We start from the raw sequence: 53,956 nt of genomic DNA on the forward strand, positions 1-53,956 counted from the left end.
CCAGTCCAGCGCCTGCGTCTGGCGCGCCCGGCCGAGGCCGAACGCGCCGGCCAGCACGTTGTCGGTGACGGACATGGTGGGGAAAACCCGCCGCCCTTCCGGTGAATAGCCAATCCCCATGCGGGCTCGGCGTTCGCAGGGGACCCGCCCCAGGTCGTTGCCATCGAAAACGATGCGACCCTGGGCGGCGGGGACCAGTCCGATGATGGCGTTGATGGTGCTGGACTTGCCGGCGCCGTTGGCGCCGACAAGCAGCACCGTCTCCCCCTCCGGCACATCGATCGAAACGCCCGACAGGGCGATGATCCCGCCATACCGGACCCACAGATTCTCGATGCGCAGCAGCATCAGGCCGCCTCCTCCCCCAGATAGGCGGCGATGACATCCGGGCGCGCCAGAACCTCGGCGGGCGGCCCGTCAGCCAGCAGGGTGCCCGCGTCCAGCACGAGGATGCGCGGGCACAGCCGGCGGATCAGGTCCATGTCGTGCTCGACGATCAGCACGCTGGTACCGGATTCGCGCACGCGATGCACGAAGGCGTCGACGATTTTGCGTTCGTTCCGTTCCAGCCCCGCGGCCGGCTCATCCAGCAGAAGAATCCGCGGCGATATCGCGAAGGCCATGACCAGACCGAGGATCTTTTGCAGGCCGTAGGGCAGCTTGTCGGCGATTTCCTGCTGGCGCGGCGCCAGGCCGAAATCGACCAGCATCGCGGACAGGCCGGCGGGCGCGCTGCGGCGGCCAAACCGGACGGCACGTGCAACGTTTTCCGCCACCGTGACGCTTTTGAACGTATTGGTCTGCTGGAAACTGCGGGCAAGGCCCAATCGGCTGATCGCATAGGCCGGTTGGTTGGTGATGTCCCGATCCCCCAGGACGACGCGGCCCCCCGACGCCATCTGGCGGCCGGAGATCACGTTGATCAGCGTGGTCTTGCCGGCACCGTTCGGGCCGATCACTCCCAGCAATCCGCCGGATGGCAGGTCGAAGCTGATGTCCTGGAAAACGCGCAGTCCGCCGAACCGCTTGGACAGGGAGTCAACGCGCAGATCTGTCATGGCCTGCCCTTCCACCGTCCAGCCAGGGATGCGATGGTCCCGACCACGCCGCCGCGGGCCACCAGCACGACAACCAGGATCAGCACACCATACAGGCCCTGGGCGTACTGGCCATGCGTGCCGAACAGGTTGGTGGCGTAGACCAGCCCCCCTGCCCCCACCAGCGGCCCCAGGATGGATGCCCTGCCGCCCACGATCGTATAGGCAATGAAATCGACCGCCGTGGCGGACGCGAAGGAGCTGGGATGCGCCGTCAGCAGCATGCTGACCAGGGCGAACCCGGCAAGCCCGGCCACGCCGGCGGACACGACGAAGCCCAGCGCCTTGAAGCGCCAGACAACGAGGCCGAGGCTTTCAGCCAGGATCTCGTTCTCCTCGATCGCCGCGAAGTGCTGGCGGAAGAAGCGCGTCAGCGCGCCGGTGATGACCGTCGCCAGGATCGCCAGGCCGCAGCAGAACTGCAGCACCTGGCGGTTGCTGGCCATGTCGACGCCCAGCAGCGTCACCGGCGGCACGCCGGAGATGCCGTTCGATCCGCCGGTCAGAGCCGGCGTTTCAAACAACAGCAACTGCATGATTTCAGACAGCACGAAGGTCACCAGGACGAAGTAGGTTCCGCGCAGCCGCAGCACCAGCGCGCCCAGTGGAATCGCGACCAGGGCGGGCAGCAGAAAAGCCCCGATGGTCACGACGAAGGCGTTGGTGATGTCATACTGGCCGGCGATGGCGACGGTATAGCCGCCGATCGCCATGAAAGCCGGCGTGGCGAAAGACAACAGGTTCATCCGCAGCATGATCCAGACGCTCTGCGCCGCGATGAAGCCGATGAAGGCCTGGTTCAGAACCGAGTAGACCAGCACACTTCGTGTGTACATCGGAACGAGAAAGCCGCAGGCCAGGACCACGACCGCCAGCAGCTCGGCCCACCCGAACAGGGAAATCCGGCCGCGCATCGATCAGGCGCCGCGGACCGTACGACCCATCAGGCCGGTGGGACGGAAGACCAGCAGCAGCAGCACCAGCACGAACAGGATCAGCGCACCGATCGAGCCGCCGAAATAGACGCTGCAGAAGGCCTCCACCAGACCGACCGTGAAGGCGGCGACGGCGGCCCCTTCCAATGAGCCCAGCCCGCCGAGGATGACGGTCAGAAAAGATGTCGCCAGCACCGGATCGCCAACACCGGGCGACAATGCCAGGATCGGCGTCACCAGCGCGCCGGTCAGCCCGGCCAGCCCGGTGGCCAGGGCGAAGGCCATCGGGAACAGAAGCTTCGGGCGCAATCCCTGCGCCATCGCAACCGCCCGGTCATCGGCCAATGCACGCAGGCCACGGCCCAGATCGGTGCGGTACAGCACTGTCCACAACGCGGCGAGCGCGGCGAGGCAGATGGCCATGACGATCAGGTTCTCCTGCGGCACATAGATCGGCCCCAGGTGCAGGGCGCCGCTGACCGGAAAGCGGAACTCCATCGCCAGCGGGCCGAAGATCGTCAGCATCCCGGTCGACAGGACGAGATAGAGGCCCAGCGTCAGCATCAACGTGGCCAGGTGGTCGTCGACCAGCGGTTCCAGCAGAAACAGCTCAAACACCCAGCCCAGCGCGCCGGCTGCCAGCACGGCGGCAAGAACGGCCAGGGGATACGGCAGCCCGGCATAGGCCACGCAGCTATACGCGACATAGCCGCCCAGCATGTAGAACCCGCCATGGGCGAAGTTGACCACGCCCAGAATGCCGAAGATCAGCGTGAACCCCAGCGCCAGCAGGGCGTACTGGGCACCCAGGCTCAATCCGATGATGACGGCTTGAAGAAACTCGGCCACGGTCTATTCGGGCTTCACGTCCTGGCGTTCCACCCCGAGGTTCTTCCCATCCTTGATGATGCCGACCCCGAACGGAAACTGCAGTTCCTGCGCGATGCCGAACTGCTTCTTGCCGCCCCAGTACCCCTTGCCGATATTCGGGTCCTCGACCGGCAGCGTGCGCAGCGCCGCGGCCACCTTCTGTGCGTCGTCGGTGCCGGCGATGCCGATCGCCTTCAACGTCATCCTGGCTGCCGGCAGGTCCGCCCAGAAGGATGTGCCGCCGACCGGGTCCTTGCCCATCAGCTTGCGGTACTCGTCGTCGATGGCCTTGACCTTGGGATCGTCGGTCGGCACGGTCTCGAACCAGTAGAAGTTCTGCAGAACGTCGATGCCGCCGGACACGCGCAGGATCTCGTCCGTCCCCGGCCCGCCCAGGCGGCCGATCGGCCCCTTGAACCCGGCCAGCCGCAGCTGCTTCACGATGACCCCGGCATCGCCCGGCGGCGAGGAGGCCGTGTCGACGACATCGGGATTGGCCGCCAGAATCCGTGTCACGATGGGGGCGAAATTCGTCGTTCCGCGCTGATAGTATTCCTCGGTCGTCTTGAGTCCGTTGGCGCGGTACGCTTCCGCGTCAACGGTGGCGATATCGGTGCCGCCCTGGTCGTTCGGCGCGATCAGCGCCACGCTCTTCATCGGAAAATCCTTCATCACGCGCTTGATCATGGCATCCGCCCAGGCGGCAGGCCCGGGTGCGATGTGGAACATCAGCGGATATTTCGGCTCCAGCGCATTCTTGGCGTATGCCGCATTCCAGGCAATCTGTCCGTTGCGGGCGGCGACGGGCTTGATACCTGTTGCCTCGGGTGAACCGACCGGACCGATGATGACATGAATGTCCTGCGCGGCCAGCGCGTTGGAGCCTGCGGCGGCGCCATCGGCGGTGTATTTGCTATCGTACGGCACAACCGTGACCTTGCACGGCTTGCCATCGATCTTGACGCCACCCGCCTGGTTCACCTCGGCGGCGGCGAACTGCGCCGCGGTCAGCATCGCCAGCCCCCACTGCGCCGCGCCGCCCGACATCGGGCCCATGGCACCGATCTTCAGCTCGCAGGGCTGGGCATGCGCCGCCACCGGCAGCGCGAGCGCCGTGGCAATCAGAAGGCCGAGCTTCATGGTCCGTATCCTCTTGGCTGGCGGCAAATTTTACCGTTGTCACCGCCGATGTGGTTCACGACAGCGTGAAACGGGGGCGTGCGAGCGTCAAGGGCGGTGGCGATGACGTTGCGATATCGGTATCAAATCCAGCACCGGGGCCGAATGCGCTGGCAAGGCGGCGCGGCGATCCGCGGCCTCCGCTGCCGCGGGACCTGGCCGAATTCCGAGCCTGCCCGTCCTCGCTATCCCGATGCGCCTATCGCCGCGGCACAGGCCTCCAGCTGCTCCTGATGGTTCGCGATCGGATTCAGCAACAGGTGGTTGGCACCCATCGCAACGAATTCCTCCAGCCGCGCGGCGATCGTTTCGGCGGTGCCGTACAGTCCGGATGTCTCGGTCCCGGCTGGATTGTGATAGACCTCGGCATACCAGCGGTGCAGCATCGCGCGCGCCTTGGCCGGATCGTCATCGATCGCCATGAAGATGCGCTTGGAGATCGGGAACTGGTCCGGATCCCTGCCTGATTTCTCCAGCTCCGCCTTCAGGATCGGGACCGACCGCCGGAAATCCTCGGTCGTCGAGCCTCCGGCGCCCATCCACCCGTCGGCAAGCGCCGCCGCGCGGCGGATCGCGTCCGGATGCCCGACTCCCGCCCAGATCGGCAGGGGCTGCTGCACCGGCCGGATACCCAGCCGGATAGTCTCGACATCGTAGAACCGGCCCTTGAACGTCACCCGCTCCTGCGACCACAGCGCTCGGATCAGTGATAGTTGCTCACGGAACCGGCCGACGCGTCCCTCCGGCGGGACCTCGAATTCCCGATAATGCGCCGGACGTCCGATGCCCACGCCCATCACCGCCCTGCCCCCGCTCAGCGCGTCCAGGGACGCCCATTGATGCGCGGTCATGCGCGGGTCGTGCACCGGCAGCACCAGGACCGAGGCACCCAGCCGAATCCGGCTGGTGACCGCCGCCGCGTAGGTCAGCACCGCGACCGGATCGAACGAGGTCACATGGTCCAACGTGTTCTCGGTGACCCAGAGATCGCGGAAACCCAGCGCCTCGGCGCGCTGAGCCACGCCCCGAACGGTCGCGGGCGCGATCGGATCAGGCGACCGGTGCGGCAACGACATGCCGAACGGGATTCTGTCGATCAGCGCCATGACCGTCATGCCTTCTCGATGATTTCCATCTGCGCGCCGTCGGGCGCCGCGACGAAGGCGACGCGGTTGCCGCTGCCGCCTTTCAACTCCTCCAGCACCTGGACGCCATTGCCGCGCAGGGCCGCCAGGGTGGCGGGATAGTCGTCCGTCACCACCGCCATATGCTCGATGCCGTAATGCTGTTCATGGTTCTGGTCGGCGATGATCCCGGTCAGGTTGAGCTGCAGCCCGTGCAGGTCGAGCTGCCAGCCGCGGCCTGGAATCTCGGCTTTCACCGTGGCACCGAAATTTTCGATATAATACTGCATCGTCTTCTTCACGTCGGGCGATTTCAGATGGACGTGCTGCACGGTCAAGGCCATGGTCGTTCCCCTATTCTCGGTGGTTCCGCGATCGTGGCCGGTTCCCCGGCCCGCCGCAAGCCAGGGGCGCCACGCCAGGGGCGCCACGCTTGACCGGTGGACGGTCCCGCGCCACGGATTTCCCGGTCGCGCCAGTAGGGGCGCGCCAGCAGGGTCGCGCCAGCAGGGCAGACGCCAGCAACGGCAGAGGAAGGAAACGCCATGACCACCGACACCCGCAAGACCGCGTTCGGCCGCATCTTTCCGCCGCGTCCGGACTGGCTGGCCAAGGCGCCGGCCGAGCCGATCATCGATCCGGACCTGCCGATCATCGACACCCATCACCATCTGTGGCAGCGCGTCGGCGCCGGCAGGGGTGAGTCGTGGGAAGTGCCGTCGTTCCGCTATCTGCTGCACGAATACCTGGCCGACTGCGCCACCGGCCACAACATCGTCGGCAGCGTGTTCCTGCAGTGCCACGCTATGTACCGATCCGGCGGCCCGGCCCCGATGCGGCCGGTGGGCGAAACGGAATTCGTTGCCGGCATCGCCGCCATGAGCGATTCTGGCGGCTACGGCAAGACCAGGGTGGCGGCCGGGATTGTCGGCTACGCCGACCTGACCGCCGGCGACTGGGTCACGCCGGTGCTGGAAGCCCATATCAGGGCCGGCGGTGGCCGGTTCCGCGGCGTGCGGCACTCGGCGGGTTACGATGCCGATCCGGTCATCGGAAACAGCGCACCCGACCTGCGACCGGGCCTGTATCTGCGCGACGATTTCCGGCAGGGCCTGAAACGGTTGTCGGCGCTGGGGCTGTCGCTGGATGCCTGGGGATTCCATCCGCAGATCCCCGATATCACCGACCTGGCGCGCGCCTTCCCCGGCACCAACATCATCGTCGGCCATTGCGGCGGGCCGCTGGGCTATGGCCGTTACACCGGCAAGCAGGATGACGTCTTCGCCGATTGGAAACGATCTGTCACCGAGCTCGCCAGGTGCCAGAACGTGACGATGAAGCTGGGCGGCATGATGATGCGGCTGGCGGCCTATGACTATATGGGGCTGGATGCCCCGCCATCGTCGGAACAACTCGCCGCGCATTGGCGGCCCTATGTGGAGACCTGCATCGAACTGTTCGGCGCGAACCGCTGCATCGCGGAGAGCAACTTCCCGGTCGAGAAGATGGGCATCGGCTTCGCCGCCCTGTTCAACGCCCTGAAACGGATCGCGTCCGGCTGCTCGGCCGACGAAAAGGCGGCGATCTTTGCCGGGACCGCCCGACATGTGTATAGACTCGATTGTTGACGCCGGCTTGACGGATCGGCGGGGAGACGGCAGTCTTTTGCAAGGACTGCCGCCGATGCGTGCTGGCGTCCAGGCCATGGTGTGGCCTGTCCCGCACGTCTGATCAAATCGAGAGGATACCCACCCCAGCCGTCAGGAGCCGAAGATCATGCCGCGACCCGTCCAGTTTCCACCCGAGATCGAACCGCTCGTCCAGTTCATCGAGGAGACGCCCCGCGGTGAGATCGTCGATGCGACGCTTCGGAAACTCCGGGACGGCGTGCCGGCACGGACGATGCTGATGGCCTCGGCGCTGGCCGTCACCCGCTCCTCCGACCTGCCGCCAGGCCATCATGGCGGGCCGCTGCACCCGCTGGCCGGGCTCTACGCGGTGACGAAACTCGCCGAACGCATGGAAGGCGAGGACCGGCTGCTTCCCGTGGTGCAGCACGTCGCGCTGGCCAACAAGCACATTCACGACCCCGTCACCGGGCCGTTCCAGCTGCTGGAATACGCGCCGCTGGATGCCGCCTCCGCGCAGTTCAGCCGCACCGCCGACCTGGCCGCCGACGGGTCCGGCGAGGTGGTGACGGAGGCCGGGATCGATGCCACGAAAGCCGCGTTCCTGAATGCCTGCTCCCGCGGGGAGAGTCACCGGGCGGACCACCTGTTCCTGTGGCTATGGCAGAACATCCCGGCGATCGAGGCGTTCGACCTGCTGCTGAGCGTGGCGAACCCGAAGAACGCGCTGGACGACCACTACTTCATCTTCCCGGCCCAGTTGTGGCGGGCGCTGGAGATCTACGGGCATGAGCACCTGGCGGTGCTGATGCGTCCGGCGGTCCGTTACGTGGCCCGCATGCCGACACTGCGCGCGGTGCCGGAGATCGACGCGCTGATCGAGCAGTACGGGCTGCTGCAGCGCGTGCTGCGCCAGCGCAGCGGCGCCGATGAAACGGCGGCGATCGGCGCGGCGGGTGAGGCGATCGGCGCGGTCGACCGCTATGACCAGATCCCGCGCATCCTGGCGCAGGCGCTGGCCGACGGGCTGTCGCTGGAAGGCGCCGGGGAGGCGTTGTCGATCGGCGCCGCGGGGCTGTTCCTGCGCTCGCAGACCGGCAATCCGATGGATGTGCACCTGCACACGTCGGCCAATCTGCGGCGCTACCTGCTGCGGCTGGACGGGCTGTCCCTCCGCAACAAGCTGCTGTGCCTGCTGCTGTGGCACACCGGGCCCGAGGTGAAGTCGACCCAGTACCGCATGATGCCGGCCCCGCAGCCGGACATGGCGGCGGTGGCGGCGCTGCCGCATCGGTCGCAGGACGAACTGCTAAAGGCGATCACCTGGTCGATCCACCACCAGCCGGCCACCGACTGGTCGCAGGTGACCAACCTCGGAAAGATGATGGCGGTGCCCGAGGTGCGGGAGGCGGTCAACCTGGCCCAGCAATACGTGACCCTCGGCTATAGCCCCGACGTGCTGATACGGCGCCTGGGTGAGATCGTCTGCCACGACAATTTCACCGAGATGCACGCGTTCAAGCACCATCAGGCGATCGTCGAGGAATTTCATGCCACGCGCGAACCGTGGCGGTGGATGCACCTGGTGTGCGGCGTGCAGGCCGCGGCGATTTCCTTCGGCAAGAACATGGAAGTCTACGAGGCCGCGCTGGATCTGATGCACGCGGCGTAAGGCTGGCGTGCAAGCCATGCGATGAGGGAATGGGCCGTGGCATCCGCGAAGGAGGCCGCGGCCTTCCATCATGGCGCGGCTCTTCACGACCTGATGATATCGCTTAACAAACGGGCAGCGATCAAAATAATCGCATTGACGGCGCTGGACCCGTAATCATAGGGTGCGCTCAATTGGCGGTGGCCTGTGCCGAGAAGTCCGCCATTTATCCGGACGCAAAAATGCGCCGGGCTTTACAGGGAAGGTACACGGCCATGACCACCATGAGCCGTCGCGGGCTGATTCGTGGCTCCGTCAGTCTGGCGGCGACAAGCACCCTGGCGCGCCCCTATATCGCGAACGCGCAGGCGAAGACCGCAACGCTGTGGGTCGGACAAGGCTTCGTCCGGCAGGAAGATGCCGCGCTGAAGAAGACGGTCGCGGATTACGAGGCCGCCAGCGGCAACAAGATCGACTACAGCATCATCCCGTTCGGGCCGCTGGGCCAGAAGATCGTTTCGGCACTGACCAGCGGCGACGTGCCAGACCTGTTCTTCCAGGACGCGCCGACGACGATCCTGCCGCAGGCGGCCTGGAACAATAAGCTGGTGGACGTCACCGACGTGGTGGAAACCCAGGCCGACAAGCTGAGCGAGACCGCGAAGCTCAGCGCGACATTCAACAACGGTACCACCAAGCAACGCAGCTACTACCTGTGTCCGATCAAGCAGGCGGCGACGCCGTTCCACATCTGGGGCGACCTTGTCGTCAAGGCCGGATACGACCTGAAGGACGCGCCGGACACTTGGGATGCGTTCTGGGACTTCTTCAAGCCGATGCAGAAGAAGCTGCGCGCCCAGGGCATGCGGCGCATGTTCGCGCACGGATCCTCATTGACCACGGTCGGGCCGAACGACGGCAACAACCTGTTCTACCACTTCGTGATCGCCAATGGCGGCCAGGACGTCGTCACCCCGGACGGCAAGCTGCACACCGATGATCCCAAGGTGCGCGAGGCCTTCATCAAGTCGGTCGATTACCTGACCCGCTGCTACAAGGACGGCTATGTGCCGGAAGACGTGCTGAGCTGGAACGATTCCGACAACAACAACGGGTTCCACCAGAAACTGTTCATCATGGATTTCGACGGCACCATTTCCACTGAGCTGGCGATGATCGACAACAAGAAGGCGTATTTCGAGGAATCGGTGACGATGGGCCTGCCGAAAGGCAATGACGGCAAGCCGATGGCCGGACAGACCGGCGCGGGCGGCGGCTACATCCCCAAGGGCGGAAAGAATGTCGACGTCGCCAAGGACTTCATGAAATTCTTCATGCAGCCCGCCGTGATGAACGAAAACCTCAAGGCCGGCCTCGGCCGATGGTTCCCATCGATACCATCCCTGATCAAATCCGATCCGTTCTGGCTCGACCCCGCAGATCCGCACCGGGCGCCCTATATCAAGATCGCGCTGGGACCGATGATTCCCGTGTTCAACGCCTATAACCCCGCCTGGGGCCAGGTGAACGCGGAACAATTGTGGGGCCGGGCGGAAGCGGATGTGATCAAGAACGGTATGACACCGGAACAGGCGGTGGACAAGGCGTTCAAGCGCGCCGAGGAGATATTCACCAAGTTCACCTTCGGCTAGGGGCACGCGCATGAGCACCACGCAACTGGCCATCGGGCGGGCGGTTGCACCATCCCGCGTCTCCCGTCACGCCTGGCGCGCCGGGCTGCAAGGCTCGGAGTTCATCTGGGCGCTGGCCTTCATTCTGCCCTATGTCGCAATATTCCTGGCTTTCGTGATCTACCCGATCATCTATGGCCTGTGGCTCGGCAGCCAGCCTCGTCTGTATCGCGACCTGTTCAACGATCCCATCTACCTCAGCACCGTCACCAATACGCTGCTTTATGTTGGCATCGGCGTGAATCTGAAGATGCTGCTGGCCTTCCTGCTGTCCGGCTTCTTCATGCGCAAGCGCTGGTGGGTGAAGGCGCTGATGATGATCTACATCCTGCCCTGGGCCATCCCGTCGCTGCCGGCCTTCACGTCGATCCACTGGATGCTGAACGGCAACTGGGGCTTTCTCAACAGCCTGCTGTACGACGTATTCGGGATCGACGGTCCGATCTGGCTGAACGATCGGACGCTGGGCATGACATCCAATATCGGCGCCTATATCTGGAAGAACATGCCGTTCTGGACGGTGATCTTCCTCGCCGGCCGGATGGCGATCCCACAAGAACTCTATGAGGCGGCTTCGGTGGACGGCGCCACCGGCCTGCGCCGTTTCCAGCATGTGACGATCCCGCTGATCGCGAACCTGTATCTGGTGTCCACCCTGCTGTCGACGATCTGGTCGCTGGGCGAGTTCAACGCGGTGTTCTTCGTCACCGGCGGCGGTCCGGCCATGTCGACCGAGGTGCTGGCGACACTGGGCATCCGCCATGCCTTCACCATGGGCGAGCCCAGGCTGGGCGTGGCGGCAGTGATGTCGGCGCTGCCGGTACTGCTGCCGATCGTTTTCATCCTGATGCGCCGGCTCCGCCGAGCGGAGGTGCAGCTATGAGCGCGAGCCTTGCCGCCGTGACACGCCGCAAGCATTACCGGCTGCGCGGAGTGATCTCGGAAATCGCCTGCATCCTGCTGGGCATCGTACTGGCGGTCTGGTCGCTGATGCCGGTCTACAACATGGTGCTGATCGCGCTCAGTGAGCACAGCGCGGTGTTCAGCGGCGACATCTACCCGCGAGACCCGTCCTTCCACAGCTTCTATGTCGTCTGGACACAGGGCTTCTGGTATCTGGAACATTTCTGGCAGCAATTCGGCAACAGCTTCTTCATCGGGCTGATGACGATGTTCCTGGTCCTGCTCATCGGGACGCTGGCCAGCTTTACCGTCGGCCGCATGCGGCTCCGCTATGGCTGGCTGCTGACGAACGCGGCGCTGCTGACCTATGTCATTCCGGCCTCGTTCCTGGCGATCCCGTTCTACCGCATCATGCAGATGTACGGACTGGCGAATAATCCATGGTCCGTCATCGCCGCAATGGTCACATTCGCCACGCCGTATGCCATCTTCATCTTCCAGCAATACGGCAAGTCCATCCCGCTGGAGCTGGACGAGTCCGCACGCATCGACGGCGCCTCACCGTTGCAGGTCTATTTCCGCATCTACCTGCCGCTGATGGCACCCGCCCTCGTGGCTGTCGGCACCTACGCGCTGTTGCTGGCATGGAACGAGTATCTGTACCAGTTCCTGCTGCTGTCCTCGAAGGACAGCATGACCGTATCGGTCGCGCTGGCGCAGTTCATGAACAGCGATGAGGCACCCTGGAACTACATGATGGCGACGGCGATCATCTATGCCATCCCGCCGGTGGTCATCTATTACGCCGTCCGCCGGCACATGGCGGCCGGGCTGACGATGGGCGGCGTGAAAGGATAGCGGCCGGCGCGCCCGCCCCCGCTTGCGGCTCTACACCAGCACGAGATCGTCGCGATGGATCATCTCATCCCGGCCACGCCAGCCCAGGATGGCCTCGATCTCCGCCGACCGCCGCCCGACGATGCGCTCGGCGTCGGCGCTGGCATAGGCGGAGAGGCCGCGGCCAAGGACCGCGCCGCCGGGGCCCAGGATCGTCACCGCGTCGCCGCGGGTGAACTGCCCTTCCACCGCGCGGACGCCCACCGGCAGCAGGGATGATCCGTTCGCCAGGGCTCGCGCGGCACCCGCGTCCACCGTGAGTGTGCCCTGGGGCGACAGGGAGCCGGCGATCCATTGCTTGCGGCGGCTGCGGCCCTCCGGCGACGGCAGGAACCAGGTGCACCGGGCCCCTTGCTCCAGAACAAGCAGGGGCTGCTCCACCTTGCCGATGGCAATCGCCATGGCGCAGCCGGCCTGGGTGGCGATCCGCGCCGCGACCAGCTTGGTACGCATGCCGCCCGAGGAGTAGCCGGGCGGCGGCTCGCCGCCCATCGCCTCGATGTCCGGCGTCAGGCAGCCCACCACCGGGATGTGCCGCGCGTCCGGATCGCGGCGGGGATCGGCGGTATACAGCCCGTCGATGTCGGACAGCAGGATCAGTTGATCGGCGCGCACCATCTCGGCAACCCGGGCGGCCAGGCGGTCATTGTCGCCAAAGCGGATCTCGCTGGTGGCGACGGTGTCGTTCTCATTGATAACCGGGATGCAGCCCAGGCCCAGCAGCGTGGTCAGCGTCTCCCGCGCGTTCAGATAGCGGCGGCGATCCTCGGTGTCGTCCAGGGTCAGCAGCAATTGCGCGGCGGTCATGCCGCGCGCCGACAGGGTTTCCGCCCAGGCCTGCGCCAGGCGGATCTGCCCGACCGCGGCGGCGGCCTGCTTTTCTTCCAGTTTCAGCTTCTTGTGCGTGAGCTTCAGGGACCGCCGCGCCAGCGCGATGGCGCCCGAGGACACCACGATCACCTCGGTGCCGCGGCCGCGCAGGCGCTGAATATCGGCGGCCACGCTGGCCAGCCAGCCGGTGCGCGGGGCGGCGGTCTTGTCGTCGACCACCAGCGCGCTGCCGATCTTGATGACGACGCGTTGCGCCGTGGTCAACGAGGGAACCGCGCGCGAGGACGTCACGCCGCGTGCTCCTGCCGCGCGGTGTTGATCGCGGTCTGCAGTGCTCGCAGCACCTCCGGCACGCCCTGCCGGGTGGCCCCGGACAACAGGTGGACCGGCCGGCCGCTGGCCTTGCGCAGGGCGGCCACGCGCGCGGACGCCTCGCGCGGCGTCATGGCGTCGGACTTGTTGAGGCCGATGATCTCGGGCTTCTCCGCCAGGCCGTGGCCATAGGAATCCAGCTCGTCGCGGATGGTGCGCCAGGCCTTCACCACATCGCCGGCGGCGCCGTCGATCAGGTGCAGCAGCACGGCGCAGCGCTCGACATGGCCCAGGAAACGGTCGCCCAGACCGGCGCCTTCGTGCGCGCCCTCGATCAGGCCGGGGATGTCGGCCAGCACGAACTCTTCCGATGCGGACAGGCGGACGACACCCAGCTGCGGGTGCAGCGTGGTGAACGGGTAATCGGCGATCCTGGGCTTCGCCGCCGATACGACGGACAGGAAGGTGGACTTGCCGGCGTTGGGCAGGCCCACCAGCCCGGCATCGGCGATCAGCTTCAGCCGCAGCCAGACCCAGCGTTCCTCACCCGGCCAGCCCCTGGTGGATTTCCGGGGCGCACGGTTGGTGGAGGACTTGAAATGCGCGTTGCCGAAGCCGCCATCGCCGCCGCGCAGCAGGGTGACGCGCTTGCCGGGCTGGTCGAGGTCGGCCAGCAGCGTCTCCTGATCGTCATCCAGCACCTGGGTGCCCAGCGGCACCTTGATCACCAGCGCGGGGGAACCGGCGCCGGTCTTGTCCGATCCCGCCCCGTTACCGCCCTTCTTCGCGCGGAAATGCTGCGTGTAGCGGAAGTCGATCAGCGTGTTCAGGTTCGCCTCGGCCTGGAAGACGATGTCGCCGCCCTTGCCGCCATCCCCGCCGTCCGGGCCGCCGAACTCGATGTATTTCTCCCGCCGGAACGCGGTGACGCCGTCGCCGCCATCGCCGGAGCGCAGGTAGATCTTGGCCTGGTCGAGGAACTTCATGGGGATGCACCAAAACGAAACGGGGGCCGGCACAAGCCGACCCCCGTCCCACACAGATGAGGAGTCGGCGTTATTCAGCAGCCGCCGGCAACGGCTCCACGGACACGTGCACCTTGCCCTCGGCCTTGCGGGCGAACTTCACCGTGCCGTCCACCAGCGCGAAGATGGTGTGATCACGGCCCAGGCCGACATTGCTGCCGGGATACCACTTGGTGCCGCGCTGCCGGATCAGGATGTTGCCGGCGATGACCTTCTCGCCACCGAACTTCTTGATGCCAAGGCGCCGGCCCTCGGTATCGCGCCCGTTGCGGGACGAACCACCTGCCTTCTTATGTGCCATTGCGGATTACCCCTGATGCTCAGCGGTTTCGACGGCGGCCGGGCTCTCACCCACCACCACGGCGGCGGATTCGGCAGCGTCCAGCGCGGCCGGCGGCACTTCATCGGCGTTGGTGTGGCCGGTGAAGGTTTCGCCGCCCAGCGTGATCCCGCCGACACGCAGGACGGTGACATGCTGGCGATGGCCGTTCTTGCGGCGGCTGTTCTGCCGGCGCCGCTTCTTGAAGATGATGACCTTGTCCAGCCGGTCCTGGGCGATGACGGTGGCGGTGACCGAGGCATCGGCCACGGTGGGCGCGCCAATGGTCAGGTTGCCGTTGACGCCCACGGCCAGCACGTCGTTGAAGGTGACGGTGCCGCCGGCCTCGGCGTCCAGTTTCTCGACTTTCAGCACGGCGTTGGGGGCAACGCGGTACTGCTTTCCGCCGGTGCGGATGACAGCGAACATGGATACGACTTTCGTGGTTCTATAACGCAGCGGGCCGCTGGAACGCGTGGGCGCCCCGGCGGCCGGTGAGGTGCGTTATAGTCGGGGCGGCGGACCTGTCAACCCGAAAACCCGTGGCAGGTCAGCAACTTGCTGATGTCACCCGCGCCCCGGACGCGGACCTCGGGCGAACCGGGCAGCCGGGAATTTCGGAGGAAAGCCGTGGAAGGCATTGAACTGGTTTTCGATCCCCCGCCGGCCGAGGCCCTGTCGCGCCACGTCCTGAACGCGGTTTTGGCGCATAACTTCGCCCGCACCGGCGTCAGCGAGAGCCATGCGGTCAACTTCATGCTGAAGAACGCACGCGGCGAGATCCTGGGCGGGCTGATCGGCCATGTCTGGGGCGGGTGGCTGCAAATCAGCCTGCTGTTCGTGTCCGCGGCAGTGCGCGGCCAAGGCCAGGGATCGCGCCTGATGGATGCCGCCGAGGCGATGGCGGTCGAGCGGGGTGCCACCGCGGCCACGCTGGACACCCATAGCTTCCAGGCGCGCGGCTTTTACGAAAAGCGCGGTTACCGCGTGTTCGGACAGCTGGACGACTACCCGCCGGGCCACAGCAAATTCTTCCTGCGCAAGACGCTGGCCAGGTAATGCCATCCAGCGCCGGCCCCCAGCGCCGGCCCCAGCGCCAATCCTTGACAGTGCCGGCCCTTGACAGCGCCGGCCGGACCTGCGCCGGACAGGCCACTTCCACCCCTTTCGACCAGATACAAATGGCCCGCCACATCGCCCCCCTGGAAACCGTCGCCGTCACCGTGCCCGAGGATGCCGTGGAGGCCTTCGAGGCCGCTCTCCTGGCCGTCTGCGACACCGTCGGCTTCTTCCTGGACGAGGAGACCGGCCTGTGGCGCCTGGAAGGCGTGAAACCGGTCGGCGCCAGGCAGGCGGAGCTGGACGCCGCATTGGCGCTGGCGAACGCCGCCGCCGGGTTGGACGCCGCCCTGACGCACACACCGACCGAGGCGGATGGCTGGCTCGCCCGCACCTATGACTCGTTTCCCGAACATCGCATCGGCCGTCGCTTCGCCGTGCGCGGCACCCATCTGGCCGAGGCGCCGCGCATGCCCGGCCGCCTCACCCTGACCCTGAACGCCGGGGTCGCCTTCGGCTCCGGCGAGCACGGCTCCACCAGCGGCTGCCTCCTGGCCTTCGAGGCTGTGGCGAAGCGCCGGCCGCGCCGCATCCTGGACCTGGGCACGGGGTCCGGCATCCTGGCGATGGCGGCGGCGGCGCTGCTGCACCGGCCCGTGATGGCGACGGATATCGAGCCCTGGTCGGTGCGGGTCACGCGGGAGAATGCGGCGGCGAACGGCGTCGGCCGGCTGGTGCGGCCGAAGCTGGCGAATGGCTGGCGCGATCCCGCCGTACGCGGCCCGTTCGACCTGGTGTTCGCCAATATCCTGGCACGCCCGCTGTGCCGGATGGCGAAGGATCTGGCGGCCAACCTCGCGCCCGGCGGCACCGCCATCCTGGCCGGATTGCTGACCACGCAGGTCCGCTGGGTCCTGGCCGCGCATCGCCGCCAGGGGCTGGTGCTGGAACGCCTGGTGCCGCAAGGTGCCTGGACGACGATCGTGTTGCGGAAGCGGCGATAGAGCGCGATCGCCTGAAGCCGGCAATGGGAAGGCGTGAATCGCGCTTTCGAATCAAAGAGCTGATGAAGCATGACAGGATCAACCCGACCCGACCCCTGTCATGCTTTATCCGGAGTCTACGCCGCCTCCAGCCGGTACAGCACCACGGCCCGGCTGGTGCGGTCCTCCAGTTCCAGCGTCGTTTCGATGCGGTATTCGGCGAAGCCGCGCATGCCGGCTGTCGGCAGGTAGGCGCGGCCGGGGTCGGCCACCCACACCTCGGCCTGGCGCGCCATGCGGCGCAGCCAGGGCATGATGTGGCCGGTCATCGGCGCCTCGTAGCAGACATCGCCGCATAGGATCAGGTCCCAGCGGCAGGCATCGCCGACCACGTCGCCGGATGAGGTGACGGAAACCCGGTTCAGGGCCGCGTTCAGCCGCACGGCGGCGACGGCCAGCGGATCGACCTCGGCCGTCTCCACCGACGGCGCGCCGGCCAGCGCACAGGCGATGGCGGCGATGCCGCACCCGGCGGCAAAATCCAGCACCCGGCGGCCGGCGACCTTGTCGGGATGATCCAGGATGTGCCGAGCCAGCGCCTGCCCGCCGGGCCAGGCGAAAGCCCAGAACGGCGGTGCCACGCCGTTCTCGGCCAGCCATGTCTCCGTAGCCTGCCACAGCGGCGTCAGCTCCGTCGCCAGAAGCAGCCGCACCTCCGGCACCTGGACGGCGCGACCCGGGACCGTGTTCGCCCGGATGAACGCCTCGGCGTCCTTCAGGGCATGCGGATCAGAGCGCACCGACCAGGATCGCCAGTCCGATGGCGATCCCTACCTCCCGATTGGCACGGAACAGCCGCAGGCAACGGGCCGGATCGTGGATGTTCAGCGTGATCACCTGCCGCGCCAGCAGGGCCGCCGGCACAATCAGCGCCGCGTAGAACCAGGGCCGCAGTCCGGCCAGGATGCCGGCGGTCACCAGCATCGCGATGGTCCCGGCGTAGCAGACGGCCAGGAACGGGCGCGTGCGCTCACCGAACAGGCGGGCGGTGGAGCGGACGCCGACCAGCGCGTCATCCTCCCGGTCCTGATGGGCGTAGATCGTGTCGAACCCCAGGTCCCACAGGATCGCCGCCAGATAGATCGCCACCCAGGCGCCGTCGATCACGCCGGTGGCGGCGGTGTATCCCAGCGGCGCGCCGAAGCCGAAGGTGAAGCCCATGACCAGCTGCGGCCACCAGGTGAAGCGCTTCGCCAAGGGGTACAGGAACACCAGCAGCAGGGAGCCGATGCCCATCCGCTGCGCCGGCGGGTTCAGCTGGACCAACACCGCCAGTCCGACCAGCAACAGCACCGCCAGGAAGAGCAGCGCCTGGATCGGCCGCAGCGCACCGGATGCCAGCGGCCGGCCGGCGGTCCGCGCGACCTTGCGGTCGATATCGCGGTCCCACAGATCGTTCACCACGCAACCCGCCGCGCGCATCGCCAGGCTGCCGATGCCGAACAGCAGCAACAGACGAATTCCATCTGAAAGCGGTGGCCGAGCGAGGAGAATGCCCCACATACCGGGAAGGAACAGAAGCCAGGTCCCGATCGGACGGTCGGCTCGGGCCAGCAAAAGATAGGGGAGCCAGGATCGCGGCAGCCGGGCGACCCAGCCGGTTGCGACGATGTCGGTGTGGCTATTCATACGGAAAGGTTTGTTCGCCGTTTCATGCTGCCGTCAACCATCCTTTTGCGCCACCGGACCATTCGGTGACTCACATCCGCTTGTTCGTGCCGACGCCTTTGTCCGAAGGCGCGGCGGTCGAGGCGTCCACCGCGCAGGCGCATTATCTGGGCACGGTCATGCGCCGTTCGGCGGGCGATCCGGTCCGGCTTTTCAACGGGGCGGACGGCGAATGGGAGGCGCGTATCGTCCCGCGGGGCCGCGGCCGGCTGACCCTGGTGCCGGAGCGGCAGGTGCGGCCGCAGGCCCCGGAGCCCGATCTGTGGCTGTTGTTCGCGCCGCTGAAGCGGGACACCACGGACCTCGTGGTGGAAAAGGCGACCGAGCTGGGGGTATCGGCATTGCTGCCGGTGTCGACGGAGCGGACCAATGCCGGGCGGGTGAACGCCGATCGCCTGAACGCCGTCGCCATCGAGGCGGCGGAACAATGTGAGCGCCTGACCGTGCCTCGGATCGCCCCGCTGCGGCCGCTGGCTGACGTGCTGGCGGACTGGCCGCCGGGCCGTCCGCTGTTCGCGGGCCTGGAACGCGACGCGGCCGCCACGCCACTCCCCGCCGCGCCGCGGCACGCGGCTCTGCTGATCGGTCCGGAGGGCGGCTTCGGGCCGCGAGACCGGGCGCTGCTGTCACGGCTGGAGGCGGTCGTGCCGGTGTCGCTGGGACCCCGTATCCTGCGGGCGGAAACCGCCGCCATAGTCGGCCTGGCCTTGTTGCAGCGGCCAAGCTGTGGCTAGTACGCTTTCCTCAACAGTCATGCGTGCGGGCACCCGGCCCGTCCGCTTCACCGCCCCCGCGGCGGTGGCAACCGGAACGTCTTGAGAATTCTATGTCGAATCCCGGAGACACCGACGAGACCCCGCTCGAGTCGGTCCGCCAAATGGCCGAATATCTCGCCGCCGGCTGCAAGCCGCGTTCGGCGTACCGTATCGGCACGGAGCACGAGAAGTTCGGCTTCCGGCTGGATGACTTCGCGACCCCGCCCTATGCCCCGGCCGACGGCCAGCCGGGCAGCATTCGCGACATGCTGCGGGCGCTGGTGACACAACGGGGCTCCGGCGGCGGCGGCGAGCCGATCCTGGACTCGGGCAACATCATCGGCCTGAAGCAGAACGGCGCCGCGATCTCGCTGGAGCCGGCCGGGCAACTGGAGCTGTCGGGGGCGCCGCTGATCGACCTGCACGCGACGAAGACGGAACTGGAGGATCACTTCGCGGCGGTGCGCGCGGTGTCGGAGCCGCTGCGCATGGGCTTCGCACCGCTGGGTTTCCATCCGACGGCGACACGGGCGGCGATGCCCTGGATGCCGAAGGGACGCTACGCGATCATGCGACGCTACATGCAGCTCGTCGGCTCCATGGGGCTGGACATGATGACCCGCACCTGCACGGTGCAGGTCAACCTGGACTACGCGTCCGAAGCGGATATGCGGCGAAAGCTGCGCGTCTCCCTGCTGCTGCAGCCGCTGGCGACGGCGCTGTTCGCCAATTCCCCGTTCACCGAAGGCAAGCCGAACGGCTTCCTGTCCTACCGCGCGCATGTCTGGACGGACACCGACAACCAGCGCTCCGGCATTCCGGCGGTGATGTTCGAGGACGGCTTCGGGTTCGAACGCTACGCCGCCTGGGTGATCGAGCGGATCCCGATGTATTTCGTCTACCGCGACGGCCGGTACATCGACGTGGCGGGCAGGTCGTTCCTGGATTTCATGGCCGGACGGATTCCCGAACTGGCCGCCATGACGCCGACGCTGGGCGATTTTGCCGACCATGTGACGACCGTGTTCACGGATGTGCGCCTCAAGCGTTTCCTGGAGATGCGCGGCGCCGACGCCGGCTCGCCGGAGATGATGGTGGCGCTGTCCGCCCTATGGGTCGGGCTCCTGTACGATGACGCCGCGCTGGCGGCCGCCGAGGCATTGCTGGCCGGCGCCGGGTGGCAGGATGCGACCGAGGCTCGCGCGGCGGTGCCCCGCCTGGGCCTGGCCGCCCCCTGGCGCGGCCACACACTGCGGGACATCGCATCCGACGTCGTTGCCATCGCCGCGGACGGACTGCGCGCGCGGAATTGCCGGAACGCGCAGGGTCAGGATGAAGCGGTCCTGCTGGAGCCGCTGCGGGCGATCGCCGCCGGCGGCCCGACCCAGGCCGAGGCCTGGCTGACCCGCTACCATGGCGCCTGGGGCGGTGACGTGCGTCCGATCTTCACGGAAGCGGCGATCTGATCGCACGCGCGCCCGCACCGCGAGCCGGTTGCCGTCCGTCAGGCGAAAGGCCATAAGCCGCCGAACCATGTCTATGATCGACGACGTCCGTGGCGTGCTCGCGCCGCCGCACCCGGCGGGCCGGCCCTTCATCCTGGGTGGCCTGGCCGTCATCGTGGTCGGCATCGTGCTGGCCCACTGGCTGATCTGGCTGGGCCTGCTGTTCACCCTGTTCTGCCTGTATTTCTTCCGCGACCCCGAACGGGTGACGCCCGCCCGCCCCGGCGTGCTGGTGGCACCGGCGGACGGCCGCGTGGTGGCCACCATCCTGGCACCGCCGCCGCCCGAACTGGGGTTGGGGCCGGAGCAGCGCTGGAAGGTCTCGATCTTCCTGTCGGTCCTCAACGTGCACGTGAACCGGGTGCCGATCAGCGGCGTGGTCACACGCATCGCCTACCACCGCGGCGCCTTCGTCAGCGCCAGCCTGGACAAGGCCAGCGAGCTGAATGAGCGCAACGCGCTGGCGATCCGCCTGGCCAACGGGCGGGAGATCGCAGTGGTGCAGATCGCCGGCCTCGTCGCCCGCCGCATCCTGTGCGACGTGCGCGAGGGTGACCCGGTGCTGACCGGCCAGCGCTTCGGCATCATCCGCTTCGGCAGCCGCACCGACCTGTATCTGCCGCCGGGCGTCCGCCCGCTGGTCGAGGTCGGCCAGACCATGGTCGGCGCCGAGACCGTCATCGCGGAGATGGCACACTGAGCGACCGCCCGCCAATCTCCCCGATGCGCCGGCTGCGGCGCTATCGGCCGCGCAAGCGCCTGCGCCCGCGCTACAGCGGCCCGTCGTTCAACAGCATCATCCCCAACCTGATGACCATGCTGGGCCTGTGCGCCGGCCTGACCTCCATGCGCTTCGGGCTGGAGGAGCGGTTTGGCGCGGCGGCGGTGGCGATCGCGGTGGCGGCGGCGCTGGACGGGCTGGACGGGCGGCTCGCGCGGCTGCTGAAGGGCACGTCGCGGTTCGGCGCCGAGTTCGACAGCCTGTCGGATTTCGTCTGCTTCGGGGTGGCGCCGTCCTTCGTGCTGTACTTGTGGTCGCTGCATAAGGCCGGAGCCTACGGCTACGTGCCGTGCCTGATGTTCGCGGTGTGCATGGCCCTGCGGCTGGCCCGCTTCAACGCCGCATTGGATGGTGCGCCGAAGCCGGCCTATGCCTACAGCTTCTTCACCGGCGTCCCGGCCCCCGCCGGCGCCGGGCTGGTGCTGTTTCCGCTGTTCCTCGGGCTATGGGCAAGGCAGGAAAGCCTGGACTGGCTGCTGGCGGTCACCCAGTTTCCGGTGACGAACGCCTTGGTGCTGATCGGGACCGCATTACTGCTGGTCTCGACGCTGCCGATCTGGAGCTTCAAGAACTTCAAGATACCGTCGCAATACCTGCTGCCGCTCTTCCTCGGCGCCGGCGCCTATATTGCCGTGCTGATCGCCGACCCGTGGCTGGCACTGGCGGCCGGCGGGCTGATCTACGTCGCCATGCTGCCGTTCAGCGTCCGCAGCTTCCACCGCCTGCGGCGAGAGGCCGAGGAAGCCGAAACATTGCGCGACGAGGCGTCGCTCGAAGCGGACAACCCGGCCCTTGAGGCGATCAATCCGGACGGGGAAGAAGGGACAGGGCGGCGCGACCCCGCCTGATCCGCCGCTACCCCGCCGCCGGCACGCCGGCCTCGGCCAGGGCGGCCGCCTGACGGTCCGCCAGGGCCTGCTCGTTGAAGTCGGCTACCAGCCGGTGGAACATCTGGTACCAGTTCAGCTCCGCTCCCAGCCGCAGGAACACGCCGCCCAGGCCGATCGCGGACCGGTCCATCAGCAGAAATTCTCGCGGCGGCCTGACCCCGCCCGTCCGCTGCAACCCGGCATGGACCCGCTCGGCGACATCCCGTCCATATTGCGGATCATTGGTTTCCTGAATGCGGCGCACACGGTCCTGGATCAGCGGCTCGTAGAGAAACCGGGCCCACATGTTCAGAACGTCCATCTTCTCTCGGGTGAGGTCCTGGAAACCCCACACCTCGTAGGCGTGGTGCGCCTTGTCGTCGTCGTTGTCCCGCACCGCCTCATACAGCAGGATGACGCCGCTGACGAATTTCGCAGGGAACACGCGGATGGCACCATAATCCAGCAGGTTCAGGGAACCATCCGGCCGCACCTGATAGTTGCCCAGATGCGGATCACCATGGATGACGCCGTACCGGTAGAACGGCACGTACCACGCCGCAAACAGCGCCTCGGCGATGCGGTTGCGTTCCTCCAGCGGCGGGTCCTCGGCCAGACGAGTCATCAGCGCCCTGCCGTCCAGCCAGCTCATGGTCAGCAGCCGCTTGGTCGACAACTCCGGCACCGGTACCGGCACATGCACGTTCGGGCTATCCTTCAACATCAGCCCGTACAGCCGCATCTGCGCGGCCTCGCGCTCGTAGTCCAGCTCCTCGCGCAGCCGCTCGCGCAGTTCCTTGTAGATCTCATCCTGCTTGATGGCGTTGTCCACGCGATGGTACACGGCCATCGCCAGCTTCAACTGCTTCAGATCCGCTTCGACCGTGCTGGGCATATCGGGATACTGCAATTTGCAGGCGACCTGCGTGCCATCGTGCAGGGTGGCCCGGTGCACCTGCCCCAGGCTCGCAGCCGCCGCGGCCTCGTGATCGAAACTGGCAAAACGCGACTGCCAATCCGGCCCCAGCTCACTGTTCATGCGCCGGCGGACGAAATTCCAGCCCATCGGCGGGGCATTGGCCTGCAATTGCGACAGCTCCGCCGCGTATTCCGCCGGCAGCGCATCAGGCACGGTGGACAGGAACTGCGCCACCTTCATCAGCGGCCCCTTCAGGCCGCCCAGCAGCACCTTGAGATCCTCGGCATGGGCCGATCGGTCGGTCTTGATGCCGAAGACGCGGGACCCGGCGACGCGGGCGGCAATCCCCCCAACAGCCCCCGAGGTGCGGGCGAAGCGGCGAATCTCGCCGAACAGATTACTGCCGGACATCAGACCGGCATGTCAGAAGGTGGGGCATCATGTCGCATGAGATATTTGACGCCCCACCCTAAATGCAACCGACCGTCCCCGCGAAAGCACGACAGGGCCAGGCCGACCCTGTCCATGCTTTATCAACTCTTTGATTCACAAGCGCGATTCACGCCTTCTCACCGCCGGCTTCAGGCGGTCGCGCCTCTAGCCGTGTTTCGCCTTGTTCTCCAGCGCCTCGGTCAGTCGCTGCGGATCGACCTTGACCTCGACGCCGGCGCGTTCCGTTTGCAGCAGCATGATCGCGCGCGAGTCGCGATTGCCCCAGCCGCGGTTCAACCCTTCCGACAGGTCGGCCAGCGCCAGGTTGGCCAGCCGCATCGGCACGTTCAGCTCGCGGCCGAGCTGGGTGGCCAGCGAAACATCCTTGTGCGCCAGGCGCAGGGCGAAGGCGGGCGGTTCATACTTGTTCGGCAGGAACTGGTCGGTCAGCGAATCGAAGGCGCCGCGGCGGCCGATGGCGCCCTGGCGCACCGCTTCCCAGATCGCCAACGGCTCGATGCCGGCCTTCACGCCCATGCTGAACACCTCGGCGGCGGCGGCGGTGGCAATGTAGCCGTAGCAGTTGTGCACCAGCTTGGCGACGGACCCGGCGCCGATCGGGCCGATATAGCGGGCCTGGTCGCCGATCGTGTCCAGCACGGGCTTCCACTTCTCGAACACGTCGGCATCCCCGCCGCACCAGATCGCCAGCTTGCCGGTGGCGGCGCCGCGCGGCCCGCCGCTGACCGGCGCGTCGAACAGGTAGGCACCCTTCTTCTGGAAATCGCCATGCGCCTTGCGCACCGTCGACGGCGAGTTCGTCGTCAGGTCGAAGAACGCCACGCCGGGACGGATCGTCGACAGCAGCCCCTTCTCCCCATAGGTGATCGCGTCGAACTCCGCCGGGCCCGGCAGGGAGCTGAAGATCACGTCGCAACTTTCCGCAATCGCCGCCGGGCTGTCGGCCCAGACGGCACCATCCTTCAGATGCCGCGACGCGGCTTCCCGCCGCACGTCATGGACGACCACGGTGTGGCCGTCCTTCTGAATCCCCTTTTGCAGATTGGCGGCCATGCTGGCGCCCATGGTGCCCAGGCCGATAAACCCCGCCTTCATCACGCGGCCTCCGTTCAGGCGTTCGCGTCGAAGACGTCACGGGCGACATTCGACGCCGTCATCGCCGCCGGCCAGCCGGCATAGAAGGCGACGTGGGTGATCATCTCGGCCAGTTCCGTCTTGGTCAGACCGTTGTCCAGCGCCCGTTGCAGATGACCTTTCAGCTGCTCCGGCCGGTAGGTCGCGGTGAGCACCGCGCAGACGATCAGGCTGCGGTCGCGCTTCGACAGCTCCGGCCGCTCCCATACGTCGCCGAACAACACCTTCTCGGTCAGATCAATCAGCTTTGGCACGGTGTTGCGCACGCGGTCACGGGTCGCGGACGAGGCCGCGGCGGATTTCGGTTGCTGGGCCATGGTTTCCTCCTGGATGTCTGGCAAGGACGCCATTGCACACCAGGAGGCGGCGGCTGTCCAATCGGCGCCCCGGAGGGGCCGGCGGAAGCGCGAGGCCGCGCGGGCTATTCGGTGTAGCCCGCGCCACCCTTGCGGTTGATCATCGCCAGCAATTCCCGCCGGGTCGCCTGGTCATCGCGGAAGGCGCCCAGCATGCGCGATGTCACCATCGTTACGCCCGGCTTATGCACGCCGCGGGTCGTCATGCACTGATGCGCGGCCTCGATCACCACGGCGACACCCCGCGGCTCCAGCACGTCCTGGATCGTATTGGCGATCTGCGCCGTCAATTTCTCCTGGATCTGCAGGCGCTTGGCATAGGCATCGACGACGCGCGCCAGCTTGCTGATGCCGACCACGCGGCGATGCGGCAGGTAGGCGACATGCACCCGGCCGATGATCGGCGCCATGTGGTGCTCACACGTGCTCTCCAGACGGATATCGCGCAGCAGGACGATCTCGTCATAGCCGTCGGTTTCTTCAAAGGTGCGGGCCAGCAGCGCGACCGGATCGGTATCGTAGCCGACAAAGAACTCCTTGTAGGCCCTGGCGACGCGTGACGGCGTGTCGCGCAGCCCTTCGCGTTCGGGATCGTCGCCGGCCCAGCGCAGCAGAATGCGAATGGCTTCCTCGGCCTGCTCCCGCGTCGGCTGGCCAGCCGTCGCCAGCATGTCCTCCTTGGAGGCCTGCCCCTTGGAGCTGGCAGGCGTAACGATATTCACCGCGAGAATTCCTCTTATTCAGTGGTCAGGTCGCGGAAAGACCGCCGCGCCGATATGGGGGCTGTCCGCGGCGCCGCAACCCGACGAACCATCAATGCACCCGGCCGCTCTGATGCGGGCTGTCCAGGCTGAAGGCGGGGATCGCCACGTCGAAGTTCTCTCCCGACGAGGGAACGATCATGTGATACGCCCCGACCATGAAGCCGGACGGCGTGTCGAGCGGCGTGCCAGAGGTATATTCGAAGCTTTCCCCAGGTTCGAGCAGCGGCTGCTCCCCGACGACACCCGGCCCGTGCACGTGCTGCGTGCGGCCACGTGCATCCGTGATCTGCCAGGTGCGGCGCAGAAGCTGCACCGGCTCCCCGCCCTGGTTTTCGATCTTCACGCGATAGGCCCAGACGAAATGGTTCTCATCCGGTTGCGACTGGTCCGCCAGATAGAAGGACCGCACGGAGACACAAACATCCCGCGTGGTGCGCGAATAATCGCCGCGTGAGGATCGTCCCCCACGCGTCTCCTGCTGCGTTTCGCTCGGCGGCACCGATCCGCGACCGGCTTTCCCGGACCTGCGATCTTCAGTCGACATGGCACATCATCCTTCTGTCGCGCCGTAACCAGGGATGAAGACCGAATCAGGCGCGCTTGTCCAGCGAGCGGGGGCCGCCATCGCAGACGAGAACGCGGGCGGCGTCATCGGGCCGCCCATCGGCGCGTGCCTGGCACGGACGGCTGGCGGCGTGCCGGCACAGGCCATTCGCGCCGCCATGGCGTGGTTTCCCTGTCCGTATTGTATATCGTTCCGTACAGCCGTAGTGATGATGCCATCGACGCGGCAGCCGGTATGGATGCTCCCTTTCGTTGCGTACCCGGTCGATCCCGGCGGTAGCGAAGGGGTGCGGCGTGGCTGGCGGCGAACGCCGGCACGCCGCCACCCACACCGCTCGGTTTCATTTTTATTACCTAACAATATTGGACAGCCGCGCCAGGCCATGCCGGAAATCATCCTTCAGATCCTCGACATCCTCCAACCCGATCGATACGCGGATCACGCCGTCGGTAATGCCCAGGCGCGCGCGCTCGGCCTCACCGATGCGCATATGCGTCGTCGTCGCCGGATGCGTCGCCATCGACTTCGAATCCCCCAGATTGTTCGACAAGGCAATGAGCGAGAATCCGTTCATCACCTGGAAGGCGCCGTCCTTGCCGCCCTCCACCTCGAACACCACCATCGTGCCACCACCGCTCATCTGCGCCTTGGCCAGTGCGTGCTGCGGATGGTCCGTACGTGTCGGATACCAGACACGGCGGACGCCGCGCTGGGTCGCCAGGAAATCCGCAAGCATGGCGGCCGAACGGCTGGCGGCATCGACACGCAGCGCCAGCGTCTCGATCCCCTTCAGCAGCACCCAGGCATTGAATGCCGACAATGTGGGACCGGTGTTGCGTGTGAACGGCGTCAGCACCTCATTGATCCACTTGGCGCTGCCCAGCACGGCGCCGCCCAGCACCCTGCCCTGTCCGTCCATATGCTTCGTACAGGAATACACGACGACATCGGCACCCAGCTTCAGCGGCTGCTGCAGCAGGGGCGTGGCGAACACGTTGTCCACCACGACGATCGCGCCCGCCCGGTGCGCCAGCGCCGACACCGCCGGCACGTCCACCAGTTCCAGCATCGGGTTGGACGGCGTTTCCAGCAGCACGAGCTGGGTCGGCTTCGCCAGTGCCGCTTCCCACTGCGCCAGGTCGGCGCCATCGACGAACACGGACTCGATGCCGAACCTCGGCAGCAGCGTCGATACGATCCAGTGGCAGGAGCCGAACAGCGCGCGCGACGCCACCACGCGGTCTCCCGCCTTCAGATGCGACAGCAGCGCCGCATTGACCGCCGCCATGCCGGTGGCGGTGGTGCGGCAGGCCTCGGCACCTTCCAGCAGGCACAGCCGCTGCTCCAGCGACGTGATGGTGGGGTTGCCGAAGCGGGAATATTGATAGTGCTCGACGGCGCCGGTGAACGTCGCCTCGGCCTGCTCCGCGTCGTCGTAGACATAGCCCGAGGTCAGGAACAGCGCCTCGGCGGTTTCGCCATACGGCGTGCGCTGCACGCCGCCATGGATCAGGCGGGAGGCGGGACGGAGCTTTGTGGGATCGAGGGTCATCTGTCTGGGTCCTTGCACGCAATGACCCGACCGTGGAGCAGCACTGGGTCCCGGATGGGACCGGCACTGGCCTCTTTAGCGCGTTTGTTTCACCTCGCCGCAATCCGGCCGGACAAATCACGAGGGCCGGACGCCCCGGCGGCCAGCCTGATAAGCCGATAGCGGCGGTTCGTCAATCGTCGACTGCAGCGGATGGCCGGCGCCAGCAGGCGGTGCCAATCGAGTGCCGATGGGCGGTGACGCCGGGCGGCGTTCGCCGCGAACGCCTTGATCGCCCGAATCATTTGCGGGAACCTGCAGACAGATCCTGGGCTGCCGGAACCGCCTGCCATGAGCCAAGACACCGCCGACCTGCTTTATCCGATCCTGCTGGCCGGCACCGTTGTGGGCGGCCTTATCCTTCTTCTGGTTGGATTTCGGCTGTTGCTGTGGCCGTTGCGGCTGATTTGGCGCATCGGCGGAACGTTCCGATCCCGCCTGGGTACCATTTCGGTTCTGCTATGCGTGATCTGGACCGTGGCCATCGTGCCGGCGCCGTTCATCTTCCTGTGGGATTGGCTTCTGGATCTGGCCCAGGCCGTCCTGGTCAAGACGCCACAGCAAATGACGGTGGTGCTGCCGTCCGTCCTGTCCACATGTTCCAACGGCCCCGGGGCGTGCGCCTCCGCCATCCTGCCGATGATCGGCGTCGTCTGGAGCGGTGCCGTTACGCAGCCGGTGACGGCGATGCGCGTGCCGCCGGACCTGGCCCTGGCGGTCCTGGTGTTCGGGATCGGCATCACCGCCCTGGTGTTTTACCGCCGCGCCCAGGCGGAATCGGCATTCCGCCTGTCAATGAGCGGCATGTTGGGCGGGTATCTCGTGCTGAGCGCCTCTTTCCTGGGTGCGCTGTACCTGGCGATCACGGCGATCCTGGCGATCCCCGTGTTCAACGACACGGTTCCCGAACTGGGCCCGATGCAGACCGACCTGAGCACCAAGATGGCCGAGCGCGTTGAGGCGTTAGACGATCGGAATATCCTGGCGTTGGTAACCGAGCGGCAGACCTTGCCGGCTGATCTGGGGCCGTCCGACCAATCGGCCGGGGCGCCGGATCGCGGGATCAACGGGTTGAACGCGCTGTGGGGGTCCCAGCTTGATACATGGGACCAATCGGCCATGGTGCTGCGCCAGCGCATGGAATCCTTCGCCGGGGAAGCCAAGGGCTTTATCCCGACGGCGATTTCCTTTTTCCTGGTCAGCAACCAGGGCCATCGCGGCGAGGTCGCGACGAAGCGCCATGAAACGGTGCTGCTGGACTCCTACGGCCTGTGGATGGCCGATTATCGCGCCAATATCGATCGCTGTACGGAAGCGTTGCGGGACGGTCTGCGGCAGCTGCGAACCGTGCGCAGCGTGCTGCTGGAATTCATCCATGTCCCGTCGACATCCGCGGTCCAGGTGGTGGATCAGCTGCGGAAGACGGATCTCAGCAATTATGGCCGCGCCTGCACCAGCATCATGCCGGTGGTTCGTGACTACCTACCCGCTCGGTCCGGGCCCGCCGAGACGCTGGGGCTGTTCGGTCTCGCCTCCTCCTGGCTGCTGAAAACGGAGAGCCCGGAGCTGGCCTTGATCGTCGGGTTGCTGGGATTTGGCTTCTTCGGCGCGCTAGCGACCAGTTTCATCCGGGAGTTCAAGGGCACGCCCGGCAACCAGCTTCCGGGCGTTGGGTTCATTCTGCCGGCGCTGGTTCGCGGCATCGGCGCCGCCGTCCTGGTGTTCCTGGCGGCAAAGGGCGGCGCCGCGGTGCTGGCGAAGGGTGAGGTCAGCCCGAACGCGTACGCGATATTCTTCGCATGTTTCGTCGCGGCGGTGTTCAGCGATGACGTCTGGGATTGGGCCAGGACCAAAAGCGTTGCGGCCGGCGAACGGCGGCAGGGTGCGCCGGATCCGGCCGCCAAATAGGCGCTGCGCACTTCACGCCCATCGCACGTTCCACGGGAACGGCGACGTCGCCTCCAGAATGCCGGTCAGCCCCTTGCGGTGCGCCGTGAGGATGTAGAACCGCCCCAGGACCACGGTCGGCACCATCTCCAGCGCATGGAGGTGCATGGCGTGGACCACCGCGTCACGCTCCTGGTCGGTGGCGACCGTCGTCCATTGGTCGGTCAGCTGCTCGATCTTTTCGTCGGTGAACCAGCCTGCCCAGCCCTTGGCACCGAGGCCGCGCAGGACCGGGCTGATCGCCGGGTTGATGAAGGACGTGCCCAGCCACCAGTTGTGGAAGATGGACCAGCCGCCCTTCTCCACCGGATCGGGCTTGGTCCGCCGCTGCGCCAGCGTATTCCAGTCCATGCTCTGCAGATCGACGTTCATGCCGATCTGGCGCAGATATTCGTACGTCACATGTCCGAACGGCGCGATCGTCGGCACGTCGGCGGGGTTCAGGATCACCACCTTCTCACCCTTGTAGCCGGCGGCATCCAGCGCGCGCCTTGCCGCCTCGACATCGCCGGTCATGCCGGCCTTGCCGAGTTCCTCGCCATACCGCGTGCCGCACGGGAACAGTGCCTTGCAGGAACTGAAGATCGTGGAATCCCCGCCGGTCACCGCGCTCATGTAATCCTCCTGGTTCATGCCCAGGCGGACCGCGCGCCGGATCGCGGGATTGTTGAACGGCGGGTTCAGATGGTTGAACCGCATGGTGCCGAAGAAGCCGACGGTGTTGAAATTCTCCACCACCAGATCAGGGTTTTTCCGCAGCATCGGCAGCAGGTCCGGCTGCACCTGCTCCCACCAGTCGATCTCCCCCTTCATCAGGGCGTTCGCAGCCGTCGAGGCGTCGGGAATGACCTTCCATTCCACGCGCTGGATATGCGCCACCTTGCCACCCGATCCCCAGTCCGGCTTTTCCTGCCGCGGTACATAGCCGTCGAACCGCTCATAGGCGGCGCTGCTGCCCGGCACGAACGCGTCCTTGATGAAACGATACGGGCCGGAGCCGATCATTTCGGTGTTGGGCTTCGCCAGGTCGTGGTTGGCCAGGCGCTCCGGCATCACCACCGGCAGCATGCCGTTGGGCTTGGCGAGCGTATCCAGGATCAGCGGAAACGGCCGTTTCAGCTTGATGCGAATGGTCTTGTCGTCCTGGTAGCCGAACGCCTCCACCACCGCGCCCAGCGTCTGGCCATAGACGTCGCGCGCGGCCCAGCGGCGCAGGCTGGCGGCAGCGTCGCGGGCCAGCACCTTTTCGCCGTCATGGAATGTCAGGCCGTTCCGCAACGGGATCGTCCAGACACGGCCGTCGTCGGACACGGAGGCGCCTTCGGCCATTTGCGGGCGCGGCGTCTGCGTGCCGTCGATGCCGAACAGCGTGTCGAAAACGTAATAGCCATGCGTGATCGAGACCTGGGTCGTGGTCCAGGACGGGTCGAGCACCGACAGGTCCGCCGTCGGCACGTATCGCATCAGCTTGTTGCTGTCAGTGGCCGCGATGGCGGGACGGCCGAGCGCCGCCGCGGCCGTGCCGGCGGCCAGAAAGTCCCGACGCCGCATGGTTTCCTCCGTGTGTTATCGTTTTCGTCCCGCATTCCTAATATGCGAGACGGCGCGGCGGAAGACCGTCGGCGCGCGTTTTCCGGCCCGTTCACGCACGGCTTTGCGTTCGGCAATTCTTCGCACGGATTTCCGTTTCTATCGCACACCATAACGCACGCACGCCGGCCGGCGCCGCTGCGTGATGTCTCCCGCTCCCGCCGTTGCCGGCCGCAGCGGGACAGGACCGCACCCCTCACCAGGGTTTGCATCCACCGTTCGAACTGGATAGAAGGGCGCCAGCGCGGGTGTAGTTCAATGGTAGAACGGCAGCTTCCCAAGCTGCATACGAGGGTTCGATTCCCTTCACCCGCTCCAGCCACCCGCCCTGCGCCGGCAACGCCCGTTTCTCCGCCGACGCGCCGGCCGGCGACTGGATCAGTGCTTCATCCGCCGCTCCATCAGCCGGGGAACCGGTCATGGACGCGTTCCATGATGAACGGCCAGGGGCGTCTTGCACTTTGGGCGCCTTGCACTTTCAGGGCGCCTTGCGGCACTTTCAGGTTGTCCTCCACCGTCAGGTAGGGGAGCACCTGCCGATCGCGACGCTGACGGCACCCACGACGCTGACGGCACCCACCATGAATACGCGTACCAGGTGATGAGGAGCAGGTCGGCCGTTATCGGCGAGGCCAGGCTGGCGTGGCACTGTCGCTGTCCGGTATTGTCAAGCCAGCTCTGGCGCGAGTCCGGCGGCATGATGTCACCATGCCGTTATGATACCATCTGTAACAGACGCTGGCATACGGCGCCGGGTTCCCGACGCTCCCCGGGGTTTCCGGCGCTTCAGGGCCATGGGATAGGTTCGGATCATCCCGCAGGCCACCATGCACTCGCTTCGAACCCGCCTGTTCGCACTCTGGTTGCTCTGCCTCGCCGGCGGCGGCGTGGGCATGCTGCTGGTCGCCCAGCTATACCAGCAATCGGCCCAGGCTCGGATCGGACGCGGCGAGGCCGTCATCGCCCGGGCGTGCGACCTGATCCGCAACCGCTTCAGCTTCTATGCCAGCGAGTGGTCCGGTCCGGCGCCCGATCCGGCGGACCCGGTCTTCCGCCGCAACCTCGCCGCCGTGGTCGGCCTGGCGCTGCGGAACCAGCGCGACGTCGAGGGCGGCATCTGGAGCGCGCAGGACGGCTTCCTCGCCTATGCCTATCCCACCTATCCCGGGCCTGGCCACCAGGCTGCCCTGCCCGAGTCGCAGCGCGAGGCGATCGCCGCCCTCAACCAGCAGGCCGCCGATGACGACCAGCCGGCAAGCCGTACGGTCACCGCCGGCTCGCAGACGGTGCTGCTGTTCGCCTGCCCGCTGTCCGGCCCGCTGCCCGACCTGACCGCCTGGACGATGACCCGGGTGCGGGAGGCACCCGGCTTCCAGCCCCTGCTCTGGGGCCTCGGCCTCCTGCTGACGCTGTTTCTGGCGATGACCGTGGCCCTGGGCCGCACGCTGATGGTCTGGGGCCGGCATATCCGCGGGATCGAGACATCGCTGGCCCAGGCCGGGCCCGACGGCATGCCCGGCGTGGCGCTGACCGGGGAGCGGGAGCTGGACCGGATCGTCAGCGCGCTGAACGATGCCGGCACGCGCCTGGCGGCCGCCCGGCGGCAGGCCGAAACCATGACCCGGCGGGCGGCGCAGGCCGAGCGCATGGCGGGGCTGGGCCGCGTCGCCGCCGGCGTCGCCCACGAAATCCGCAATCCGATCGCCGCGGCGCGGCTGCAGGGGGAAAACGGCCTGGCCGGCGATGACGCCCGCCGCAAGGACGCGATCCGCGACATGCTGGCCCAACTCGATCGGCTGGATACGCTGGTCGCCGAGTTGCTGGCCATGACCCAGCGGGTCACGCCGGCGCCGGTCCTGGTTGACCTGCGCGCCTTCCTGGCCGACTGCATCGCGCGCCACCAGGCGGTCGCGGATGACCGGGCGGTGTCGCTGCGCGTGACCGGCGCCGCCGGCCAGGCACGTCTCGATCCGGTCATGATCGGACGCGTGCTGGATAACCTGCTGGTCAACGCGGTGCGTCACGCGCCGGAAGGCGGAGAGGTCACCGTCGCGGTGGAACGCAATGGAGGCGGCATCACCCTGGTGGTGGAGGACAGCGGCGGCGGCCTCGCCCCCGGCCTCGCGGGACGGCTGTTCGAGCCGTTCGTCACCAGCCGTCCCGAAGGCACCGGCCTCGGCCTCGCCATCGCCCGGCAGCTCGCCGACGCGCATGGCGGGCACCTGCTGCTGCGCCGCGCCGGTGGCGGCCAGACCGGCAAGGGCGCGGCCTTCGCCCTGGAACTGCCGGCCGGGGAACTGCCGGCCGCGCAATTGCCCGCCGCGGAACTGCCCGCCGCGGAACTGCCGGTCGCGGAACTGCCGGCCGCGTCGCGGCCCGGGACCTCCGCCCCGGTCATGGAGCGGAGGCGTGTGCCGGCCGCGGCGCGGGGGACGCCGGACGCAACGCGGAATGAAATGCCGGATGAAACGCCATGGCCACGATCTTGATCATCGACGACGATGCGGCGCTGCGGCGCGCCATCGCCACGACATTGGCGGATCTTGGACACGACGCCGCGCAGGCCCAGGACGGACCGGCCGCGCTGGCCTGGCTGGAGCGTCACCACGCCGACGCGGTGCTGCTGGATCTGCGCATGCCCGGCCTGGACGGGCTGGAGGTGCTGCGCCGCATCCGCGGCCGCCCCGATGCCCCGCCGGTGGCCGTCCTCACCGCCGTGCCGACCAGCGAGAACACCATCGAGGCGATGCGGCTCGGTGCCGCCGACCACCTGGCCAAGCCGATCGGCCGGGAAGGCTTGCGCGCCCTGCTGGAGCGGATGCTGCCGGATGACGAGCCGGCGTCGGAGGCGTCCCCCGCCATGGCGGCGCGCGAGGGCGACATGATCGGCATGAGCGCCGGGATGCGGGACGTGCAGAAGGCGATCGGCCTGCTGGCCGACAGTGTCGCGACCGTGCTGATCCTGGGGGAGACCGGCACCGGAAAGGAGGTGGTGGCCCGCGCCATTCACCGGCACGGGCGGCGCGCCAGGGGCCCGTTCGTGGCCGTCAACTGTGCGGCGATCCCGGCCGACCTGCTGGAGAGCCTGCTGTTCGGCCATGTCCGCGGCGCCTTCACCGGTGCCGTCGGCGACCGTCCGGGTGCGTTCCGCGAGGCCGAGGGAGGCACGCTGTTCCTGGACGAGATCGGCGACATGAGCCTGCCGATGCAGGCCAAGCTGCTGCGGGCGCTGCAGGAACGCGTGGTGACGCCGGTCGGCGGAAGACCCGTCCCGGTGGATGTCCGGGTGATCGCCGCGACCCACCGCGACCTGCTTCTGGCGGTGCGGGATGGCGCGTTCCGGGAAGACCTCTATTACCGGCTGGGGGTCGTGCCGATATCCCTGCCGCCGCTGCGCGACCGGCTCGCCGACATCGTTCCGTTGGCGGAGCACTTCCTAGCGCTGGTCGCCGCCGACGGGCCGCCCCGACGCCTGTCCCCGGATGCCGCCGCCGCGCTGCTCGCGCATGCCTGGCCAGGCAATGTGCGCGAGTTGCTGAATGCCATGCAGCGCGTGGCGACGCTGGTGCGGCGGCCGGTGATCACGGCCGCCGACCTGGCGTTCCTGAATAGCGCCCCGGCCGAGGTCCGCGATGCGCCGGCCAAGGGCATGATGCGGGGCATGATCCAGGGCACCGACTGGCTGGCCGGCACGCTTCCCGAGGCGGTGGAGCGGCTGGAGATTGCGATGATCCGCCGCGCCATGGAGGAAGCCGGCGGCAACCGGACCCTGGCGGCGGAGCGGCTGGGTATCCGGCGCCAGCTTTTGTACCAGAAGCTGGCCCGCCACGGCCTGGAGATGTCCGGAAATGGGACACCCGGCGTCCCCGAAGCGGACGTGGACGCATGACCAGGCGAACCAGATAACCAGGTCTATCAATGACTTGGTGTTGGCACGCGGCTTGCGCTGTCCGGCATCGGGCCAGGTTGGCCCGAAGTCGGAGGACGCTATGAAAATTTCTCATGCCGTGATGGGCGCTGCGTTGCTGGCCACGGCCGCCACATTGGCCGTGCCACAATGCGCGCTGGCCCAGCCGGTCGCCGTTTACGATCCGGCACAACTTCCCGCCACGCGCGGCCAGGTGCAGCAATACAGCCTGACGCCGCGCGGCGGCGTCGACGGCCTGATCCTGAAGGACGGCACGCAGGTGCACCTGCCACCGCGTCTGGGCACCCAGCTCGTCGCCATCGTGAAGCCCGGTGATACGGTCGTGGTGCACGGACTGAAGGCGCAGTCCCTGCCCCTGATCAAGGCGATGTCCGTTACCGTCGAGGGCACGAACAAGACCGTGACCGACGCGATGGGCCCCAATGCGGGTCCCGGCGGGAGGGCCGGTGAGAGGCTCAATGGAGCACCAGGCGGGGGAGCACCAGGCGGGGGAGCACCAGGCGGACGGTGGTCGCGGCCCGATGGCGAGCGCCAGATGCAGACCGCGGAAGGCCGGATCAAGCAGCCGCTCTATGGTCCGCGCGGCGATCTGAACGGGGTGTTGCTGGAGGACGGGACGCAGGTTCATCTGCCGCCTCCGCGTGCCCAGGCGATGAGCCAGGACTTGAAGCCGGGCAACATGCTGGTGGTTCAGGGGTTCGGCACCAGCAGCGTGCTTGGCCGATCGATCGAGGCGCGGAAGATCGGGCCGAGCGCCGACAAGCTGGTCGAGATCGGTGGCCCGCCGCGCTCGTGGGCCGAGCGTCCCGGTCCGGGTCACTGGCGTCACCAGGGGCCGCCACCGTCCCAGTCCGCGCCTGAGGCCGCACCGGCCTCGCCCCCGGCACCATCCAAGCCGTAGCGAACGGCAGCCGTGTTGCGGCGGACCCCGGGTTCGCCGCATTGCCGAGGTCAGGTGCGAGGTCGGGGCCGAGGTCAGGGCGCTGCCGGCGTGACGCGGATCGCGCAACGGTCGTCGGGCTGAGGACGCTGCTCGCGGCACAAGGCCGGCTGCGTTTCCGATCATTCTGGAAACGCTCCGGCTGGCGGGCGTGCGGCGCGGATCACCGCTGCGGTCCGTCATGCCCCGCCGGGCCGCGCCCGGGACGCAATCCGGCCCATGTCGGCGAACGGCTCGTGTTGGCGAACGGCCCATGTCGGCGAACGGCAGCCGATTCGCAGCCGCGCCTCATTCAAGACGCGGCGCGGCCGGCAGGGCGCGGCGCGGCCAGCAGTTGGCAGCCCGTCAGGGCCGCGTGCGCTTGCGGGCCTCGCGCGCTGCCTCCAGCTTGGCCCGCATCTCGCGCTGCTTCTCGGTCAGGGCCGCCAGCCGTGCCTCTTTCTCGGCCTCCTGGGCCAGCCGCGCCTTCTCGGCCTGGGCGGCCTTGCGCTCCGCCTCCAGCCGCGCGGCTTCGGCCAACCGTGCGGCCTTGCGCTCCGCCTCGCGCGTGGCCTTGGCGGCCGCGGCATCGGCGCGCTGGCGCTGCCGCTCCTGGAATTCAGGATCGTTGGGGTCGGGCCGGGCGCGGAACTTTTCCAGCAGCGCGGCCTTCGCGCTCGCCGACGATGTGGCGCGCTTGTCGAAATTGTCTATCTTGTTGAACCGCATGGCGCGCGATCTAGTGCAGACGCATCGAAATTGGTAGCCCTGTCGCTGCATGGCTCCTTTACGGACCGGCGTTTTTTGCTGCGCCGCGGCGGACAGCCTGGCATTGAAGCCGTTCGGCGACATTCAACCAGCCGTGGGAGTGGCTATGGCGCCTGCCGTTGATCGCGTGCTGTCCGACCCCGCCCCGCCAACCCGGACGGATGTGGTGATCGTCGGCGGCGGCATCATCGGGGCCTGCACGGCGTTTTTCCTGGCCGGCCAGGGTGTGCGCGTGGCCTTGTGCGAAAAAGGGGAAATCGCCGCGGAGCAGTCCAGCCGGAACTGGGGCTGGTGCCGGCAGATGGGCCGCGACCCGGGGGAGCTGCCGCTGGCGCAGGAGGCGTTGCGGCTTTGGCCGCAGATGAATGCGCTGATCGGCGCCGAAACCGGCTTCCGCCGCGCCGGCATTCTGTATCTGTGCCGCACCGACAAGGAACTGGCGAAGCGCGAGGCGTGGTTGAATGAGGCTGGCCGTCCGCTGGGGGTCGATTCGCGCCTGCTGACCCGCGTCCAGGCCGCGCGGCTGCTGCCTGGCCTGGCCGGAGAATGGGCCGGCGGGCTGTATACGCCCAGTGACGGCAGGGCAGAGCCCGGCATGGCGGCACCCGCGATCGCCCAGGCGGCCCGGCGGCTGGGGGCCGCGGTGCTGACCGGCTGCGCGGTGCGGGGGGTGGAGACCAGCGGCGGACGGATTAGCGGCGTGGTGACCGAGAAGGGCGCGATCGCCTGCGATTCGGTGGTGCTGGCCGGCGGCGTGTGGTCGCGCCTGTTCTGCAAGCCGCTGGGTCTGCGGATGCCGCAACTGCCCATCCTGTCCAGCGTGATGCGTACCGATCCGCTGGCGGGCGGTCCGGAGATCTCCACCTCCGGCTTCGGCTTCGGCCTGCGCAAACGCCTGGATGGCGGCTATACGGTCGCGAGCTGGAGCGGCAACGTCGCCCCGATCCTGCCGGACGGCATCCGCTATCTGCCGGATTTCCTTCCTGCGCTGTGGGCGCAGCGCGGCGGCATCCGCCCGCGCCTGGGGATGGGCTTCTTCCGCGAGCTGCTGCAGCGCTCGCGCTGGCGGCTGGACCGGCCGTCACCGTTCGAGCGCATGCGTGTCCTGGACCCCCCGCCCCACCGTGCCATCCTGCGCCAGGCTCGGCGGCACCTGACGAACGCCTTCCCGGTGTTTCAGTCCATGCGGGTCGCGGAAAGCTGGGGCGGCATGATCGACGTGACACCGGACGGAATTCCGGTGATCTCCGCCGTCGATACGCTGCCGGGCTTTCATATCGCCACCGGCTTCACCGGCCACGGCTTCGGCATCTCCCCGGCCGCGGGACAGCTGATGGCGGCGCTGGTCACCGGCAAGGCCCCGGTGGTCGATCCGGCGCCGTTCCGCTACAGCCGCTTCACCGACGGATCACATCCGCGCCCTTCACACCTGGTCTGACACATCTGGTCTGACGGGGCGCGACGAACCTGATCTGACCGGGCGCGCTGGTCCTGGCCGCCGGTCCAGGCTATAGGATGATGGTCATGGCTCATATCTTCCCCACCGTTCGGATGCGTCGACTGCGCCGCGGCCAGGCGATGCGCGATCTGCTGCAGGAGACCGAGGTCACGACGAAGGACCTGATCTATCCGATCTTCGTCGAGGAGGAGCTGGACGATTTCGCGCCGGTCGAGTCCATGCCGGATGTGTTCCGCATCCCGGAGCGCAAGCTGGACGCGGCGATGAAGGAGATCGCGGCGGCCGGTATCAGGGCGGTGATGACGTTCGGGGTCAGCCACCACAAGGATGACACGGGCAGCGACACCTGGAACCGCGACGGGCTGATGGCGCGGATGATCAGGCGCGCCAAGGACGCGGCACCGGACGTCGTGCTGTTCTCCGACACCTGTTTCTGCGAATACACCTCGCATGGGCATTGCGGCGTCATCCATGACGGCGACGTGCACAACGACCATACCATCGCGAATCTGGGCAGGCAGGCCGTGGTTGCCGCCGAGGCGGGGGCCGATGTGATCGCGCCCTCGGCGATGATGGACGGTCAGATCGCCGCCATCCGCGCCGCGCTGGACGGCGGCGGCTTCACCGATATTCCGATCATGGCGTATTCATCGAAATTCGCCTCGGCGTATTACGGCCCGTTTCGGGCGGCGGCGGGTTGCGATCTGCAGGGCGATCGGAAAGCGTATCAGATGAACCCGCTGAACGGGCGGGAGGCGCTGCGGGAGTCCGACCTGGATGAGGCCGAGGGCGCCGACATGCTGATGGTGAAGCCCGCCCTGCCCTATCTGGACGTCCTGACGAAAATCCGGCAGCGCAGCCTGCTGCCACTGGCGGCGTACCAGGTCAGCGGTGAATACGCGATGATCAAGTTCGCCGCGCGGGCCGGCGCGATCGACGAGCACCGGGTGGTGCGGGAAACGCTGGGCGCGATCAAGCGTGCCGGCGCCGATCTGATCCTGACCTATTTCGCGATGGATATTGCCCGCCAGGGCTTCTGAGCGCGATCGCCTGAAGCCGGTGGCGAGAGGGCGTGAATCGCGCTGTTGAATCAAAGAGTTGATAGGGTTTGATAGGATCGACCTGACACTGTCAAATGCTAAGGCGCCGCCGCGGCAGGCGCCAATGCGGGCTTCCGCGCGCGGACATGCAGAAACAGCGGCGCGACCCGCGTGTCGGCGACATGGGGCACGGCCGCCGCCGTGGCCGCGTCAGCACATGGCTCTCCCAGGCATTCGATGACAAAGCCGGTGGCGACCAGGAGATTCATCCAGGTACTGAGCGTGCGGTGAAACCGCGGCTCCTGGAACGCCGGAACCCGCGCGCGCTCCTCGGCCGACAATGTGCCGAACCACCAGCGGTCCACGCGGCCATCGATATTGCTGAAATAATCGCCCACCTCCACGGCACGCACGGTGATGCCATCGGCCTCCCGCAGAACCCGCCGGTGCGGCGGCACGAAACACGGATGCAGGATCGAGAACTGCAGGAAACCGCCCCGCCGCAGCACCCGGTTGATCTCCAGCAGCACGGTATTCTGGTCGGGCATGTCCATCAGCGACATGAAGGCCGTGACGAAGTCGAAGGCCTCTCCGGCGAACGGCAGGCGCGCCGCGTCCGCCCGCACATAGGCAATCCCCAGCCGCTCGGTGTGCTCCGCCTCATGCGCGTGGCGCAGGAAGGTGGCTGACATGTCCAGCGCCGCGACCCGAGCGCCGAGGCGGGCAAGCTGGCGCGTGTTGCCACCCTCGCCGCACCCGAGGTCGAGCCCGGCCAGGCCGTCGACGGCCGGCAGCATGGCGAGAAAGGCCGGGGTATTCACGACATCGCGGTAGACATCCAGACCGGCCCGGGCATGGCGCGTCCAGGTCTCGGCGTTTGCCTCCCAACACGCCGCCGCCTCGGCTGACGTCATCGCCATCGCATGTTCCTCGGTTGGCCGGACGGGATCGCCCGCGAAGAGATCGCCCCCGAGAGATCGCCCCCGAAGAATTTGCCCCGGAAGAGATCGCCCTCGAAAAGATTACCGATGTGATCGCGTTCCTCCCCTTTCGGACCGCTGGTCTCGTCACTGTGACGTTATGGTGTGCCAAGGCCGGCGGCAACCGCTCGACGAAGGCCGCATCACACCAGCCTCACCCGGATGCCGCACAGCATCAGCGCGCCGTCGACGACCGGAATCGCTTCCCGGCGAGCGGCAGCCTGAACAGCCTGCCGGTCCGGGCGCTGCAGGTCGATGCCTCCGAGACCTTCCCCACGGCCATCCGTTGCGGCGACAAAACGCAGGCGGCCCGGATCCAGGTCGATGGTCGGCACAGCCGCTTCATGCCGCAGCGGCCGCCGCAGGATCGTGGCCCAGCGCTCCGCCAGGCGGGGCGGGTCGGCGGATTGCAACTCTGCCGCGATGATCCGGTCCGTGCCGGTGTCGGGAACGCCTGTCCAGTCCGGGCCGGCGGGATGGTAGCGCCCGTCCCAGCCCCCGCCATCGGTGTGATTGATCTCCAGCAGCGTGCCGCCCGTATCGCGTGGATGCAGTTGCAGGCCGCGATAGGCGCCCCCGTCGTCCAGGTCGTTGGCGATCCGTACACCGACCGAGGGGAGATGGTGAAGCCAAGGCTCGATGGCGTCGGTCTCCAGGATCACCATGTAGCCGCCTGCCCCGCCGCGCCGGTCCAGATAACGGCCGGCGGCCGTGTCATCCCGCGTGGGCGCAACCACCTCCAGGAACGAATTGCCGAAAGGCATCAGCGCGTTGACCAGCCCATATTTGCCGACACCCGGGTCCACGTAGCTCACGCGTGTCCCCAGGATTCGGCACAGTGTCTCGACATCCGGCTGCAACGCGGGCGCAACCAGGCAGATCTGGCGCAGGCGCAGGGTCATGAGCGTTTCCTCCTGTCCGTCACGCGGAAGCTTGCCTTGGACGCGGGGCGGCGCCAAGCACGGGACGGCGGGACGCAATGCCTCTGGATGCCGCACCCGGAGGCGGATAAAAGCCGCAGGCCCGAGCGATGCCCGCCTGGCGGAATGGTAGACGCAGCGGACTTAAAATCCGCAGCCGGTGACGGCGTGGGGGTTCAAGTCCCCCGGTGGGCAGTTCGGTTGGGCAGTTCGGATGGGCAGTTCGGATGGATCGCCGGGCCGACGTCGTCGGGACCGGGCTGGCGTCTTACGGATAGTTCGGTTCATCATCCTCGGGGAAGACGTTCAGCGCGTCGAAGCGGGCATACAGCAAGGCCAGCAGATCGTGTGCGACGCCGGCGCGGCAATCCTCGGGGATCCCGGCGATCAGCGTGGTGGCGATTCCATCCACCAGCGCGCCCGCCAGGACATGGGGATCCGCCTCTTCCCGGAGGCCTTGCTTGATCGCGTTCGACAAGGCCTGCGTGGCGTGCAGTGTGGCAAGTGTCGTCCGTTCGATCTGTCGGATCATGGTATCCACGGCAGCGAAGGAGGTCTGGGCCATCGGACATGCTCAATGAAAAATCGTTACTTCCTAAGCGGGATTACGGTTTTTTGCGCAAAATATCCAGTTTAAATAATAGTAATTTGTATCATATAAAGAAACATCATGCGGTGGTGTGATGTTTTCCCATACAGTCTCGAATTTGTTCCCTTGCAGCGAAACTGATTTTCGTCACACCCAGACTGGATCGGGGCATGGTCGCCCGGGACCTTGACCTTTGCAGTCGTGCTCACGCGGTGCCCTTGGCCCGTGACACCCGCGCGCTGGCAGCCGATCGTACAAGGCCTGGATCGCCGCGCGGACCAATGCCAATGATGGCCCGTGGCGGTTGATGGTCCGCGGCGGCTGCGGACGCGACCGCCAGAGGGCGGAGGCCAGGGCGGAGGCCAGGGCGGAGGCCAGGGCAGAGGCAGAGGCAGAGGATGGCGTTGCATGGATGACGGTGCGCTGGTGCTCTTCAGCGGCGGGCAGGACAGCGCGACATGCCTGGCCTGGGCGCTCGACCGCCATGCCAGGGTGGAGACGGTAGCCTTCGACTACGGTCAGCGCCATCGGATCGAGCTGGCCTGCCGGGACGGATTCCGCGCCGGGCTCAAGACCGCCCTGCCCGCCCTGGCGCCGCGCCTTGGCGAGGATCATGCGCTCGACCTGGCCTCGCTAGGGGCATTGTCGGACACGGCCCTGACACGGGACGCGGAAATCCGGATGCGCGACGACGGGCTGCCGAACACCTTCGTGCCGGGCCGCAACCTGATCTTCTTCGCCTTCGCCGCCGCGCTCGCCTATCGCCGCGGACTGCGCCACATCGTGGCCGGCATGTGCGAGACGGACTATTCAGGCTATCCGGACTGCCGCGACGACACCATCAAGGCGATGCAGGTGGCGCTGAACCTGGGGATGGAGCGGCGCTTCGTGCTGCACACACCGCTGATGTGGCGCGACAAGGCGGCGACATGGCGGCTGGCCGAAACGCTGGGTGGCTCGGCCCTTGTCGACCTGATCCTGGAGCAGACGCATTCCTGCTACCTGGGCGACCGGTCACGCCGCCACCCCTGGGGCTATGGGTGCGGCACCTGCCCGGCCTGCGAATTGCGCCGCAACGGCTGGGAGAGCTACGCCGCCGGACGATGATCGCTGGTGATGACGGCGGCCGATGATGGCGGCGCGCGTCTCGCCGGCGCCGCGGCCGCAACCGTCACGGAAACCGCCGCGCGGCCAGAGGTCACGGCGCCTGACCGGTCACGCCGCCAGACCACTCGGGCGGCCAGACCACTCGGGCGGCCAGACCACTCACGCGGCCAGACCACTCAGGCGGCCAGCCGCATCCCCAGCTCGGCGGCCTGCCGCGCCTCGAAGCCGCGCCTCGCGTCGTCATAGCCCTGCCCGACGATGCCGCCGCGCACGCTGCCCGCCTCGACGGATCGATAGGCCGGCCGCCAGCTCTCCGGCAGCGCGACGCCATCCGGCGGCGCCAGCCAGAGGCGAAACAGGCAGCGTTTCAAGGCGGGGTCATCATGATCCTCGAACTCGGTGCGCGAATGCAGCGTCACGTGGTTGTTGAGGATCTGCATATCCCCCGGCTTCAGATACATCGAATACATCACCGCGGGACGGCGCAGGATCTCATCCAGCAGGTCCAGCGCCTCATGCTGCCGAGCGTTCAGTTGCGGCACGCCCGCGATCGCCTGGGCGGAGCGCAGGCGGTTGCGGTTCCACTTGCTGAACAGCAGCCCATCCCGCTCATCATAGATCGGGTTCGGGTAGAAGGGACCCTCATCCGCCGCCTGTTCCTGCTGGCGGCTGAAGTAAAACGGCTGATGCAGCAGCGCCGCCAGGTCCGGCCGCTCCGCCCGCAGCATCTCATGCGCGGTGACGGAGCTGGACACCCGGCTTTCCCCGCCGGCGCGCGCGACATTATAGCAGGTCAGCAACACGACGTCCGCGCCATCGGTGTGGAAGTCGAGGTCGGCATTGGACGAATAGCCACGCCCGCCGGCGCTGCGATAGACCGTGCCGGCATCGCGCACGGCAGACAGGAACTGGCTGGCCTTCCCTTGCGGACGGGCGACGCCGGTATGCAGGCCGATCGCCCAGGTGAGCAGGCGGAACTCGTCCTCGGTCAGCGCCGCGCGCGGCAGCCCGCGCAGCACGGCGAACCCGGTGCCGTCCCGCACCTCCTTCATGGCGGCTCGGATCGGCGCATCGGCGCCGCCCAGGTCGAAATCCGAACGGGTGTAGTCGAACAGGGTCTTGTCGGGATCGGCGGCCTTGCGGACGGCCCGGGCCAGGTCGGCGGCCGCCCGGTCGTCCAGGGTAACGATCCAGTCCTGGCTTGCGAGCAGATCGTCCACCGTCCAGGCGGCGCACCGGTTGGCATGGATCATCGGACGCTCCTTTTGCTTCGTTGGCCGCCATCTTGCGCAAGGGCGGGATGACGGCAAGAGCGCGGCCGCCTGGCGGCGTCTCCGCGCGGCTTCCACGGTCACCGGAGCGCGCCGCCACGGCTATCGCGCGGGCAGCAAGGCCCGCCGGCCCAGGCCGGTCAGCACCGCCGCGGCCACCAGGGCCAGGTAGCCGTATTGCAGCCTGTCCTGCCAGGCATCCAGCGCCCCGGCATAGGCGGGTGGCGGCGCCGGATGCGCGATCGTCCGCAACGGGTCCGTGTCGATCAGCAGCACCATGCGGACGAACCCCGCCGCCGACAGCACGGGTATACCGATCATCACGGCGGTCAGCACGCCTCTCATCTTTCGGACTTCGGGCCGGCGCCGCAGGCTGATCCACAGGCCCAGGCATCCGTGCAGCCACCCCGGCGCCAGCAGGGCCAGCTGCCAGTCCTGCGCCGCCGCCTGCACGATCCCTTCCACGACGCTGCGGTAGCTGGGCTGAAACCCGTAAAAGGAGGTCGCCACACGCGTGCCCACGACATGGCCGATCAACAGCAGCGGGAGGCTGAAGCCCGCCCATAGACGCAGCCACTCCATCATGGGCAGGCGCCAGTTGCGGCGCAGATGAACGGTGCGCAGCGCCAGCGCCAGATGGATGGCGAACGCGCCGTAGAGCAGCGCGGTGCCGACACGGCTCTGCCACAGCAAGATCGACCAGCGCAGGCCGGCTTCGGCAAGCGGCAGCGAAAACAGGCCCAGGACGTGGTTGCCCATGTGCCATGAAATATAGGTCAGCATGACAACGCCGGATGCCATGCGCAGGCGGCGCGGCGTCGGGCGCGGCCTGATGTCCTGCGTCGCCGGCATCGGGGCCGCCTCATCCTGTCCGATCGGCACATGCGCCACCTGACCGCCCCGCCCGCTCATGCGCCCCCCGTTGTCTCTTCCGAGAATGGCGCAAGGCGCCCGCGATGTCGCCTGCCATGCCGAGCCGGGGCGCCCCCCCGATCGCGCCCAATGGATCGGCGCCCAACAGATCGGCGTCCGTGAGATCGCGCTCCGTTGGCGGCGCCCACTATCGGCATCCGGCGCCGCCAACGGAGCGCCGCCGCATGGGCCGCCGCATGGGCCGCCATGGGCCATCCATGCGGCGTCAACCGCCAGATCAAGATATATCTTGATTTCGGATATATCGAGATCTATATCGGACCGCGTGAAACATCATCACCACAGAGGCGGTCACGACCGCCGTTTCGCCCAACCCGATGACCTGGCGGACCGCCGTCACGGGGGGCACCATCGTCACCACGCCCGCCATGGCGGCGGCCGGCGCGGCCATCGCCTGTTCGACTATGGGGAGCTTCGCCTGCTCGCCCTGGCGATGATCGCGGAGCAGCCGCGGCACGGCTATGAACTCATGAAGGCGATCGAGGACCGGCTGGGCGGCAGCTACTCGCCAAGCCCGGGCGTGATTTACCCGACGCTGTCGTGGCTGGAGGATATGGGCTACGCCACCGTCGACGCCGAGGAAGGCGGCCGCAAGCGCTATCGGCTGACACCGGAAGGCGACGCGTTCCTGACCGCCAACCGTGCCGCAACCGATGCCTTGCTGGAACGGATCGGCTCGGCGGGTGAAAGCCGGCCCGACATCGCCGCGCCGATCCTGCGCGGCATGGAAAACCTGAAGACGGCCTTGCGGCTGCGCCACCGGCACGGGCCGATCGACCAGGCAGCCGCCGAGGCGATCGCCGCCATCCTGGACACCGCCGCCCAAGCCGTGGAGCGCACCTGAATGACAGCCGGAACCATCCCCGTCGTCCGCTGTTCCACATCCGTGGCAACGCCCCTGGCAGCACGCTACATGGCGCAGCTGTGCAAGCATTTTCAGCATCGCTGCCCGGTGACCCTGGGCGAGGCATCCGGCCGGATCACCTTCACCATGGGCGATTGCGCGCTGGTCGCGACCGACGGGGTCCTGACCCTGGCGCTCGGCGCGCCGAATGACGCCGCGATGACGCAGTTGCAGGATGTCGTCGGCCGGCATTTGCTTCGCTTCGCGTTCCGGGAGGCGCTGGCCTTGCAGTGGCAGCCAGGCGGCGCCTGATCATATCGCGCCGCCGGATCTTCTCGCCGGCGGAAGCAGGCCGGCGGGAAGCGGGAGGCGCGGCCACCCGCACCTCCCAAGTGGTTCAACCGCGGCGGCGGCGTGCCAGGCCGAGGCCGGCGCGACCGCCGCCGAGCGGCGCGATCGGCATCGGCTCCGGCACCGCGGCCGGCTCGCCTTCCATGACGATGCGGATGCCGTCCGCCGACTGCGAGATCCAATCGGCACCGGTCTCAGTCGGCGACCAGGTTCGGTGTCGGCGCCAGCGGCAGGCCCTTGCGGCCGGTCAGGCGCTCGCCCTCCTCATACATCTCATAGGCCTTGCGCCTCAGCGCGGGCAGGATCGCGGCCAGCTTCTCCTCGTCCAGGTCGGCGGCGATGCCGGGGTAGCCGGCGCGCTCGATCATCGCCTTCAACCGGCGGTTCTCCAGTTGCTCAAAAACCCAGTCCAGCGGTTCCTCGACGATCGTCCGGTCCCAGTAGATGCGATGGTTCTTGTTGCGAGGACCGTAGTGATAGTGCGCGCCATCCCAAAAACAGTCGAACGCCAGCAGCTCGGTTTCCTCGACGTAGGATTTCCGGGTCGCGCCGCCGACATCCCCCAGCACATGGATCGCCAGTCCGCCATCGCCCATGGGCAGCCGGCGCATCTCCAGCCCGAAGCGGATCGAGCCGCATTCGAAGATATGTGTGCCGCGATTATGCTTCACCGTATTGCGCCGAGCGCCGGACAGCGCCCACGCGCTGGCTTCCACATCCGGCAGGATACGCCGCACGGCCGCGAGGTCGATATCGGCGGCGATCTGTCCGTAGCCGGCGTGTTCCAGCATCCGCGGAAGCTTCGCCTGCAGCGTGCGGACGGTCCAGCCGATCGGGTTTCCGTCGGTGACCGGATCCATCCGGCACAGCCTCCCGCCGGTGGCGACCCTCTCGGGCTCGCCCAGCATGGCCGGTGCGGCGACGCGCAGGGACGGGTTTTCCGGCCCATAGACATAGCTGCGCTCGATATCGAGGCAATTGAACCGCAACAGCACGGTCTCTCGCCCCGCGATGTCCGCGGCGACCTCGATCGAAACACCCTGGTCGGCGTGATCCTGCACGTTGCCGTCCCAGAGCTCATGCCGGACGAGGAACATCAGGCCCCCCGCCGCGAATCGCTGATCGGCTTCCCTTGCCATGGCTGGACGTCCCCCTCGGCGCGGCGCTGATTGAATCGGCTGGTGCATCGCGGGCCTGCCACGCATTTGGCCCGCCGCCGTATTCCAAGGGGGTGCCGCGCGCGCGCCTTGATCCAGATCAAGCCACGCCAAGAGCGGCCGGACGCCGCCGCCGACAGAGGGGGGGTTGCCCGCCTTCCGCCGGACTGGCACAGGCGGCGCATGTCCGAGTCCCTGCGCGTCCCGCCCTCCACCACCGTCATTGGCCTGAAGACGGTCGGGATCGGCTGCATCATGCTGCTGCCTCTGCTGCTGCTGCATGCGCGCGGCGTCGGCGAGGCGGTGATCGCGATCGCCGATCTGTGCTTCCTGGGCTGGTGCGCCCTGGAGGCGGACTGGCGCTGGCTGCGTACACCCTGGGTCTGGGTGGCCGGCGCATGGTGGCTGTGGCTGGTCGTCTGCTCGTTGCCCCTGCCCTGGTTCCATCTGGGGGAAGGCAGCCTGCACTCCACGGTCCAGGCGCTGGCCGTGGTGCGCTTCCTGCTGCTGGCCGCGGCCGCGGAGCATCTGTTCCTGCGGCCGGAACCGGTGCGCACCTGGCTGTTCGTCCTGAGCGTGCTGGCGGTGCTGTGGATCGCGCTGAACAGCCTGATCCAGATGATCACCGGGCGGAACATCATCGGCTGGCCGCGCGGTCCGGATGGCGAGCTGACGGGCCCCTTCGGCACCCCGCGGGCGGGTCCGGCGCTGTCGCGGCTTCTGCTGCCAGCGCTGCTGCCACCGGTGGCGGAGCTGCTGGACACGCGCGGCCTGATCCAGAAAGTGGCCGCCTATGTGCTGCTGTTCATCGGGTTCGCCACGATGATCCTGATCGGCCAGCGCATGCCGCTGGTGCTGACGCTGTTCGGGCTGGTGATCGTCGCGCTGCTGATGCGGCAGCTGCGGCCGGTCGTGCTGGCGGTGGCGCTGGCCGGCGCCGTGCTGCTGGCCGCCTCACCGGTCGTGGCGCCGCAGGCCTATCACCGGCTGGTGCAAAGCTTCTCCTCCCAGCTTGAGCATTTTTCGACCTCCTCGTACGGCATGATGTATGCCCGCGCGTGGGAGATCGGCCGGCAGAACCCGATCAGCGGCCTGGGGTATGACGGGTTCGGCACCGGCTGCGCGCAGCCACGCTATTTCCGGCCCACCTTCGATGGCAGCATTCCGGATGGCGGCGGCGCGGCGTTCTGCTGGCACCACCCGCACAACTATTACTTCGAGGCCCTGGTGGATGGCGGGTTCGTCGGGCTGGGGCTGTTCTGCGCCATGGTGCTGGCGTGGATGATCACGCTGGGTCGCGGATTGTGGCGCAACCCGGTGCCGATCAGGGTCGCGTTGTTCGCGACGGCGGCCTTCGAGTTCTGGCCAATCCAATCCTCGACCTCCCTCGTCAGCATGCCGATCGGCGGCTGGCTGTTCCTGATGCTGGGATGGGGCCTGGCGGAGGCGCGGTGGCCGCGCCAACACCCGATGGTCGACATGGTCGACCCGTCGCCGGACCCGCCGATGCCGGCGCGGCCGTGGTGATGGCGCGGCCGTAGTGATGCGGTGGTGATGCGGTAGCGGGTGCCGAGGCCGTGACGGGACCCCCGCCGTCAGGCGTTCAGGCCGTGGCGTCGCCACGCGTGCCGGCGGCCTGGGCGGATGGAGCGCCGGGTTCTGCGAGCGATGTCGCCGGCCTGGCGGTCGCCGCGCGATGCCGGCCGGGCCGAGGCGCCTCTATTTGCAGTCGCAACCGGGGGTCGGGCTGGTGTCGCCGCGCACCAGGTGATGGTCGATCCATTCGGCGACCAGCAGCCGCGCCTCGCTGACAGAGGCTTCGGGATGATGGATGCGGTACAACGCGGTGCAGGCCTGGAATGCCGACACCTCGTCGCTGCCGATCTGCCGCAGTTCCCGGTAGGCCGTCACGACCGCCCGCTCACAGCGGCGGGTGATGGAAAGCGCCTGGGCCATATCGTTAGGATACCTCATTTTGCGAATTATTCGCAACCGCATGTATTCTAAGTCAACCTCGGCGCGAAGGGCAAGGATACCCCCGCCCTTGCACCGCGACTGTGGCTGGCTGGACACGACAGCCATGTTCAGCGCGAATGATTCCCGGTTTTTCCGCAGCCTTATCTCGGCCTGATCTGCTCTCGGCCTGATCTGCCGCTCATCAAACCCGAGCGGCCACAATGCTGGGAAATCATGTCGGGATATATGGCGGCCCGGTGCACGGATGCCAGGCGGTTGTTCCCCAGGACGCCAATGCCCGGCGTTTTCCGCGTCAATGCGGTGGATTCACCGGACGGTCAACGGCGGTGCCGGCCCGGCCGGCGGCCGGTTCCAGCACGAGCTGGGTCTGCGTGATCACCGCAAGCGGGCGTCCGGCCTGGCTGGTGACGCGTGTCGTCCAGACCATGGTGCGCCGGCCGCGATGCACCGGCGTCGTTTCGCCGATCACGACCGTCTCGACGGGCGCGGGGGCCAGAAAGTTCGTCTTCGATTCCAGCGTGGTCGTGCCATATCCCGGCCGCAGGTTCAGGACGGTGGCGGCCGCGCCCAGCGTGTCGGCGAACGCCATGATGGCGCCGCCGTGCAGGATCGCGGGTGTGGTGCACAGATCCGGGCGCACCGTCATCTCGGCCGTCACCCGGTCCGCGGTCGCCGACACGTACCGGATGCCAAGCAGCTCGGCGAACGGCAGCTTGATGGTTTGCAGGCGATGCAGCAGATCCATGGCAGTGCTTCCCGAGATTCCGATCGTTGATACCGATATCCGCGGCCGAGGCGCTTTTCACCAGACCTACTACCCGGTAGGAAGGGCGCAATAACCTCCGAGATCATTGCAAGGGACCGACGCTACGATGCCAGACGCCATGACCGACAAGCATTATACCGATCTGGACGCCGTGATCGTCGGCGCCGGGTTCGGGGGCATGTATCAGCTCATCTGCCTGCGTGACCGGCTTGGCCTGTCGGTGAAGGTGCTGGAAGCGGCCGACGGCGTCGGCGGAACCTGGTATTGGAACCGCTATCCCGGCGCCCGGTGCGATTCCGAAAGCCATGCCTACTGGCTGACGTTCGACGCCGACCTGATGAAGGGCTGGGAGTGGACGGAGCGTTATCCGGAACAGCCGGAGATTCTGCGCTATCTGAACTACGTCGCCGACCGGTACGACCTGCGGCGCAATATCCAGTTCAATACCCGTGTCACCGCCGCGACCTATGATGAGGCCGCCAACCGCTGGCATGTGCGGACCGCGGCGGGGGAGACGTTCACCGCACAATACCTGATCACCGCCGTCGGTTGCCTGTCCACGGCGAATGTGCCGAAGATTCCGGGGCTGGATCGCTTCAAGGGCGCCTGGTACCACACCGGTCAGTGGCCGCACGAAGGCGTCGACTTCACCGGCAAGCGCGTAGGCATGATCGGTACCGGCTCGACCGGCATCCAGGCGGCGCCGGTCATTGCGCAGACCGCGGCGCATCTGACGGTCTTCCAGCGCACCGCGAACTACAGCGTACCGGCCCGGAACGTTCCGCTGACCGATGAATTCAAGCAGTGGATCAAGGACAACGCGGACCAGATCCGCTTCCTGACCCGCGACACGCCGAACGGCCAGGCCTTCCGCGTCTCGCCGCAAAAGGCGGTGGACACGCCGGCCGCGGAACGTGAGGCGATCTATGAAGCGGCATGGGAACGCGGCGGGCTGCAGTTCCGCGCGGCGTTCCAGGACCTTCTGTCCAGCAAGGAGGCGAACGACACCGCCGCGGATTTCATCCGGCGCAAGGTGCGTCAGATCGTGAAGAACCCGGACACCGCGGCGCTGCTGTCGGATTTCGACCACCCCTACGCCGCCAAGCGGCCGCCGATCGACACCGATTATTTTGAAACGTTCAACCGTCCCAACGTGACGCTGGTGGACGTCAAGGCCGCGCCGATCGAGGCGATCACGCCGGATGGCATCCGCACGGCGAACGGCGAATACAAGCTGGACATCATCGTCTTCGCCACCGGCTTCGACGCGATGACCGGGCCGCTGCTTGGCCTGAACATCCAGGGCCGCGACGGCGTGTCCCTGCGGGATGCATGGAAGGATGGGCCGATCAACTATCTCGGCCTGCAGGTGACCGGCTTCCCCAACCTGTTCACCATCACCGGCCCCGGCAGTCCCTCGGTGCTGACCAACATGCCGGTGGCGATCGAGCAGCACGCGGACTGGATCAGCGACTGCATCACATATATGCGCGCAAAGGGCCTGGATCGGATCGAAGCCACGCCCGAGGCGATGACGCGCTGGGTGGCGCAGGTGAACGAGGCCGGGAACGCGACCCTGCTGCCGATGGCGAAGCACTCCTGGTATCTGGGTGCGAACATCCCCGGCAAGCCGCGCGTGTTCATGCCCTATGCCGGCGGCATGACGCGGTACCGGCAGATCTGCGAGGCGATCGCCGCGAACGGCTATGAGGGCTTCGCCCTGACGGCGGCGGATGCGGCGGCGGATGCGGCGGCGGACACACGGCAGCCGACGGCCGCGTAACGATCGAGCGCGGCTGGACCGATCCGGAGCCGATCTGAAACGATCAGGCCAGGTCCACCCGCGGCCGGCGCCCGACCACCGGAGCCGCGCGCTGCGGCATGCCGATGGTCACGTTTCCCTTCGCCTTCGGGATGCGATCCACCTGCGCGCGGCTGGTGCCCATGCGTGTCGCCGGTGCCGCCTTGGTCAGCCCCAGCCGCCGCATCTCCTGTGTCCGCTGGCAGGCCACCTTATGGACCACCGCCGCGGCGCGCACGGCTTCGCCGGCTTCCTGTTCCGCCAGGCCATCCTCTTCGGTCGGGCCACCATCTTCCGCCGGGCCATCGTTGAGGGCCGGGCGGCCATGCCCGTTGAGGGGCGGGCGGCCATGCCGCCTGGTTGGGGCGGCTGTCGCCCGTCATCCATCTTCTCCCATTGCATGGCGGGCGGCACGCCACACGCACGGATTGTTACATGCATGGGTTTCTAAACACATGATTGATACACGTATTGATTGTTCGCACCCGCAAGCCCGTCGCGCGTTTCGACGCGTCCCTCGCGCTCGGCCGTCCTTGTCGAAAAACTTTACACCTGCTGGCGATGCCCTCCCGGCTTCGCTTATTTTTCTTTTCTTTTCAATGCCAAAATCTCTGGCACGCCGATTGCTACCCTATCGCCGAACGCCGGTAGGACGCTGGCGGACGCCAAACGATTGGAGCAGATGATATGAAGGCACTAAGCAGGACGCGGAAGTACGGCTTCCGTATCGCCACGCCGCTTATGGCGACAACCGCCCTGGCTTCCCTGCTGATTTTTGGCGGCACCGGCACCGCGCAAGCGACCCCCTCCTATGCCTATGCCAGCCTGGGCTTCACCAACTTCCAGCTCACCGGCATCGTCGACAGCCACGGCAACGCGCTTCCGGGCGTGACGATCAACTCCGTCGCCGTCACCATGACGGATGGAGCGAACTATCCCGGCTATCCGTCGGCCGGCACGACCTCGTTCGGTGATCTGGCCACCGGTGTCGACGCCCCGGGCGCCTATTCCGGCCCGGGCCCCGCGACCGGTCCGAACATCTTCACGCCGGCGCTGCAGATGAGCAGCGGCACGCGCAGTGACGGCCTGATCTCCGGCGCGCTGGCCAGTGGCGCCACCTCGAATCTCGTCGCCGAGGGCCGTCTGACCCAGGGGCTGTCCTCCGCCGGGTCGCAGGCGGGATCCTCCACGACGATCCGCGCCACCTTCACGACGACGTCCAGCCTGACGGTCGGGTTGCTGGGTTCGGCCATCGCCCAGGTGATGGCGTCGGTCGGCCAGGTCGGAGATTCGGCCAGCGCCCAGATCTTCGCCCAGTTCACGGTGTTCGACGCGACCACCAACACCTATGTGAATATCTGCAAGACCAGCGATCCCACCGACTGCAGCCAGTTCCTGACCCCGACGGAGCTGAACATCTCCGCCGCGACCACCGACCCGTCGACCTCGCCGTCGGTGACGTCGAGCCTTACGGACTTCTCCTATTTCGCCAACCTGACGGCTGATCACACCTATCAGGTGACCCTGCAGGATCAGGTGACGGAGATTCTGTCCACGGTGCCGGAACCCGCCTCCATGGCCGTCCTGGGCATGGGCATCCTGGGCCTGGCCGGGGTCGTGCGCCGCCGCAAGCATCGCTAGTATCCCGCCATACACTCGCGTAAAAGAAGCGGCGTTGCCTCGGC

The 53,956-nt window shown here is 67.4% G+C and carries 53 protein-coding genes, 2 tRNA genes, 1 pseudogene and 1 riboswitch (1 of these 57 only partly in view); of the genes and pseudogenes, 25 read left to right on the top strand and 31 right to left on the bottom strand.

From position 1 onward, the window contains the following. From VHC04_RS18400 to VHC04_RS18430, 7 genes are all read right to left on the bottom strand, one after another. On the bottom strand, nt 1-348 hold the start of the coding sequence (locus tag VHC04_RS18400; protein ID WP_325683976.1) for an ABC transporter ATP-binding protein. Its footprint begins 348 nt before the window's first position; the window shows 348 of its 696 coding nt (coding positions 1-348); the start codon lies at nt 346-348; its stop codon lies beyond the left edge, outside the window. Continuing rightward, nucleotides 348-1,058 carry an ABC transporter ATP-binding protein gene (locus VHC04_RS18405; RefSeq protein WP_325683978.1) on the bottom strand — a complete coding sequence of 237 codons (711 nt, stop codon included), beginning with the start codon at nt 1,056-1,058 and terminating at the stop codon, nt 348-350. Before VHC04_RS18405 ends, VHC04_RS18400 begins: the two co-directional genes overlap by 1 nt. Beyond that, nucleotides 1,055-2,011, bottom strand: a complete 957-nt coding sequence (locus tag VHC04_RS18410) for a branched-chain amino acid ABC transporter permease (protein WP_325683980.1) — start codon at nt 2,009-2,011, stop codon at nt 1,055-1,057. Before VHC04_RS18410 ends, VHC04_RS18405 begins: the two co-directional genes overlap by 4 nt. Before the next feature lie 3 nt (nt 2,012-2,014). Next, entirely contained in the window at nt 2,015-2,881 is an 867-nt protein-coding gene (locus VHC04_RS18415) for a branched-chain amino acid ABC transporter permease (protein WP_325683982.1), read from the bottom strand. A 3-nt stretch (nt 2,882-2,884) separates the two neighbouring features. Next, entirely contained in the window at nt 2,885-4,042 is a 1,158-nt protein-coding gene (locus VHC04_RS18420; RefSeq protein WP_325683984.1) for an ABC transporter substrate-binding protein, read from the bottom strand. A 224-nt stretch (nt 4,043-4,266) separates the two neighbouring features. Beyond that, nucleotides 4,267-5,187 (bottom strand): LLM class flavin-dependent oxidoreductase, encoded by a 921-nt coding sequence (locus VHC04_RS18425; RefSeq protein ID WP_325683986.1) that lies wholly within the window; start codon nt 5,185-5,187, stop codon nt 4,267-4,269. A 5-nt stretch (nt 5,188-5,192) separates the two neighbouring features. Then, nucleotides 5,193-5,549 carry a VOC family protein gene (locus VHC04_RS18430; RefSeq protein ID WP_325683988.1) on the bottom strand — a complete coding sequence of 119 codons (357 nt, stop codon included), beginning with the start codon at nt 5,547-5,549 and terminating at the stop codon, nt 5,193-5,195. Nucleotides 5,550-5,750: 201 nt separating this feature from the next. On the opposite strand from VHC04_RS18430, the gene VHC04_RS18435 reads away from it, so the two are divergent. The 5 genes from VHC04_RS18435 (at nt 5,751) to VHC04_RS18455 (ending at nt 11,936) form a co-directional block, all read left to right on the top strand. Further along, the gene (locus tag VHC04_RS18435) at nt 5,751-6,833 is read left to right on the top strand and encodes an amidohydrolase family protein (protein ID WP_325683990.1); all 1,083 of its coding nucleotides are present in this window, start codon (nt 5,751-5,753) and stop codon (nt 6,831-6,833) included. A gap of 148 nt (nt 6,834-6,981) precedes the next feature. Further along, a complete protein-coding gene (locus VHC04_RS18440; RefSeq protein WP_325683992.1) occupies nt 6,982-8,505 on the top strand; it encodes a hypothetical protein in 1,524 nt (507 codons plus the stop codon). A 254-nt stretch (nt 8,506-8,759) separates the two neighbouring features. Continuing rightward, entirely contained in the window at nt 8,760-10,136 is a 1,377-nt protein-coding gene (locus VHC04_RS18445; RefSeq protein WP_325683993.1) for an ABC transporter substrate-binding protein, read from the top strand. A 10-nt stretch (nt 10,137-10,146) separates the two neighbouring features. Then, nucleotides 10,147-11,058 (top strand): carbohydrate ABC transporter permease, encoded by a 912-nt coding sequence (locus tag VHC04_RS18450; RefSeq protein WP_325683995.1) that lies wholly within the window; start codon nt 10,147-10,149, stop codon nt 11,056-11,058. Beyond that, on the top strand, nt 11,055-11,936 hold the full coding sequence (locus tag VHC04_RS18455) for a carbohydrate ABC transporter permease (RefSeq protein ID WP_325683997.1): 882 nt from the start codon (nt 11,055-11,057) through the stop codon (nt 11,934-11,936). The genes VHC04_RS18450 and VHC04_RS18455 overlap by 4 nt, the downstream gene beginning before the upstream one ends. Before the next feature lie 30 nt (nt 11,937-11,966). Here VHC04_RS18455 and proB read toward each other — a convergent pair whose 3' ends face one another. From proB to rplU, 4 genes and pseudogenes are all read right to left on the bottom strand, one after another. Then, nucleotides 11,967-13,097, bottom strand: coding sequence for a glutamate 5-kinase (proB, locus tag VHC04_RS18460; RefSeq protein WP_325683999.1), 1,131 nt, complete (start codon nt 13,095-13,097; stop codon nt 11,967-11,969). Beyond that, on the bottom strand, nt 13,094-14,104 hold the full coding sequence (gene obgE, locus VHC04_RS18465; RefSeq protein WP_325684001.1) for a GTPase ObgE: 1,011 nt from the start codon (nt 14,102-14,104) through the stop codon (nt 13,094-13,096). Before obgE ends, proB begins: the two co-directional genes overlap by 4 nt. Nucleotides 14,105-14,174: 70 nt before the next feature. Continuing rightward, a complete protein-coding gene (gene rpmA / locus VHC04_RS18470; RefSeq protein WP_325684003.1) occupies nt 14,175-14,444 on the bottom strand; it encodes a 50S ribosomal protein L27 in 270 nt (89 codons plus the stop codon). Nucleotides 14,445-14,588: 144 nt separating this feature from the next. Further along, nucleotides 14,589-14,891 (bottom strand): annotated as a pseudogene (rplU, locus tag VHC04_RS18475) (50S ribosomal protein L21); the annotation flags it as partial. Between the two features lie 201 nt (nt 14,892-15,092). On the opposite strand from rplU, the gene VHC04_RS18480 reads away from it, so the two are divergent. Then, nucleotides 15,093-15,521 carry a GNAT family N-acetyltransferase gene (locus VHC04_RS18480; RefSeq protein WP_325684005.1) on the top strand — a complete coding sequence of 143 codons (429 nt, stop codon included), beginning with the start codon at nt 15,093-15,095 and terminating at the stop codon, nt 15,519-15,521. Between the two features lie 122 nt (nt 15,522-15,643). Then, a complete protein-coding gene (locus tag VHC04_RS18485) occupies nt 15,644-16,525 on the top strand; it encodes a 50S ribosomal protein L11 methyltransferase (RefSeq protein ID WP_325684007.1) in 882 nt (293 codons plus the stop codon). 116 nt (nt 16,526-16,641) lie between these two features. Here VHC04_RS18485 and VHC04_RS18490 read toward each other — a convergent pair whose 3' ends face one another. Together VHC04_RS18490 and ubiA are read right to left on the bottom strand one after the other, a co-directional pair. Then, nucleotides 16,642-17,283, bottom strand: coding sequence for a class I SAM-dependent methyltransferase (locus tag VHC04_RS18490; RefSeq protein WP_325684091.1), 642 nt, complete (start codon nt 17,281-17,283; stop codon nt 16,642-16,644). Nucleotides 17,284-17,293: 10 nt separating this feature from the next. Then, nucleotides 17,294-18,193 (bottom strand): 4-hydroxybenzoate octaprenyltransferase, encoded by a 900-nt coding sequence (ubiA, locus tag VHC04_RS18495; RefSeq protein ID WP_325684009.1) that lies wholly within the window; start codon nt 18,191-18,193, stop codon nt 17,294-17,296. A gap of 65 nt (nt 18,194-18,258) precedes the next feature. Here ubiA and VHC04_RS18500 point away from each other — a divergent pair, with 65 nt between their 5' ends. The 4 genes from VHC04_RS18500 to VHC04_RS18515 all read left to right on the top strand — a co-directional run bounded on the left by VHC04_RS18500 (nt 18,259) and on the right by VHC04_RS18515 (nt 22,121). Next, nucleotides 18,259-18,966: a 16S rRNA (uracil(1498)-N(3))-methyltransferase gene (locus tag VHC04_RS18500; RefSeq protein ID WP_325684011.1), complete on the top strand. Its 708-nt coding sequence runs from the start codon at nt 18,259-18,261 to the stop codon at nt 18,964-18,966. Between the two features lie 92 nt (nt 18,967-19,058). After that, nucleotides 19,059-20,453 carry a glutamate--cysteine ligase gene (locus VHC04_RS18505; RefSeq protein WP_325684013.1) on the top strand — a complete coding sequence of 465 codons (1,395 nt, stop codon included), beginning with the start codon at nt 19,059-19,061 and terminating at the stop codon, nt 20,451-20,453. Between the two features lie 67 nt (nt 20,454-20,520). Further along, entirely contained in the window at nt 20,521-21,192 is a 672-nt protein-coding gene (locus VHC04_RS18510) for a phosphatidylserine decarboxylase (RefSeq protein WP_325684015.1), read from the top strand. A gap of 23 nt (nt 21,193-21,215) precedes the next feature. Continuing rightward, complete coding sequence (locus VHC04_RS18515; protein WP_325684017.1) at nt 21,216-22,121, top strand: CDP-alcohol phosphatidyltransferase family protein; 906 nt, start codon at nt 21,216-21,218, stop codon at nt 22,119-22,121. A 7-nt stretch (nt 22,122-22,128) separates the two neighbouring features. Here VHC04_RS18515 and VHC04_RS18520 read toward each other — a convergent pair whose 3' ends face one another. The 6 genes from VHC04_RS18520 to metZ form a co-directional block, all read right to left on the bottom strand. Beyond that, the gene (locus VHC04_RS18520; protein ID WP_325684019.1) at nt 22,129-23,472 is read right to left on the bottom strand and encodes an ABC1 kinase family protein; all 1,344 of its coding nucleotides are present in this window, start codon (nt 23,470-23,472) and stop codon (nt 22,129-22,131) included. 186 nt (nt 23,473-23,658) lie between these two features. After that, nucleotides 23,659-24,609 carry an NAD(P)-dependent oxidoreductase gene (locus VHC04_RS18525; RefSeq protein WP_325684021.1) on the bottom strand — a complete coding sequence of 317 codons (951 nt, stop codon included), beginning with the start codon at nt 24,607-24,609 and terminating at the stop codon, nt 23,659-23,661. A gap of 14 nt (nt 24,610-24,623) precedes the next feature. Further along, complete coding sequence (locus tag VHC04_RS18530) at nt 24,624-24,965, bottom strand: carboxymuconolactone decarboxylase family protein (protein ID WP_325684023.1); 342 nt, start codon at nt 24,963-24,965, stop codon at nt 24,624-24,626. 104 nt (nt 24,966-25,069) lie between these two features. Continuing rightward, nucleotides 25,070-25,675, bottom strand: a complete 606-nt coding sequence (gene folE / locus VHC04_RS18535) for a GTP cyclohydrolase I FolE (RefSeq protein ID WP_325684093.1) — start codon at nt 25,673-25,675, stop codon at nt 25,070-25,072. A 142-nt stretch (nt 25,676-25,817) separates the two neighbouring features. After that, nucleotides 25,818-26,312 carry a Co2+/Mg2+ efflux protein ApaG gene (gene apaG / locus VHC04_RS18540; RefSeq protein ID WP_413789125.1) on the bottom strand — a complete coding sequence of 165 codons (495 nt, stop codon included), beginning with the start codon at nt 26,310-26,312 and terminating at the stop codon, nt 25,818-25,820. A gap of 370 nt (nt 26,313-26,682) precedes the next feature. Next, complete coding sequence (gene metZ / locus VHC04_RS18545) at nt 26,683-27,885, bottom strand: O-succinylhomoserine sulfhydrylase (protein ID WP_325684025.1); 1,203 nt, start codon at nt 27,883-27,885, stop codon at nt 26,683-26,685. A gap of 54 nt (nt 27,886-27,939) precedes the next feature. Beyond that, nucleotides 27,940-28,019: riboswitch (SAM riboswitch) on the bottom strand. Nucleotides 28,020-28,215: 196 nt separating this feature from the next. On the opposite strand from metZ, the gene VHC04_RS18550 reads away from it, so the two are divergent. Further along, nucleotides 28,216-29,832, top strand: a complete 1,617-nt coding sequence (locus VHC04_RS18550) for a hypothetical protein (RefSeq protein ID WP_325684027.1) — start codon at nt 28,216-28,218, stop codon at nt 29,830-29,832. A 12-nt stretch (nt 29,833-29,844) separates the two neighbouring features. On the opposite strand, the gene VHC04_RS18555 is transcribed toward VHC04_RS18550, so the two are convergent. Next, the gene (locus VHC04_RS18555; protein ID WP_325684029.1) at nt 29,845-31,422 is read right to left on the bottom strand and encodes an ABC transporter substrate-binding protein; all 1,578 of its coding nucleotides are present in this window, start codon (nt 31,420-31,422) and stop codon (nt 29,845-29,847) included. 283 nt (nt 31,423-31,705) lie between these two features. Here VHC04_RS18555 and VHC04_RS18560 point away from each other — a divergent pair. Beyond that, nucleotides 31,706-31,779, top strand: a tRNA-Gly gene (locus VHC04_RS18560). A gap of 83 nt (nt 31,780-31,862) precedes the next feature. Here the strand turns inward: VHC04_RS18560 and VHC04_RS18565 are convergent. Beyond that, nucleotides 31,863-31,994, bottom strand: coding sequence for a hypothetical protein (locus VHC04_RS18565; RefSeq protein ID WP_325684031.1), 132 nt, complete (start codon nt 31,992-31,994; stop codon nt 31,863-31,865). Nucleotides 31,995-32,288: 294 nt separating this feature from the next. On the opposite strand from VHC04_RS18565, the gene VHC04_RS18570 reads away from it, so the two are divergent. The 3 genes from VHC04_RS18570 (at nt 32,289) to VHC04_RS18580 (ending at nt 36,290) form a co-directional block, all read left to right on the top strand. After that, entirely contained in the window at nt 32,289-33,950 is a 1,662-nt protein-coding gene (locus tag VHC04_RS18570; RefSeq protein WP_325684033.1) for a sensor histidine kinase, read from the top strand. After that, entirely contained in the window at nt 33,935-35,350 is a 1,416-nt protein-coding gene (locus VHC04_RS18575; protein WP_325684035.1) for a sigma-54-dependent transcriptional regulator, read from the top strand. The genes VHC04_RS18570 and VHC04_RS18575 overlap by 16 nt, the downstream gene beginning before the upstream one ends. A 100-nt stretch (nt 35,351-35,450) precedes the next feature. Next, the gene (locus tag VHC04_RS18580) at nt 35,451-36,290 is read left to right on the top strand and encodes a hypothetical protein (RefSeq protein ID WP_325684037.1); all 840 of its coding nucleotides are present in this window, start codon (nt 35,451-35,453) and stop codon (nt 36,288-36,290) included. 384 nt (nt 36,291-36,674) lie between these two features. Here the strand turns inward: VHC04_RS18580 and VHC04_RS18585 are convergent, their stop codons facing one another. Next, nucleotides 36,675-37,160 (bottom strand): DUF6481 family protein, encoded by a 486-nt coding sequence (locus VHC04_RS18585; protein WP_325684039.1) that lies wholly within the window; start codon nt 37,158-37,160, stop codon nt 36,675-36,677. 22 nt (nt 37,161-37,182) lie between these two features. Here VHC04_RS18585 and VHC04_RS18590 point away from each other — a divergent pair, with 22 nt between their 5' ends. Together VHC04_RS18590 and hemB are read left to right on the top strand one after the other, a co-directional pair. Further along, complete coding sequence (locus tag VHC04_RS18590; protein WP_325684041.1) at nt 37,183-38,514, top strand: NAD(P)/FAD-dependent oxidoreductase; 1,332 nt, start codon at nt 37,183-37,185, stop codon at nt 38,512-38,514. 86 nt (nt 38,515-38,600) lie between these two features. Continuing rightward, complete coding sequence (gene hemB / locus VHC04_RS18595; RefSeq protein WP_325684043.1) at nt 38,601-39,575, top strand: porphobilinogen synthase; 975 nt, start codon at nt 38,601-38,603, stop codon at nt 39,573-39,575. Nucleotides 39,576-39,673: 98 nt separating this feature from the next. On the opposite strand, the gene VHC04_RS18600 is transcribed toward hemB, so the two are convergent. After that, a complete protein-coding gene (locus VHC04_RS18600; protein WP_325684045.1) occupies nt 39,674-40,495 on the bottom strand; it encodes a class I SAM-dependent methyltransferase in 822 nt (273 codons plus the stop codon). Nucleotides 40,496-40,698: 203 nt separating this feature from the next. Beyond that, nucleotides 40,699-41,457 carry a VOC family protein gene (locus VHC04_RS18605; RefSeq protein ID WP_325684047.1) on the bottom strand — a complete coding sequence of 253 codons (759 nt, stop codon included), beginning with the start codon at nt 41,455-41,457 and terminating at the stop codon, nt 40,699-40,701. 130 nt (nt 41,458-41,587) lie between these two features. On the opposite strand from VHC04_RS18605, the gene VHC04_RS18610 reads away from it, so the two are divergent. Continuing rightward, nucleotides 41,588-41,670: transfer RNA gene (locus tag VHC04_RS18610), tRNA-Leu, on the top strand. Nucleotides 41,671-41,743: 73 nt separating this feature from the next. Here the strand turns inward: VHC04_RS18610 and VHC04_RS18615 are convergent. Continuing rightward, nucleotides 41,744-42,040: a hypothetical protein gene (locus tag VHC04_RS18615; protein WP_325684049.1), complete on the bottom strand. Its 297-nt coding sequence runs from the start codon at nt 42,038-42,040 to the stop codon at nt 41,744-41,746. A 432-nt stretch (nt 42,041-42,472) separates the two neighbouring features. Here VHC04_RS18615 and queC point away from each other — a divergent pair, with 432 nt between their 5' ends. After that, nucleotides 42,473-43,171, top strand: a complete 699-nt coding sequence (queC, locus tag VHC04_RS18620) for a 7-cyano-7-deazaguanine synthase QueC (protein ID WP_325684051.1) — start codon at nt 42,473-42,475, stop codon at nt 43,169-43,171. A 176-nt stretch (nt 43,172-43,347) separates the two neighbouring features. On the opposite strand, the gene VHC04_RS18625 is transcribed toward queC, so the two are convergent. Then, a complete protein-coding gene (locus VHC04_RS18625) occupies nt 43,348-44,424 on the bottom strand; it encodes a TauD/TfdA family dioxygenase (protein ID WP_325684054.1) in 1,077 nt (358 codons plus the stop codon). A gap of 120 nt (nt 44,425-44,544) precedes the next feature. Beyond that, nucleotides 44,545-45,354, bottom strand: a complete 810-nt coding sequence (locus VHC04_RS18630) for a hypothetical protein (protein ID WP_325684056.1) — start codon at nt 45,352-45,354, stop codon at nt 44,545-44,547. 286 nt (nt 45,355-45,640) lie between these two features. Between VHC04_RS18630 and VHC04_RS18635 the strand changes: the two genes are divergently transcribed. Both VHC04_RS18635 and VHC04_RS18640 read left to right on the top strand, forming a co-directional pair. Then, complete coding sequence (locus VHC04_RS18635) at nt 45,641-46,219, top strand: PadR family transcriptional regulator (protein ID WP_325684058.1); 579 nt, start codon at nt 45,641-45,643, stop codon at nt 46,217-46,219. Beyond that, complete coding sequence (locus VHC04_RS18640; RefSeq protein ID WP_325684060.1) at nt 46,220-46,531, top strand: DUF2218 domain-containing protein; 312 nt, start codon at nt 46,220-46,222, stop codon at nt 46,529-46,531. Nucleotides 46,532-46,764: 233 nt separating this feature from the next. On the opposite strand, the gene VHC04_RS18645 is transcribed toward VHC04_RS18640, so the two are convergent. Next, nucleotides 46,765-47,709 carry a DUF7700 domain-containing protein gene (locus VHC04_RS18645; protein WP_325684063.1) on the bottom strand — a complete coding sequence of 315 codons (945 nt, stop codon included), beginning with the start codon at nt 47,707-47,709 and terminating at the stop codon, nt 46,765-46,767. Nucleotides 47,710-47,910: 201 nt separating this feature from the next. On the opposite strand from VHC04_RS18645, the gene VHC04_RS18650 reads away from it, so the two are divergent. Beyond that, nucleotides 47,911-49,254: an O-antigen ligase family protein gene (locus tag VHC04_RS18650; protein WP_325684065.1), complete on the top strand. Its 1,344-nt coding sequence runs from the start codon at nt 47,911-47,913 to the stop codon at nt 49,252-49,254. Between the two features lie 192 nt (nt 49,255-49,446). On the opposite strand, the gene VHC04_RS18655 is transcribed toward VHC04_RS18650, so the two are convergent. Further along, complete coding sequence (locus tag VHC04_RS18655; protein WP_325684067.1) at nt 49,447-49,683, bottom strand: hypothetical protein; 237 nt, start codon at nt 49,681-49,683, stop codon at nt 49,447-49,449. A 313-nt stretch (nt 49,684-49,996) separates the two neighbouring features. Then, a complete protein-coding gene (locus VHC04_RS18660) occupies nt 49,997-50,449 on the bottom strand; it encodes a PaaI family thioesterase (protein ID WP_325684069.1) in 453 nt (150 codons plus the stop codon). Nucleotides 50,450-50,588: 139 nt separating this feature from the next. Here VHC04_RS18660 and VHC04_RS18665 point away from each other — a divergent pair, with 139 nt between their 5' ends. Next, nucleotides 50,589-52,253: a flavin-containing monooxygenase gene (locus tag VHC04_RS18665; protein WP_325684072.1), complete on the top strand. Its 1,665-nt coding sequence runs from the start codon at nt 50,589-50,591 to the stop codon at nt 52,251-52,253. Nucleotides 52,254-52,296: 43 nt separating this feature from the next. Here VHC04_RS18665 and VHC04_RS18670 read toward each other — a convergent pair whose 3' ends face one another. Beyond that, nucleotides 52,297-52,509: a Fis family transcriptional regulator gene (locus VHC04_RS18670; protein ID WP_325684074.1), complete on the bottom strand. Its 213-nt coding sequence runs from the start codon at nt 52,507-52,509 to the stop codon at nt 52,297-52,299. 449 nt (nt 52,510-52,958) lie between these two features. Here VHC04_RS18670 and VHC04_RS18675 point away from each other — a divergent pair, with 449 nt between their 5' ends. Further along, nucleotides 52,959-53,912 carry a PEP-CTERM sorting domain-containing protein gene (locus tag VHC04_RS18675; RefSeq protein WP_325684076.1) on the top strand — a complete coding sequence of 318 codons (954 nt, stop codon included), beginning with the start codon at nt 52,959-52,961 and terminating at the stop codon, nt 53,910-53,912. Nucleotides 53,913-53,956 lie beyond the last annotated feature (44 nt).

This window comes from Rhodopila sp. (genome assembly GCF_035548095.1).
Taxonomy (GTDB): domain Bacteria; phylum Pseudomonadota; class Alphaproteobacteria; order Acetobacterales; family Acetobacteraceae; genus Rhodopila.

Coding starts and splice junctions, on each gene's coding strand:
- VHC04_RS18435 (WP_325683990.1), top strand. CDS start 5,751: ATGACCACCGACACCCGCAAGACCGCGTTCGGCCGCATCTTTCCGCCG.
- VHC04_RS18455 (WP_325683997.1), top strand. CDS start 11,055: ATGAGCGCGAGCCTTGCCGCCGTGACACGCCGCAAGCATTACCGGCTG.
- VHC04_RS18660 (WP_325684069.1), bottom strand. CDS start 50,449: ATGGATCTGCTGCATCGCCTGCAAACCATCAAGCTGCCGTTCGCCGAG.
- VHC04_RS18425 (WP_325683986.1), bottom strand. CDS start 5,187: ATGGCGCTGATCGACAGAATCCCGTTCGGCATGTCGTTGCCGCACCGG.
- VHC04_RS18665 (WP_325684072.1), top strand. CDS start 50,589: ATGACCGACAAGCATTATACCGATCTGGACGCCGTGATCGTCGGCGCC.
- VHC04_RS18600 (WP_325684045.1), bottom strand. CDS start 40,495: ATGGCGATGACGTCAGCCGAGGCGGCGGCGTGTTGGGAGGCAAACGCC.
- VHC04_RS18430 (WP_325683988.1), bottom strand. CDS start 5,549: ATGGCCTTGACCGTGCAGCACGTCCATCTGAAATCGCCCGACGTGAAG.
- VHC04_RS18515 (WP_325684017.1), top strand. CDS start 21,216: ATGCGCCGGCTGCGGCGCTATCGGCCGCGCAAGCGCCTGCGCCCGCGC.
- VHC04_RS18655 (WP_325684067.1), bottom strand. CDS start 49,683: ATGGCCCAGGCGCTTTCCATCACCCGCCGCTGTGAGCGGGCGGTCGTG.
- VHC04_RS18485 (WP_325684007.1), top strand. CDS start 15,644: ATGGCCCGCCACATCGCCCCCCTGGAAACCGTCGCCGTCACCGTGCCC.
- VHC04_RS18550 (WP_325684027.1), top strand. CDS start 28,216: ATGAGCCAAGACACCGCCGACCTGCTTTATCCGATCCTGCTGGCCGGC.
- VHC04_RS18410 (WP_325683980.1), bottom strand. CDS start 2,011: ATGCGCGGCCGGATTTCCCTGTTCGGGTGGGCCGAGCTGCTGGCGGTC.
- VHC04_RS18555 (WP_325684029.1), bottom strand. CDS start 31,422: ATGCGGCGTCGGGACTTTCTGGCCGCCGGCACGGCCGCGGCGGCGCTC.
- VHC04_RS18575 (WP_325684035.1), top strand. CDS start 33,935: ATGGCCACGATCTTGATCATCGACGACGATGCGGCGCTGCGGCGCGCC.
- VHC04_RS18615 (WP_325684049.1), bottom strand. CDS start 42,040: ATGGCCCAGACCTCCTTCGCTGCCGTGGATACCATGATCCGACAGATC.
- metZ (WP_325684025.1), bottom strand. CDS start 27,885: ATGACCCTCGATCCCACAAAGCTCCGTCCCGCCTCCCGCCTGATCCAT.
- VHC04_RS18440 (WP_325683992.1), top strand. CDS start 6,982: ATGCCGCGACCCGTCCAGTTTCCACCCGAGATCGAACCGCTCGTCCAG.
- folE (WP_325684093.1), bottom strand. CDS start 25,675: ATGCTGGCGACGGCTGGCCAGCCGACGCGGGAGCAGGCCGAGGAAGCC.
- hemB (WP_325684043.1), top strand. CDS start 38,601: ATGGCTCATATCTTCCCCACCGTTCGGATGCGTCGACTGCGCCGCGGC.
- VHC04_RS18405 (WP_325683978.1), bottom strand. CDS start 1,058: ATGACAGATCTGCGCGTTGACTCCCTGTCCAAGCGGTTCGGCGGACTG.
- VHC04_RS18650 (WP_325684065.1), top strand. CDS start 47,911: ATGTCCGAGTCCCTGCGCGTCCCGCCCTCCACCACCGTCATTGGCCTG.
- VHC04_RS18605 (WP_325684047.1), bottom strand. CDS start 41,457: ATGACCCTGCGCCTGCGCCAGATCTGCCTGGTTGCGCCCGCGTTGCAG.
- VHC04_RS18625 (WP_325684054.1), bottom strand. CDS start 44,424: ATGATCCATGCCAACCGGTGCGCCGCCTGGACGGTGGACGATCTGCTC.
- VHC04_RS18580 (WP_325684037.1), top strand. CDS start 35,451: ATGAAAATTTCTCATGCCGTGATGGGCGCTGCGTTGCTGGCCACGGCC.
- VHC04_RS18530 (WP_325684023.1), bottom strand. CDS start 24,965: ATGGCCCAGCAACCGAAATCCGCCGCGGCCTCGTCCGCGACCCGTGAC.
- apaG (WP_413789125.1), bottom strand. CDS start 26,312: ATGTCGACTGAAGATCGCAGGTCCGGGAAAGCCGGTCGCGGATCGGTG.
- rpmA (WP_325684003.1), bottom strand. CDS start 14,444: ATGGCACATAAGAAGGCAGGTGGTTCGTCCCGCAACGGGCGCGATACC.
- VHC04_RS18510 (WP_325684015.1), top strand. CDS start 20,521: ATGTCTATGATCGACGACGTCCGTGGCGTGCTCGCGCCGCCGCACCCG.
- VHC04_RS18450 (WP_325683995.1), top strand. CDS start 10,147: ATGAGCACCACGCAACTGGCCATCGGGCGGGCGGTTGCACCATCCCGC.
- queC (WP_325684051.1), top strand. CDS start 42,473: ATGGATGACGGTGCGCTGGTGCTCTTCAGCGGCGGGCAGGACAGCGCG.
- VHC04_RS18675 (WP_325684076.1), top strand. CDS start 52,959: ATGAAGGCACTAAGCAGGACGCGGAAGTACGGCTTCCGTATCGCCACG.
- VHC04_RS18645 (WP_325684063.1), bottom strand. CDS start 47,709: ATGGCAAGGGAAGCCGATCAGCGATTCGCGGCGGGGGGCCTGATGTTC.
- VHC04_RS18640 (WP_325684060.1), top strand. CDS start 46,220: ATGACAGCCGGAACCATCCCCGTCGTCCGCTGTTCCACATCCGTGGCA.
- VHC04_RS18585 (WP_325684039.1), bottom strand. CDS start 37,160: ATGTCGCCGAACGGCTTCAATGCCAGGCTGTCCGCCGCGGCGCAGCAA.
- VHC04_RS18525 (WP_325684021.1), bottom strand. CDS start 24,609: ATGAAGGCGGGGTTTATCGGCCTGGGCACCATGGGCGCCAGCATGGCC.
- VHC04_RS18590 (WP_325684041.1), top strand. CDS start 37,183: ATGGCGCCTGCCGTTGATCGCGTGCTGTCCGACCCCGCCCCGCCAACC.
- obgE (WP_325684001.1), bottom strand. CDS start 14,104: ATGAAGTTCCTCGACCAGGCCAAGATCTACCTGCGCTCCGGCGATGGC.
- ubiA (WP_325684009.1), bottom strand. CDS start 18,193: ATGAATAGCCACACCGACATCGTCGCAACCGGCTGGGTCGCCCGGCTG.
- VHC04_RS18570 (WP_325684033.1), top strand. CDS start 32,289: ATGCACTCGCTTCGAACCCGCCTGTTCGCACTCTGGTTGCTCTGCCTC.
- VHC04_RS18505 (WP_325684013.1), top strand. CDS start 19,059: ATGTCGAATCCCGGAGACACCGACGAGACCCCGCTCGAGTCGGTCCGC.
- VHC04_RS18420 (WP_325683984.1), bottom strand. CDS start 4,042: ATGAAGCTCGGCCTTCTGATTGCCACGGCGCTCGCGCTGCCGGTGGCG.
- VHC04_RS18445 (WP_325683993.1), top strand. CDS start 8,760: ATGACCACCATGAGCCGTCGCGGGCTGATTCGTGGCTCCGTCAGTCTG.
- VHC04_RS18630 (WP_325684056.1), bottom strand. CDS start 45,354: ATGAGCGGGCGGGGCGGTCAGGTGGCGCATGTGCCGATCGGACAGGAT.
- VHC04_RS18520 (WP_325684019.1), bottom strand. CDS start 23,472: ATGTCCGGCAGTAATCTGTTCGGCGAGATTCGCCGCTTCGCCCGCACC.